General features: G+C 72.8%; 54 protein-coding genes, 2 tRNA genes and 1 riboswitch (2 of these 57 cut by a window edge). Of the genes, 20 read left to right on the forward strand and 36 right to left on the reverse strand.

What is annotated here, in order from left to right; translation table 11 throughout:
• Both GA0070623_RS17905 and GA0070623_RS17910 read right to left on the reverse strand, forming a co-directional pair.
• A protein-coding gene (locus GA0070623_RS17905; protein ID WP_067300709.1) for an LLM class flavin-dependent oxidoreductase crosses the window boundary here: on the reverse strand, nt 1–219 show its beginning. Its footprint begins 669 nt before the window's first position; only the first 219 of its 888 coding nucleotides appear in the window; the start codon lies at nt 217–219; its stop codon lies off the left edge, out of view.
• A 121-nt stretch (nt 220–340) separates the two neighbouring features.
• A tRNA-Gly gene (locus GA0070623_RS17910) sits at nt 341–414 on the reverse strand.
• A gap of 234 nt (nt 415–648) precedes the next feature.
• On the opposite strand from GA0070623_RS17910, the gene GA0070623_RS17915 reads away from it, so the two are divergent.
• Nucleotides 649–1,686, forward strand: coding sequence for a zinc metalloprotease (locus tag GA0070623_RS17915; RefSeq protein WP_067300712.1), 1,038 nt, complete (start codon nt 649–651; stop codon nt 1,684–1,686).
• Between the two features lie 71 nt (nt 1,687–1,757).
• Here the strand turns inward: GA0070623_RS17915 and GA0070623_RS17920 are convergent, their stop codons facing one another.
• Nucleotides 1,758–2,312 carry a pyridoxamine 5'-phosphate oxidase family protein gene (locus GA0070623_RS17920; RefSeq protein ID WP_067300715.1) on the reverse strand — a complete coding sequence of 185 codons (555 nt, stop codon included), beginning with the start codon at nt 2,310–2,312 and terminating at the stop codon, nt 1,758–1,760.
• Nucleotides 2,313–2,492: 180 nt separating this feature from the next.
• Here GA0070623_RS17920 and dcd point away from each other — a divergent pair, with 180 nt between their 5' ends.
• Nucleotides 2,493–3,071 (forward strand): dCTP deaminase, encoded by a 579-nt coding sequence (gene dcd, locus GA0070623_RS17925; protein WP_067300985.1) that lies wholly within the window; start codon nt 2,493–2,495, stop codon nt 3,069–3,071.
• A 201-nt stretch (nt 3,072–3,272) separates the two neighbouring features.
• Here dcd and GA0070623_RS17930 read toward each other — a convergent pair whose 3' ends face one another.
• The 4 genes from GA0070623_RS17930 to GA0070623_RS17945 form a co-directional block, all read right to left on the reverse strand.
• A complete protein-coding gene (locus tag GA0070623_RS17930; protein ID WP_067300718.1) occupies nt 3,273–4,313 on the reverse strand; it encodes a C40 family peptidase in 1,041 nt (346 codons plus the stop codon).
• A 12-nt stretch (nt 4,314–4,325) separates the two neighbouring features.
• Nucleotides 4,326–4,462, reverse strand: a riboswitch (cyclic di-AMP (ydaO/yuaA leader).
• Between the two features lie 155 nt (nt 4,463–4,617).
• Entirely contained in the window at nt 4,618–5,625 is a 1,008-nt protein-coding gene (locus tag GA0070623_RS17935; RefSeq protein WP_407937942.1) for a C40 family peptidase, read from the reverse strand.
• Between the two features lie 168 nt (nt 5,626–5,793).
• Nucleotides 5,794–6,798 carry a hemolysin family protein gene (locus GA0070623_RS17940; protein ID WP_067300724.1) on the reverse strand — a complete coding sequence of 335 codons (1,005 nt, stop codon included), beginning with the start codon at nt 6,796–6,798 and terminating at the stop codon, nt 5,794–5,796.
• Nucleotides 6,791–8,131: a hemolysin family protein gene (locus GA0070623_RS17945; RefSeq protein ID WP_172898420.1), complete on the reverse strand. Its 1,341-nt coding sequence runs from the start codon at nt 8,129–8,131 to the stop codon at nt 6,791–6,793. Before GA0070623_RS17945 ends, GA0070623_RS17940 begins: the two co-directional genes overlap by 8 nt.
• On the opposite strand from GA0070623_RS17945, the gene GA0070623_RS17950 reads away from it, so the two are divergent.
• Nucleotides 8,130–8,924, forward strand: coding sequence for a GOLPH3/VPS74 family protein (locus GA0070623_RS17950; protein ID WP_084260979.1), 795 nt, complete (start codon nt 8,130–8,132; stop codon nt 8,922–8,924). The genes GA0070623_RS17945 and GA0070623_RS17950 overlap by 2 nt on opposite strands.
• A gap of 169 nt (nt 8,925–9,093) precedes the next feature.
• Here GA0070623_RS17950 and GA0070623_RS17955 read toward each other — a convergent pair whose 3' ends face one another.
• Nucleotides 9,094–11,313, reverse strand: a complete 2,220-nt coding sequence (locus GA0070623_RS17955; RefSeq protein WP_067300729.1) for a (Fe-S)-binding protein — start codon at nt 11,311–11,313, stop codon at nt 9,094–9,096.
• A gap of 291 nt (nt 11,314–11,604) precedes the next feature.
• Complete coding sequence (locus GA0070623_RS17960; protein WP_067300732.1) at nt 11,605–11,868, reverse strand: cell division protein CrgA; 264 nt, start codon at nt 11,866–11,868, stop codon at nt 11,605–11,607.
• A gap of 227 nt (nt 11,869–12,095) precedes the next feature.
• On the opposite strand from GA0070623_RS17960, the gene GA0070623_RS17965 reads away from it, so the two are divergent.
• From GA0070623_RS17965 to GA0070623_RS17980, 4 genes are all read left to right on the forward strand, one after another.
• Nucleotides 12,096–12,902, forward strand: a complete 807-nt coding sequence (locus tag GA0070623_RS17965) for a DUF881 domain-containing protein (protein ID WP_067300735.1) — start codon at nt 12,096–12,098, stop codon at nt 12,900–12,902.
• 428 nt (nt 12,903–13,330) lie between these two features.
• Entirely contained in the window at nt 13,331–14,230 is a 900-nt protein-coding gene (locus tag GA0070623_RS17970; RefSeq protein WP_331715185.1) for a class E sortase, read from the forward strand.
• A gap of 5 nt (nt 14,231–14,235) precedes the next feature.
• The gene (locus tag GA0070623_RS17975; protein ID WP_089004104.1) at nt 14,236–14,514 is read left to right on the forward strand and encodes a hypothetical protein; all 279 of its coding nucleotides are present in this window, start codon (nt 14,236–14,238) and stop codon (nt 14,512–14,514) included.
• Nucleotides 14,515–14,518: 4 nt separating this feature from the next.
• The gene (locus GA0070623_RS17980; RefSeq protein ID WP_067300745.1) at nt 14,519–15,169 is read left to right on the forward strand and encodes an aminodeoxychorismate/anthranilate synthase component II; all 651 of its coding nucleotides are present in this window, start codon (nt 14,519–14,521) and stop codon (nt 15,167–15,169) included.
• Nucleotides 15,170–15,298: 129 nt separating this feature from the next.
• Here GA0070623_RS17980 and pknB read toward each other — a convergent pair whose 3' ends face one another.
• Genes pknB through GA0070623_RS18015 form a run of 7 tightly spaced genes read right to left on the reverse strand, consistent with a single transcriptional unit; the run spans nt 15,299 to nt 24,394 of the window.
• Complete coding sequence (gene pknB / locus GA0070623_RS17985; RefSeq protein ID WP_067300748.1) at nt 15,299–17,104, reverse strand: Stk1 family PASTA domain-containing Ser/Thr kinase; 1,806 nt, start codon at nt 17,102–17,104, stop codon at nt 15,299–15,301.
• Nucleotides 17,101–18,630, reverse strand: coding sequence for a serine/threonine-protein kinase (locus GA0070623_RS17990; RefSeq protein WP_067300991.1), 1,530 nt, complete (start codon nt 18,628–18,630; stop codon nt 17,101–17,103). Before GA0070623_RS17990 ends, pknB begins: the two co-directional genes overlap by 4 nt.
• A 1-nt stretch (nt 18,631) precedes the next feature.
• On the reverse strand, nt 18,632–20,137 hold the full coding sequence (locus tag GA0070623_RS17995; protein WP_067300751.1) for a peptidoglycan D,D-transpeptidase FtsI family protein: 1,506 nt from the start codon (nt 20,135–20,137) through the stop codon (nt 18,632–18,634).
• Nucleotides 20,134–21,624: an FtsW/RodA/SpoVE family cell cycle protein gene (locus tag GA0070623_RS18000; RefSeq protein WP_067300755.1), complete on the reverse strand. Its 1,491-nt coding sequence runs from the start codon at nt 21,622–21,624 to the stop codon at nt 20,134–20,136. Before GA0070623_RS18000 ends, GA0070623_RS17995 begins: the two co-directional genes overlap by 4 nt.
• 29 nt (nt 21,625–21,653) lie before the next feature.
• Nucleotides 21,654–23,108 carry a PP2C family protein-serine/threonine phosphatase gene (locus GA0070623_RS18005; RefSeq protein ID WP_067300758.1) on the reverse strand — a complete coding sequence of 485 codons (1,455 nt, stop codon included), beginning with the start codon at nt 23,106–23,108 and terminating at the stop codon, nt 21,654–21,656.
• Complete coding sequence (locus tag GA0070623_RS18010; protein ID WP_067300761.1) at nt 23,105–23,593, reverse strand: FHA domain-containing protein FhaB/FipA; 489 nt, start codon at nt 23,591–23,593, stop codon at nt 23,105–23,107. Before GA0070623_RS18010 ends, GA0070623_RS18005 begins: the two co-directional genes overlap by 4 nt.
• A gap of 6 nt (nt 23,594–23,599) precedes the next feature.
• Nucleotides 23,600–24,394 carry an FhaA domain-containing protein gene (locus GA0070623_RS18015; protein WP_067300765.1) on the reverse strand — a complete coding sequence of 265 codons (795 nt, stop codon included), beginning with the start codon at nt 24,392–24,394 and terminating at the stop codon, nt 23,600–23,602.
• Between the two features lie 227 nt (nt 24,395–24,621).
• On the opposite strand from GA0070623_RS18015, the gene GA0070623_RS18020 reads away from it, so the two are divergent.
• From GA0070623_RS18020 to GA0070623_RS18035, 4 genes are all read left to right on the forward strand, one after another.
• A tRNA-Leu gene (locus GA0070623_RS18020) sits at nt 24,622–24,707 on the forward strand.
• Between the two features lie 116 nt (nt 24,708–24,823).
• Entirely contained in the window at nt 24,824–25,897 is a 1,074-nt protein-coding gene (locus GA0070623_RS18025) for an NAD-dependent epimerase/dehydratase family protein (RefSeq protein ID WP_067300768.1), read from the forward strand.
• Nucleotides 25,894–26,700: a WecB/TagA/CpsF family glycosyltransferase gene (locus GA0070623_RS18030; protein WP_067300994.1), complete on the forward strand. Its 807-nt coding sequence runs from the start codon at nt 25,894–25,896 to the stop codon at nt 26,698–26,700. The genes GA0070623_RS18025 and GA0070623_RS18030 overlap by 4 nt, the downstream gene beginning before the upstream one ends.
• Before the next feature lie 174 nt (nt 26,701–26,874).
• Nucleotides 26,875–27,483, forward strand: a complete 609-nt coding sequence (locus GA0070623_RS18035) for a hypothetical protein (RefSeq protein ID WP_067300771.1) — start codon at nt 26,875–26,877, stop codon at nt 27,481–27,483.
• Here the strand turns inward: GA0070623_RS18035 and GA0070623_RS18040 are convergent.
• From GA0070623_RS18040 to GA0070623_RS18050, 3 genes are all read right to left on the reverse strand, one after another.
• Nucleotides 27,451–27,852, reverse strand: a complete 402-nt coding sequence (locus GA0070623_RS18040; protein ID WP_067300775.1) for a hypothetical protein — start codon at nt 27,850–27,852, stop codon at nt 27,451–27,453. The genes GA0070623_RS18035 and GA0070623_RS18040 overlap by 33 nt on opposite strands.
• 152 nt (nt 27,853–28,004) lie before the next feature.
• Nucleotides 28,005–28,226, reverse strand: a complete 222-nt coding sequence (locus GA0070623_RS18045) for a DUF397 domain-containing protein (RefSeq protein ID WP_067300778.1) — start codon at nt 28,224–28,226, stop codon at nt 28,005–28,007.
• A complete protein-coding gene (locus GA0070623_RS18050) occupies nt 28,196–29,077 on the reverse strand; it encodes a helix-turn-helix domain-containing protein (RefSeq protein ID WP_067300781.1) in 882 nt (293 codons plus the stop codon). The genes GA0070623_RS18045 and GA0070623_RS18050 overlap by 31 nt, the downstream gene beginning before the upstream one ends.
• A gap of 632 nt (nt 29,078–29,709) precedes the next feature.
• On the opposite strand from GA0070623_RS18050, the gene GA0070623_RS18055 reads away from it, so the two are divergent.
• Nucleotides 29,710–29,994, forward strand: coding sequence for a hypothetical protein (locus GA0070623_RS18055; protein ID WP_067300784.1), 285 nt, complete (start codon nt 29,710–29,712; stop codon nt 29,992–29,994).
• 98 nt (nt 29,995–30,092) lie between these two features.
• Nucleotides 30,093–30,557, forward strand: a complete 465-nt coding sequence (locus tag GA0070623_RS18060; RefSeq protein ID WP_067300787.1) for a hypothetical protein — start codon at nt 30,093–30,095, stop codon at nt 30,555–30,557.
• Between the two features lie 40 nt (nt 30,558–30,597).
• Here the strand turns inward: GA0070623_RS18060 and GA0070623_RS18065 are convergent, their stop codons facing one another.
• Nucleotides 30,598–31,275: a PASTA domain-containing protein gene (locus tag GA0070623_RS18065; RefSeq protein ID WP_067300789.1), complete on the reverse strand. Its 678-nt coding sequence runs from the start codon at nt 31,273–31,275 to the stop codon at nt 30,598–30,600.
• A gap of 187 nt (nt 31,276–31,462) precedes the next feature.
• Nucleotides 31,463–32,137, reverse strand: coding sequence for a PASTA domain-containing protein (locus tag GA0070623_RS18070; RefSeq protein ID WP_067300793.1), 675 nt, complete (start codon nt 32,135–32,137; stop codon nt 31,463–31,465).
• Nucleotides 32,138–32,251: 114 nt separating this feature from the next.
• Between GA0070623_RS18070 and GA0070623_RS18075 the strand changes: the two genes are divergently transcribed.
• A complete protein-coding gene (locus tag GA0070623_RS18075; RefSeq protein WP_067300796.1) occupies nt 32,252–33,634 on the forward strand; it encodes a hypothetical protein in 1,383 nt (460 codons plus the stop codon).
• 128 nt (nt 33,635–33,762) lie between these two features.
• On the opposite strand, the gene GA0070623_RS18080 is transcribed toward GA0070623_RS18075, so the two are convergent.
• Together GA0070623_RS18080 and GA0070623_RS18085 are read right to left on the reverse strand one after the other, a co-directional pair.
• Nucleotides 33,763–35,241 (reverse strand): glutamate-cysteine ligase family protein, encoded by a 1,479-nt coding sequence (locus tag GA0070623_RS18080; RefSeq protein ID WP_067300799.1) that lies wholly within the window; start codon nt 35,239–35,241, stop codon nt 33,763–33,765.
• Nucleotides 35,242–35,477: 236 nt separating this feature from the next.
• On the reverse strand, nt 35,478–36,056 hold the full coding sequence (locus GA0070623_RS18085; protein ID WP_067300802.1) for a YceI family protein: 579 nt from the start codon (nt 36,054–36,056) through the stop codon (nt 35,478–35,480).
• 98 nt (nt 36,057–36,154) lie between these two features.
• Here GA0070623_RS18085 and GA0070623_RS18090 point away from each other — a divergent pair, with 98 nt between their 5' ends.
• Nucleotides 36,155–36,661, forward strand: coding sequence for a MarR family winged helix-turn-helix transcriptional regulator (locus tag GA0070623_RS18090; RefSeq protein ID WP_067300805.1), 507 nt, complete (start codon nt 36,155–36,157; stop codon nt 36,659–36,661).
• Nucleotides 36,662–36,929: 268 nt separating this feature from the next.
• Here the strand turns inward: GA0070623_RS18090 and GA0070623_RS18095 are convergent, their stop codons facing one another.
• From GA0070623_RS18095 to GA0070623_RS18105, 3 genes are all read right to left on the reverse strand, one after another.
• Nucleotides 36,930–39,572: an ATP-binding protein gene (locus tag GA0070623_RS18095; RefSeq protein ID WP_089004105.1), complete on the reverse strand. Its 2,643-nt coding sequence runs from the start codon at nt 39,570–39,572 to the stop codon at nt 36,930–36,932.
• A 124-nt stretch (nt 39,573–39,696) separates the two neighbouring features.
• Nucleotides 39,697–40,845, reverse strand: coding sequence for an acyl-CoA dehydrogenase family protein (locus GA0070623_RS18100; protein ID WP_067300810.1), 1,149 nt, complete (start codon nt 40,843–40,845; stop codon nt 39,697–39,699).
• A gap of 71 nt (nt 40,846–40,916) precedes the next feature.
• Nucleotides 40,917–42,449, reverse strand: coding sequence for an acyl-CoA carboxylase subunit beta (locus GA0070623_RS18105; protein WP_067300813.1), 1,533 nt, complete (start codon nt 42,447–42,449; stop codon nt 40,917–40,919).
• 194 nt (nt 42,450–42,643) lie between these two features.
• Here GA0070623_RS18105 and GA0070623_RS18110 point away from each other — a divergent pair, with 194 nt between their 5' ends.
• Nucleotides 42,644–43,213: a snapalysin family zinc-dependent metalloprotease gene (locus GA0070623_RS18110; RefSeq protein WP_089004106.1), complete on the forward strand. Its 570-nt coding sequence runs from the start codon at nt 42,644–42,646 to the stop codon at nt 43,211–43,213.
• 97 nt (nt 43,214–43,310) lie between these two features.
• On the opposite strand, the gene GA0070623_RS18115 is transcribed toward GA0070623_RS18110, so the two are convergent.
• A complete protein-coding gene (locus tag GA0070623_RS18115; protein WP_089004107.1) occupies nt 43,311–44,225 on the reverse strand; it encodes a hydroxymethylglutaryl-CoA lyase in 915 nt (304 codons plus the stop codon).
• Nucleotides 44,226–44,399: 174 nt separating this feature from the next.
• On the reverse strand, nt 44,400–44,606 hold the full coding sequence (locus GA0070623_RS30035; protein WP_157746980.1) for a hypothetical protein: 207 nt from the start codon (nt 44,604–44,606) through the stop codon (nt 44,400–44,402).
• A 343-nt stretch (nt 44,607–44,949) separates the two neighbouring features.
• Between GA0070623_RS30035 and GA0070623_RS18120 the strand changes: the two genes are divergently transcribed.
• The gene (locus GA0070623_RS18120; protein ID WP_067300820.1) at nt 44,950–45,816 is read left to right on the forward strand and encodes a hypothetical protein; all 867 of its coding nucleotides are present in this window, start codon (nt 44,950–44,952) and stop codon (nt 45,814–45,816) included.
• 32 nt (nt 45,817–45,848) lie between these two features.
• On the opposite strand, the gene GA0070623_RS18125 is transcribed toward GA0070623_RS18120, so the two are convergent.
• Together GA0070623_RS18125 and GA0070623_RS18130 are read right to left on the reverse strand one after the other, a co-directional pair.
• Complete coding sequence (locus tag GA0070623_RS18125; protein ID WP_067300823.1) at nt 45,849–47,186, reverse strand: acetyl-CoA carboxylase biotin carboxylase subunit; 1,338 nt, start codon at nt 47,184–47,186, stop codon at nt 45,849–45,851.
• 174 nt (nt 47,187–47,360) lie between these two features.
• Complete coding sequence (locus tag GA0070623_RS18130) at nt 47,361–47,975, reverse strand: TetR/AcrR family transcriptional regulator (RefSeq protein WP_067300826.1); 615 nt, start codon at nt 47,973–47,975, stop codon at nt 47,361–47,363.
• A 161-nt stretch (nt 47,976–48,136) separates the two neighbouring features.
• On the opposite strand from GA0070623_RS18130, the gene GA0070623_RS18135 reads away from it, so the two are divergent.
• Nucleotides 48,137–48,559, forward strand: a complete 423-nt coding sequence (locus GA0070623_RS18135) for a DUF7144 family membrane protein (protein WP_067300829.1) — start codon at nt 48,137–48,139, stop codon at nt 48,557–48,559.
• On the opposite strand, the gene GA0070623_RS18140 is transcribed toward GA0070623_RS18135, so the two are convergent.
• Entirely contained in the window at nt 48,531–50,162 is a 1,632-nt protein-coding gene (locus tag GA0070623_RS18140; protein WP_067300832.1) for an alpha/beta fold hydrolase, read from the reverse strand. The two genes, GA0070623_RS18135 and GA0070623_RS18140, sit on opposite strands and share 29 nt — an antisense overlap.
• A gap of 79 nt (nt 50,163–50,241) precedes the next feature.
• Nucleotides 50,242–51,468: an FAD-dependent oxidoreductase gene (locus tag GA0070623_RS18145; RefSeq protein WP_231932445.1), complete on the reverse strand. Its 1,227-nt coding sequence runs from the start codon at nt 51,466–51,468 to the stop codon at nt 50,242–50,244.
• Nucleotides 51,469–51,535: 67 nt separating this feature from the next.
• On the opposite strand from GA0070623_RS18145, the gene GA0070623_RS18150 reads away from it, so the two are divergent.
• Nucleotides 51,536–52,090, forward strand: coding sequence for a TetR/AcrR family transcriptional regulator (locus GA0070623_RS18150; protein WP_067300835.1), 555 nt, complete (start codon nt 51,536–51,538; stop codon nt 52,088–52,090).
• Between the two features lie 28 nt (nt 52,091–52,118).
• Here GA0070623_RS18150 and GA0070623_RS18155 read toward each other — a convergent pair whose 3' ends face one another.
• The 4 genes from GA0070623_RS18155 to GA0070623_RS18170 form a co-directional block, all read right to left on the reverse strand.
• Complete coding sequence (locus GA0070623_RS18155; RefSeq protein ID WP_067300838.1) at nt 52,119–53,021, reverse strand: sulfurtransferase; 903 nt, start codon at nt 53,019–53,021, stop codon at nt 52,119–52,121.
• 175 nt (nt 53,022–53,196) lie between these two features.
• On the reverse strand, nt 53,197–53,646 hold the full coding sequence (locus tag GA0070623_RS18160) for an imidazolonepropionase-like domain-containing protein (protein WP_067300841.1): 450 nt from the start codon (nt 53,644–53,646) through the stop codon (nt 53,197–53,199).
• Nucleotides 53,647–53,648: 2 nt separating this feature from the next.
• Nucleotides 53,649–54,419 (reverse strand): SGNH/GDSL hydrolase family protein, encoded by a 771-nt coding sequence (locus tag GA0070623_RS18165; protein WP_067300845.1) that lies wholly within the window; start codon nt 54,417–54,419, stop codon nt 53,649–53,651.
• A gap of 202 nt (nt 54,420–54,621) precedes the next feature.
• Nucleotides 54,622–54,966 (reverse strand): hypothetical protein, encoded by a 345-nt coding sequence (locus GA0070623_RS18170; RefSeq protein ID WP_067300848.1) that lies wholly within the window; start codon nt 54,964–54,966, stop codon nt 54,622–54,624.
• Between the two features lie 221 nt (nt 54,967–55,187).
• Between GA0070623_RS18170 and GA0070623_RS18175 the strand changes: the two genes are divergently transcribed.
• Nucleotides 55,188–55,680: the 5' portion of a helix-turn-helix domain-containing protein gene (locus GA0070623_RS18175; RefSeq protein ID WP_067300851.1), read on the forward strand. The gene runs 311 nt beyond the window's last position; the window shows 493 of its 804 coding nt (coding positions 1–493); it begins with the start codon at nt 55,188–55,190; the stop codon falls past the right edge of the window.

Raw genomic sequence — 55,680 nt, forward strand, 5'->3', positions numbered from 1 at the left:
GGCGACCAGGGTGCCGAGCCGGATCCGCTCGGTCACCGTGGCCGCGGCGGTCAGCGTCGCCATCGAGTCGAACCACGGGCCGTCGACCAGATCCCGCCAGCCCAGATGGTCGTACGTCCAGGCGTGGTCGAAGCCCCACTCGTCGACCTGCTGCCAGCGCCGACGCGACTCCGCCCAGCGCTGGTCGGGAAGGACCACGATGCCAATCCGCATGATCACCAGAGTACGTCGCCGGCAACGGCACCGCCCTCGCCGCAGCGGCCCGCCATTCATGCTCGGACGCCACCCGGAACGACGGAAGCCCTGGCGGGACGTCTGTCCTGACCAGGGCTTCCGTGCGTGGAGCGGGTGACGGGAATCGAACCCGCACTGTCAGCTTGGGAAGCTGATGTTCTGCCATTGAACTACACCCGCGAGCGGCACCACTGTACCTGACGTCACCGGACCCGCGCACCCTGGCACCCCCGCGCGCCCCCGACGACAGGCTGTCACCGACCCGCCACCAGCAGCGCAAATGAAACGGTCAGATGTTTCACAGAAGCCGCTTGGTGACGTTCTCAAACGTGTCGATCAGTTGTAACGTCACCCCCACGTTCACGACCTCGGTGCGACATACCCCCTGTCGTACCGCCAGAAAGAGGTGGGCCCATGGGACTGCGTCCCAACCTGCTGACCCGGCGTGCCGCCGGCGTCGCATCGACGACCTTCGCGCTGCTGCTGAGCACCGCCGCGGTGGGCGTCGTGCCTGCGGCTTCCGCGTACTCCGCAGCCCCCGACAGCACCTCCTGCGCCGAGCCGACCGACGCGCACGCGGACGTCCACTCCGACGCGCGTGTCCGTGGCGGTGCCGCGAAGGCCGCCCACAAGCGGCACGACCCGAACGAGCTGACCGCCAAGCAGGTGCAGGAGCGGGAGGCGGATTTCGCCGCGGCCCTGCGCAACAGCACGCTGCGGTCGAAGTCCAGCCTCCGGACCGGCTCCACCGAGGGCCAGACGGTCGCGTTGGCCCCGATCTCCATCCCGGTGGTCGTGCACGTGATCCAGCGGGACAGCACCCGGGCCGGGGGCAACATCCCCGACTCGATGATCAACTCGCAGATCAGCGTGCTGAACCAGGCGTACAGCGGCGCGACCGGGGGTGCGGCCACCGGCTTCACCTTCCAGCTCCAGAAGATCAACCGGGTCACCAACGCGTCCTGGTACCCGATCGTGCAGGGGTCCTCGGGCGAGCGGGCGATGAAGACCTCGCTGCGTACCGGCGGCAAGAACACCCTCAACATGTACCTGGGCGAGCTGAGCGACGACCTGCTCGGCTGGGCGACCTTCCCGAAGCGCACCCTGGACGTGATGGACGGCGTCGTCGTGCTCGGCGAGTCGCTGCCGAACGGCACCGCCACCAACTACAACCTGGGCGACACCGGCACCCACGAGGTCGGCCACTGGCTGAACCTCTACCACACCTTCCAGGGTGGCTGCTCGGGCTCGGGCGACGGCGTCTCCGACACGCCGGCCGAGCGCGAGCCGGCCTACCAGTGCCCCACCGGCCGGGACACCTGCACCGCGACCGGCAAGGACCCGATCACCAACTTCATGGACTACACCTACGACTCGTGCATGTACCAGTTCACCGCCGGGCAGGCCAGCCGGATGGTGAACGCCTGGACCGTCTACCGGGCAGCCGCCTGACCGGTAACCGGCAGACCTGACGGTGCCGGCTCCGTCCTTCCCGGACGGGGCCGGCACCGTCGTGTGCGGGATCAGGCGGCGGTACGCCGGGTGTCGAAGCCGTGCCGCCCACGTCGGGACGGCCGCTGGTCGGGCAGCCCGGAGACGCCCGGTCGGCCCGCCGCCGGATCGAGCCAGACCTGCACCGAGGGTCGGTCGCCGTCGGGGCTCAGCGGGCCACCGTGGTCGCGGCGGGTGAGCATCGCGACGTCGACACTGAACTCGAAGAGCCGCCAGTCGACCTGGGGCGCGGCCCGGCCGATCGCGGCGACCAGCTCGACCCGGGCCGGATCGGTCACCGGCTCGGCCCGACCGGCGACGTAGGCCTCGTCGTCGCTGTCCTCCGACGGGAACGAGTGGAGCGCGTAGCGGCCGTCGCGTTCGAGGTCACGCCGCTTGGGCGAGTCGACGACGAAGCAGAACAGCCCGCCGTCGGTGACCACCGGGCAGACCGGGTGCACCCGGGGACCACCGTCGGCGCGGACCGTGGCCAGGTAGCCGAAGCCCGGCCCGTACTGCTGGAGGAGAAGGCGGATCCCGTCGGCGAGTCGGGGCTCGTCGGCGGCGAAAACGGACCAGGATGTCATGTCCACACTCTATCGAACAGGCGTTCGAAAATCAGTCCGACACGCAGGTGGAACGGCCTTTCTTTGGCCGGGTCGCCCGTCGTGGTGCCGGCCGGCACCGAGGTTCGTCGGTACCCCGTCCGGGTGGGCGTCGGCGGCCCGGCCACCGGCCGACGCCGGGGTGCTCGCTATGGTGTCCCGATGCTGCTCTCCGACCGGGACCTGGTCTCCGAGATCAAGGCGGGCGCGCTGGCGCTGGAGCCGTTCGAGCCGAGTCTGGTGCAGCCCTCCAGCATCGACGTACGCCTCGACAAGCTGTTCCGGGTCTTCAACAACCACCTCTACACCCACATCGACCCGGCCGTGCAGCAGGACGACCTGACCTCCATGGTCGAGGTGCCGGCGGGTGAGCCGTTCGTGCTGCACCCGGGCGAGTTCGTGCTCGCCTCCACGCTTGAGGTGATCTCCCTCGGCGACCAGCTCGCCGGCCGGCTGGAGGGCAAGTCGAGCCTGGGTCGGCTGGGCCTGCTCACCCACTCGACCGCCGGCTTCATCGACCCGGGCTTCTCCGGCCACGTCACGCTGGAGCTGTCGAACGTGGCGAACCTGCCGATCACGCTCTGGCCGGGCATGAAGATCGGCCAGCTCTGCATCTTCCGGCTCTCCTCGCCGGCCGAGCACCCCTACGGCTCCGAGATCTACGGGTCGCGCTACCAGGGCCAGCGCGGGCCGACCCAGAGCCGCTCCTGGCAGAACTGGCGTACCTGGCCCACCCGCTGACCACTCCGGTCCGGCCCGGGCCGCCCCCTGGGGCCGGAACCACCGTGAGCGCACGGTCACCCCGCCCCCTGGCGCCGGGGCCGCCGTGAGCGCACGGTCACCCCGCCCCGTGGGGCCGGGGCCGCCGTGAGCGCGCACGGTCACCCCGGCAACTGACGCACCGCGTGCGGGCCTCCCGGGCGGGAGGCCCGCACGCGCGGCTCAGCCGGGACGGCCGTAGCTGTTGACCGGCCCGTCGTCGACCCGCTTCATCGTGATCGGCTTACCGGCCTGGGAGGCGTGCACGACCCAGCCGTCCCCGACGTACATCCCGACGTGGTGCAGGTCGGCGTAGTAGAAGACCAGGTCGCCGGGGCGCAGGTCGGCCCGGCTCACCCGGTCGGTGACCTGGCGCTGCTGCCGGGCATTGTGCGGCAGCGAGACCCCGGCCTTCGCCCAGGCGGCCATGGTCAGCCCGGAGCAGTCGTAGTTGTTCGGGCCGGCCGCGCCCCACACGTACAGCTTGCCGATCTGGGCGCAGGCGAACTTGACCGCGGTGCCGGACGGGCCGCCGGGGTAGCCGGCCGGGCACGGGGCCGGGCGCAGCTTGCCGCCGCCGCCGTTGCCGTAGACCTTGAGCCGCAGCTTCTGCAACCGGTCGATCTCGGCGTTGATCTGCTTCTTCTTCGCCGCCAGCTGGGCCTCGGTACGGGCCAGCTGGGCGACCATCTCGTCCAGCGGCGCCTTGGTCGCGGCGAGTTCGTCGCGCAGCTCGGCGACGGCCCGCACCTCGCGCTGCTGGCGGCTGGCGAACCGGTCCAGCAGGCCCAGCTGGGTGACCACCTGGCTCGGGCTGTGGCTGCCCAGCAGGGCGTTGACGGTGGACATGTTCTCGCCCTTGTACGCCTGGACGGCGAGGCCGCTGACCTGGTTCATCGCCTGGTCGACCTGGCGCTGCAACGGCGCGATCCGCTTGCCGAGCGCGTCGGCCTGCCGGCGCTTGGCGGCGAGGTCGGCGCGGGTGGCGTTGTGCTGCTCGATGATCGGTTCGAGCCTGTTCCAGTCCTGGTCGATCTGCCGCTCGATCTCGGCGACCGAGGGGTCGGCGTGGGCGGCCGTGGCGCCACCGGTCAGGACGACCAGGGCGGCGGTCAGGGCGGTGAGGGTGGTGGTGTAGCGGGACCAGCGTGGGCGCGACGGCACCGTCTCCCGGGCGACCTGGGTCGACCGACGCGACGGTGGCCGCGGGGCATGGTGTGCCACCGGGCTCCGGGCTCCTTCTTCCTCGACCGCCTACCGGGTTAGCTGACGGGTTCGGGCGGGAAGGGAGCGCCCTACCGCGGTGGTCGCGGATTCACCCCGGCGTACCTGGGTCCCCGGCTCGCCCGGAGGCGACTCGGCGGTGTCGGGCGACGCCACCCCGGGTGGGGCGGACCTGGTGCCGACCGACGATTGACCAGAGTAGAGACGGTCGTTATCGATCCGCAACCCGCCGGGCCGGCACACTCCGTGACCGGAAAACGCGCAACCCCCGGCCCATCGGGCCGGGGGTTGACATATGTGCTGGTCAGGGGCGACGGAAGCCGGCCACGGGCATGTTGTTGATGCTGGCCACCTGGACCGGCTTACCGGTCCGCGGCGCGTGCACCATCATGTCGTTGCCCAGGTAGAGGCCGACGTGGTGCAGGTCGCTGAAGAAGAAGACCAGGTCACCAGGGCGGGCCTCGGAGCGCGAGATGGCCTTGCCCTCGTTCCACTGGGCACCGGTGAAGTGGGTCAGCGAGATGCCGGCCGCCTTGTAGGCGAACTGGGTGAGCCCGGAGCAGTCGAACGAGTTCGGCCCGGTGGCACCCCACACGTACGGGTCACCGACCTGCGCGCAGGCCGTCGCGATCGCGGTACGGGCGGCGGAGCTGACCACGCCCTTGATCGTGGGGCAGCCGTTCACCTTGACGGTGCTCTTCGGCATCGCCGCCTGGAGCCGCTTGATCTCGGCGTTGATCTTGTTCTTCTTGGCCGCGAGGTCCTTCTCCTGCTGCACCTCGGCGGCGATCAGGGTGTCGAGCTTCTGCTTCTCGGCGTCGTACTTGCGACGGACCACGAGCACGGCCTCGACCTCCCGGCGCTGCTCGGCGGCGAGCCGGTCCAGGATGGTCAGCTGCGTGGCGAGGGTGCCCGGCTTCGTGGTGGTGAGCAGCGCGCTCAGCTCCTGCGAGGGGCCGGACTTGTAGTAGCGGGAGGCGAGGTCACCGACCCGGCCGAGGGCCAACTCGCTCTGCAGGGCCAGCGGCTCGATCTTCTTCTGCAGGTCGGCCGCCTTCTTGCGGTTGACCTTGAGCTGTGCCTGGACCTTGTGGTGGCTCTCGATGGTCGGTTCGATCTGTTCCCACTGCTTGTCGAGGGCTGCCTCGATCTCCTCGGGCGTCGGCGCGGCGGACGCCGGCACGGCGAGCATCCCGGCGCCGACGGCGACCGCCGCGACCACGGTGAGCAGGCGGCGGGCGACCCGGCTGAGGACTGCCGGCCGAGTGGGCGGCTGGCCCTGGACGTGACGTTGGGGGGGCATGGTTGCCACCGGCGTCGACTCCTTTGCAACCGACCGCCGGGCGTCTCGCTAAGGGGAAGAAGGAGACAGACATCCCACAGCGGCCGGTGCAACATTAGGGGGAGTCACGGTACGGAATCAAGGCGGGTGGGCCATCCATCACATCAGCGCAATCGCTTGCACACAAAGGGTGCTCGCTCAATTCCCAACGATCGCAGTCAATACATCGTCGAGGGTGACCACCCCGAGCGGACGGCGACCGTCGCTCACCAGCACCATGTGCCGCCGCTCGCGCCGCATCGCCAGCAGCAGATCGGCCAGCGTACGGTCCGGCGGCACCACCGCCAGCGGCCGGTAGACCTCGGCCGGCACCGGTGCCCGGCGGGACGCCCCGGCGTACCCGAGGACGTCCTTGACGTGCACGAAACCCAGCACCCGACGGGTGGAACGCTGCACCACCGGAAAGCGGGAGCGGCCGGTGCTGGTCGCCAGCACCTCCAACGAGGCCGGCGAGACGTCCTCGGCCACGGTGGTCACCGTGGACCACGGTTGCAACGCGTCCGCCGCCGTCCGGTCGTGCAACGCCAACGCGCCGGTGATCCGGGCGTGCTCCTCGGCGTCGAGCAGCCCCTCGGTGCGGGCCTGGGCCACCAGACCGGCCAGCTCCTCGGCGGTGAAGACCGTCTTCACCGCGTCGGTGGCCTCCACCGCCCACAGTCGCAGCACCTGCCGGGACGCCCACTTCATCGCCAGTAGCAGCGGCTTGGTGGCCAGGCAGAACGCCAGCATCGCCGGCCCCAGCCAGAGCGCCGACGGCTCCGGACCGGCCAGGGTGATGTTCTTCGGCACCATCTCGCCGACCACGGTGTGCAGGAACACGACCACGGCCAGGGCGATCAGGAAGGAGACCGGGTGCACCGCGCCCGCCGGCAACGGCACCGCGTGGAACACCGGTTCCAGCAGATGGGCCAGGGCCGGCTCGGCGATCGCGCCCAACCCGAGCGAACAGACGGTGATGCCGAGCTGCGCCCCGGCGATCATCAACGGGATCTGGTTCATCGCCGACAGCGCCCACCGGGCGCGCTGGGAGGTCGCGGCCAACGGCTCCACCACCGTACGACGCGACGCGATCAACGCGAACTCGCTGCCCACGAAGAACGCGTTGCCGAGCAGCAGCACCACCGCGACCAGCAGCTCAGTCATCGACGTGCGACTCCTCGGGGCGGACCACCCGGACCTGTTCGATCCGGTGCCGCTCCACCTCGACGACGGTGAACGCGTAGCCGTCCGTCCGGATCGTCTCGCCGGGCAGCGGGATGTGCCCCAGTCGGGCCATCAGGAAGCCCGCCAACGTCTCGTACGGCCCCTCGGGGAGCCGGAAGCCGGTCTGCTCGTACAGTTCGTCCTCCCGCAGCACCCCGTCGACCAGCACGGTCCGCTCCCCGCCCGGCACGGTCAGCCCGGTGGCGTGGGCGTCGTCCACGGTGGCCGGATCGAACTCGTCGGCGATCTCCCCGACCAGCTCCTCGACGAGGTCCTCGACGGTCACCACCCCGTCCGTGCCGCCGTACTCGTCGACCACGATGGCCAGGTCGGCCCCGGCGGCCTTCAGCGCCGCCAGCACGCCGTCGAGGTCCAGGCTCTCCGGGACGTACACCGGCTCGCGGGCCACCGAGGCGACGGTGGTGGAGGCCCGCGCGGTCAGCGGCACACCGAGCGCGTCGGGCACGGCCGCGACACCGGTCACCAGGTCGAGGGTCTCCTCGTAGACCGGGAACCGGGTCCGGCCCGTCCGCCGGGACAGGTCCAGCAGCTCGGCGACGGTGGCGGTGGCCCGCAGCGCGATCACGTCCACCCTGGGTGTCATCGCCTCGGCGGCCCGCTTGTCGCCGAAGCGGATGGTGCGGCGCAGCAGCATGGCGGTGTCCGGCGGCAGCGCACCGGCACGGGCCGAGATGGCGGCGAGCAGGCCCAGCTCCTCCGGCGACCGGGCGCTGGCCAGCTCCTCCTGCGGCTCCACCCCGAGCTGGCGGACCAGCCGGTTCGCCGAGCCGTTCAGCCCCCTGATCAGCCAGCCGAAGGCCCGGGAGAAGGCCCGCATCGGCCCGGCGGTGGCCAGCGCCGCCGGCATCGGTCGGGCCAGCGCCAGGTTCTTCGGCACCAGTTCACCGAAGAGCATCGACAGCAGGGTTGCCAGCGCCAGGGCGAGCAGCGGGCCGAACCGGTCGGCGCCGCCCAGCGGGGCCAGCAGCGGGTCGAACAGCCGGGACAGGGCGGGCTCGGCGAGATAGCCGGTGAGCAGCGCGGTGAGGGTGATGCCGAGCTGCGCGCCGGAGAGCTGGAAGGAGAGTTCGCGCAGCGCCCGGCGGACCGTGGCGGCCGTGGCGTCACCGGCCTCGGCCCGCCGGTCGATCTCCGCCCGGTCCACGGTGACCAGGGCGAACTCGGCCGCGACGAAGAACGCGTTGCCGGCGGTCAGCAGCACGAAGCCGACCAGGGGCAACAGCGTGCCGAGCACCAGACCGTCGATGGGCATGATTGTTCCACGACCGCGCCCCGCGGTCACCGGGGCGTGGCTCACCGTCACCGCAGCCGTCGGCGGCTCCGCCCACCTGCGGGGTTGGCGTCCCGGGATTAGCGTGGACGACATGGCACCGCTCACCCTCGCCGACGAACTGGTCCTGCTCGCCTACGACGACGAGGGGGTGAACCGGCTCGGCCGGCCGCACCTCGACCACGGGCTGTCCGGGGCGGTGCTGCTGGAGCTGGCCCTCGCCGGTCGGGTCGAGGTGGTCGACGACCGGCTGGTGGTGACCGACCCCACGCCGACCGGCCACCCGGTGCTCGACGCCGCCCTCGCCGAGGTGGCCGCCGACGGCAGGCGTCGCCGGCCGAAGGACTGGATCAGCCGGCTGGCCAAGGGACTGCCCGACCGGGTGCTGGCGGGCCTGGTCGACACGGGGGTGCTGCGCCGGGAGTCCGACCGGGTGCTGCTGGTCTTCCCGCGTACCCGCTATCCGTCGCCGACCGGCGCGGAGCCGGTGGCGGAGACGGCGGCCCGGCAGCGGATGGTCGACGCGCTGCTCGCCGACGGCCCGGTGGAGGCCCGGACGGCCGCGTTGGTCGGTCTGACCCGCGCGGTCGGGCTGGACCGTAAGCTCTTCCGGGAGCTGCCGAAGGAGCGGCTCAAGGCCCGCACCACGGAGATCGCCGCCGGGGACTGGGCGTCCGCGGCGACGAAGAAGGCGATCGAGGAGACCCAGGCCGCGATCATGACGGCCACCACCGTGGCGACCTCCGCGGCGATCATCGGCGCCACGTCCTCCTGACGAGAACGGCCTCCTGACGACCACGGCTTTCTCACGACCACGGCCTTTGACGACCACGGCCTTCTCACGACCACGGCCTTCTCACGACCACGGCCTTCTCACGACCACGGCGGCGGCACCGGTCCGGTGCCGCCGCCGTCGTGCGTCCGCCGGGTCCGGCGGTACGACCTCAGCCGGCGGTCGGCGCGGTCTCCTTCTCGCCGGGCGCGGCGTCCGGCCGGACCGAGCGGAGCAGCACGCTGGCCACGTCGACCACCTCGACCTGCTCGCCGGCCCCCTTGCCGTTCACCCCGTCGTTGAGCATCGTCGAGCAGAACGGGCAGCCGACGGCGACCGTCCGCGCCCCGGTGGACATGGCCTCCTCGACCCGGTCCACGTTGATCCGCTTGCCGATCTTCTCCTCCATCCACATCCGGGCGCCGCCGGCACCGCAGCAGAAGGAGCGCTCGCTGTTGCGCGGCATCTCGACGATCCCGCTGCCGGTGCCGCCGCTGCCGCCGGCGACGGCGCTGCCGAGCACCTCCCGCGGCGGGGCGAAGACCCGGTTGTGCCGGCCCAGGTAGCAGGGGTCGTGGTAGGTGACCCCGCCGTCGACCGGCTGCACCGGGGTGAGCCGGCCGGTGCTGACCAGGTGGGCCAGGAGCTGGGTGTGGTGGACGACCTCGAAGTCGCCGCCGAGCTGGCCGTACTCGTTGCCCAGGGTGTTGAAGCAGTGCGGGCAGGTCGCCACGATCTTCCGGCTGGCCTTCTCCCGGCCCTCGAACGCCTCGTTGAGGGTCTCGACGTTCTGCTGGGCGAGCATCTGGAAGACGAACTCGTTGCCCATCCGGCGGGCCGGGTCGCCGGAGCAGGTCTCGCCCTCGCCGAGGATGGCGAAGGAGACGCCCGCCTCGTGCAGCAGGGTGGCGACCGCCCGGGTGGTCTTCTTGGCCCGGTCCTCGAACGCGCCCGCGCAGCCCACCCAGAACAGGTACTCGAAGTCGTCGACCGCGCCCACCCGGGGCACCTCGAAGTCCAGCCCCTTGGTCCAGTCCTCGCGGGTGTTCTGCGGAGCGCCCCACGGGTTGCCCTTGTTCTCCAGGTTGCGCAGCATCACCCCGGCCTCGGACGGGAAGCTCGACTCGATCAGCACCTGGTAGCGGCGCATGTCGACGATGTGGTCGACGTGCTCGATGTCCACCGGGCACTGCTCGACGCAGGCTCCGCAGGTGGTGCAGGACCAGAGCACGTCCGGGTCGATGACGCCGCCGGCCTCGGCGTCGCCGATCAGCGGCTTCTCGGCCTCGGCGAGGGTGAGCACGTCGAGGTGGGCGAGCTGCGCCTGGGTCGCCTTCTCCTCGCCGGTGAGGTCCTTGCCGCCCCCGGCCAGCAGGTACGGCGCCTTGGCGTACGCGTGGTCGCGGAGGCTGAGCACGAGCAGCTTCGGCGACAACGGCTTGCCGGTGTTCCAGGCCGGGCACTGCGACTGGCAGCGACCGCACTCGGTGCAGGTGCTGAAGTCGAGCAGGCCCTTCCAGGAGAACTGCTCGACCTGCGCGACACCGAACTGGTCTTTCTCCGGGTCGGCCTCCTCGAAGTCGAGCGGCTTGCCCTGGCTCGTCATCGGCCGCAGCGCGCCGAGCCCGGAGCCGGCCGGCCGGGTCGGCTCACGCTTGAAGAAGATGTTGAAGAACGCGAGGAAGCGGTGCCAGGCGACGCCCATGGTCACGTTCAGCGCGATGACGATCAGCCAGGTCATCGAGATGGCGATCTTGACCAGGGCGGCGATGCTCACGCCCGCCGGCCAGGCGGGCAGCAGCGCACCGACGGCGTGGCTGACCGGGGTGGCCCAGAGCGGATACTCGAAGTGGTCGGTGGCGACCTTGAAGCCCCGGATCACGAAACCCATGACCAGCACCGCGAGGACGACCGCCTCGACGAAGTAGCCCTGCCACATGGTGGAGCCGGTGAACCGGGAGCGCCCGCCCGGACGGCTCGGCCGGTTACGGACCCGGATCGCGATCAGCACCAGAATGCCGACCACGCCGAGCACCGCGATCACCTCGGTGACCAGGCCGTACACGGCGAGACCGCCGATCAGCGGCAGCCCACCGGTCGGCGAGACGACCTCGAAGTACGCCTCCAGCACAAGCAGCGACAGCACGATGAAGCCGACCATCACGAACCAGTGCGCGGCACCCACCACGCCCCACCGGAGCATCCGGGTGTGGCCGGCCGTCTCCACCAGCATGGTCCTGGCCCGGGCGCCCTTGTCGGCGAACCGCTCCGGCGCGGGCTGGCCCAGCCGGATGACGGCCACCATCTTCCGCACCGCGCGCACCGCGAGCCACACCGCCACGGCGGTGATGGCGGCGGCAAGGATCGTGGTGACGATCTGGACGCTGCCCATCGAGTCGGCCTCCCGGTCTGCTGGCTGTCGAGCGGGTCGGCGATCAGGGGCCGGCGCAGGGCGGGACCGGCGGGACGCCGCTGCCGCACCTGTGACCGGGCCGGTCGATGACCTCGCTCCGCTCGGTCATGCCGCGCAGCCTACCCGAAAGTTACCCAACAGTAACGTGAGTCTTCTCGCACCAGGCCACGCCGCCCTGCGGACACCATAGGTCCCCCGACGTCGCAGCGTCGGGCTGGGGGCGTCCAGGGTGACCTGGCACGTGTCGCGGAGCGCGCCGGAGCGCGGCGCTCAACGCCAGCGGGAGAGCAGAACCAGCGAGCCGACCATCGCGCCGAACCCGACCGCGAGGTTCCAGTAGCCCCACGAGGCGACCGGGTACTCCTGGGCGGAGAGGTAGTAGACCACCAGCCAGCCGATACCACCGACGATCAGCGCGACGGCGATCGCCGGCAGCCACACCGGGCTAGGCTTGCGCGTCGCCGCTGTCGTCGTCGGACGAACGTCCGTCGGCGGGGTGTACACCTTCTTCTTACGGACCTGAGACTTGGGCACGACGCTCTCCAGAGGGGTGACGACCTCGTCCGGCCTGACAACCGGGCGCGGGGGCGACGGTCCATGGCCAATAATGTTCGACAGCTAGCGTAGTCCGGAAGGCCGCTCCAGGCCATGAATGGGGTCGATCCGGTGCACGCGGTGACCGGATCGGGCGGGTCGACGCGACGCCGACGACCGCGCCCGCCTGTGACGGGCGTCACCATACGACGGGAGAGGAACGCTCGGTGGAGTACACATCCGGGGCGGCGTCCTGGCAGAAGGCCATGCGCCGGGCGGTCGTCGCCTTCCTGCCACGTCGGCCGAGGCAGCGCCGACCGGGCTGGTCGATCGGCGTGCCGCTGATCGCCGCCGCGGCCGGCCTGCTCTTCACCACCACGGCGACCACGGCGGGCGGTACCGCCCTGCGGGAGGACCGTCGACCCCAGCTCACCCAGCTCATCGAGGACCGCCGGGAGCAGGTGGCCGCCAGCGAGCTGCGGGCCGCCCGGCTCCGCGCCGACGTGGAGAGCGACACCGCGGCGCTGGCCGACACCGACGTGCCGATCAAGGAGCAGCGCGACCGCGCCCGGGGGCTCCAGCAGGCGGCCGGCTTCACCGCTCTCACCGGCTCCGGGCTGACCGTCGAGCTGAACGACGCGCCGCGGCGTGGCGACGGCACCATGCCCAAGGGCGCCACCAACGACGACCTGGTCGTCCACCAGGGTGACGTGCAGGCGGTGGTCAACGCGCTCTGGGCCGGCGGCGCGGAGGCCATGTCCATCATGAACGTCCGCGTGCTGTCCACCAGCGCGGTACGCTGCGTCGGTAACACCCTGCTGCTGCACGGCCGGGTGTACTCGCCACCATTCAAGATCGTAGCAATCGGCGATCCCGCTGCCCTCCAGCAGGCCCTCGCCGGCTCTCAGGGAGTCGGGTTGTTCAAGCAGGCGGTCGACCACTACCAGCTCGGCTACTCCGAGCACGTCGGCACGGTGTCCGTGCCGGCGTTCGAGGACTCGACCGCGCTGCGATCGGCGACGGTGCCTCGATGACCTACCAGGGTGGGGGGCCGCGCGACGGCGACCGGAACGACGGCCCGACCGCCTTCCTGCCCCGGGTCGACCGGTCCGCGGAGTCGTCCCCCGCCCGCACCGGTCCCGCATCGGTCGACCCCGCCCGCACCGGCCCCACCCGCAGCGATCCCGCACCGACCGGTCCCGCCCGCACCGGCCCCGCGTCGTCCGGTCCCGCCCGTCCGGGGCCGACCGGTCCGTGGCCCGCCCCGGCGCTGCCGACCCGTCAGCCACCGCCCGCCTGGCCGGGCCGACCCGCACCGGCGGCCGGAGCCCGACACGGTCCCGGTCTCCCCGGTGCCGCCCCGCGTCCGGTGCCGCCCGTCGAGACGGGACAGCTCCGGGCCGCCGCGCCGGACGGAACGCCGCGCCCGTCCGGCACGGCTGGCGGCCCACACCCCGCGACCGTGGACCCGGCGGCCACCGCCCTGCTGCCGGTGGTGCCGGCCCGGCCGACCGGCCCGGCACTGGACTCCACCGCCCTGATGGGCGCGGTGCCACCCGTCCCCGAGGACGCCCGCTCCGCTGGCCCCGCCGAGCCCCCACCACCGCCCCGGCGCGGCGAACGGGTGGTCCAGCTCCGCCCCGAGCAGACCGGCGAGGGCTACAAGAGCGTCTACTCGGAGCTGACCCGGCCCACCTTCGGCTCCCGGCTGCGCACCGGCGTCCGGGTCAGCGGCGAGGTGCTGATCACCTTCGGCCTGGTCGTGCTCCTCTTCGCCGGGTACGAGATCTGGGGCAAGTCCGCCCTGGTCGACGCCCACCAGAGCAAGCTCAACGAGCAGCTGGCCCAGGCCTGGGGGCCGACCGGCGACCCGACGGTCAGCCCGAGTGCCAAGCCGGTCGCCCCGGCCGAGGGCAAGCCGATCGCCGGGCTCTACATCCCCAGCCTCGACAAGAACTGGGTCGTCGTCGAGGGCGTCACCCAGCAGGACATCCGGTACGCCCCCGGCCACTACCCGAAGAGCGCCCTCCCTGGCGAGGTGGGCAACTTCTCCGTCGCCGGGCACCGCAACCGGGCCACCTTCTGGCGGCTGGACGAGCTGGACGTGGGTGACGCGATCATCCTGGAGGGCAAGCAGGACTGGTACGTCTACAAGGTGTACCAGTCCCGGATCGTCCGGCCCGACCAGGTGGAGGTGGTCGCGCCGGTGCCCGGCGAGCCGAACGCGAAGGCGACCCGGAAGCTGCTCACCCTGACCACCTGCAACCCGAAGTTCGACAACTACCAGCGCCTGATCGTCCACGCCGAGCTGGACCACGCGCAGCCCAAGTCCGCGGGTCCACCGGCGGAACTGCGGGGCTGACGACGATGTACTCCTGGATCTGGCGCAAGTTGCCCTTCGGGCTGCCCGGCAAGCTGATCGGGTCGGTGCTGCTCGCCACCGCGACGGTGGCGCTGCTCTGGTACGTGGTCTTCCCCTGGGCCGAGCCGCTGCTGCCCTTCGACGACGTGCAGGTCACCCAGGATTCCGGCAACCCGGGTGGCGACTCCACCACCGACCCCGACGCGCCGGCCGGTGACGGGCACGAGCTGCCGTACGACACCGACCGGAACAACACCCCGCCCGCCCCCTCTCCAAGCCGGTGAGCCCATGCGTGTCCTCGTGATCGACAACTACGACTCCTTCGTCTTCAACCTCGTGCAGTACCTGGGCCAGCTCGGGGTGGACTGCGAGGTCCGGCGCAACGACGAGATCGACGTCGCCGAGGTCGGCCGGGTCGGCGCGGCGGGCATCCTGCTCTCGCCGGGGCCGGGCAGCCCGGACCGTGCCGGCAACTGCCTCGACATCATCCACCGGTACGGCGGTGAGCTGCCGATCTTCGGCGTCTGCCTCGGCCACCAGGCGATCGGTGAGGCGTTCGGCGCGACCGTCACCCGGGCACCGGAGTTGCTGCACGGCAAGACGTCCGAGGTACGGCACCACTCGGTCGGGGTGCTGGCCGGCCTCCCCGACCCGTTCACCGCCACCCGCTACCACTCGCTGGCGGTGCTCCCCGAGACGCTCCCCGAGGAGCTGGAGGTCACCGGCTGGACGGAGTCGGGCGTGGTGATGGCGATGCGGCACCGGACCCTGCCGATCGAGGGGGTGCAGTTCCACCCGGAGTCGGTGCTCACCGAGGGCGGCCACCTGATGCTGGCGAACTGGGTGGCCGCCTGCGGCCATCCGGAGGCCCTGGAACGCGCCCCCGGGCTGGCCGCCGAGGTCGATGCCCGCCGGCTCGCCGCCTTCGCCACCGGCTGACCCGTCCGCCCCGCCGTCACCGGCCCGGGCGCCGGGTCTACCCGCGGGTCACCCTGGGGACGGCCCGGCCCGGGTGGGTGCCGATCGGCCCCGGCCCGGGTGGGCCGGCCCGTCACCTCCGGGTACGGGTCACTGGCCCTCGGTCCGGAACGGCGGCGTGGGCAGCGGGAACCCGCCACCCCCACCGTCACCGGGTGGCGTGGTCGTCGGTACCGGCGTGGTCGGGGTCGGCGGGGGCGGCTCCTCGGTGGGCTCGGGAACGGAGACCTCGATGGTCACCGTCTGCCCCTTGGCCAGGTTGCTGCCCGCCTTGGGGTTCTGTGCGCTCACCCGGCCGGCCTGGTCCGCCGGCACCTCGTCGCCCTCACGCACCCTGACCTCGTAGCCGGCCGCCTGCAGCTCCTTGCGCGCCTCGTCCTCGGTGAGACCGGTGACCCGGGGGACCTCCCGGATGTTGCCCCGGGAGACCTCCACGGTCACCTTGGTGCCCTCGGCGACCTTGCTGCCGGAGTCGGGCGTCACCTTGGTGACCTGACCGGCCGGCTGGTCGCTGTTGATGTCCTTGCGTTCGACGACGAGCTTGAGCCGGTCCAGCTGCGGCTTGACGTTGTCGAACTGCGAGCCGACCAGCCCGGCCGGGATGGAGACCTCCTGCGGGCCACCGCAGATGTTCACCGTCACCTGACGGTTCTCCTGCAGCGGGGTGCCCGCCGGCGGGTCCTGCCTGGCGACGGTCCCCTTCTTGCAGGTGCTGTCGAAGACCGGGTCACCGGTCGCCGGCACCAGCCCGGCGTTCTGGATCTCGGTGAACGCGACCGCCTGGGTCTTACCCGCGAGGTTGGGCACCGGGCTCGTCCGGGGCTCGTCACCGTTCATCAGCAGGGCCGCCACCAGCGCTATCACCGCCAGCACACCGACCGCCGCGAACGCCGCGATCACCCAGGCGGAACTCTTCCGCCGCTGCGGGTCGCCGACCCTCGCCGGGACCTGCCGGGTCTGCTGACCCATCACCTGCGTCGGGTAGCCGGCCGCGGCCGCCGCCATCGGGGTGGTCTCGTCCTGGCTCATCACCGGGGTGGCCATCACCGGCCGACCGGCGGCGGCGCGGAGCAGGTCGGCCCGCATCTCGCCGGCGCTCTGGTAGCGGTTGAGCGGGTTCTTGGACAGCGCCTTCAGCACGATCGCGTCGATCGCCGGCGTGACGTCCGGGTTGATGTCGCTGGGCGTCGGCGGGGCCTCCCGCACGTGCTGGTACGCCACGCTGACCGGGCTGTCGCCGACGAACGGCGGATGGCCGCAGACCAGCTCGAACAGCACGCAACCGGCGGCGTACACGTCGGAGCGGGCGTCGACGGCCTCGCCGCGCGCCTGCTCCGGGGACAGGTACTGGGCGGTACCGATCACCGCGCTGGTCTGGGTCATCGTGGTGGCGCCGCTGGCCAACGCGCGGGCGATGCCGAAGTCCATGACCTTGACCTGGCCGGTCTGGGTCAGCATGACGTTGCCGGGCTTGATGTCCCGGTGGATGATCCCGTGCCGGTGGCTGAACTCCAGGGCCGCGCACATGTCGGCGCAGATCTCCAGCGCCCGGCGCGGCTGGAGCCGCCCCTCGACGCCGAGGACCTCCTTGAGGGTCCGCCCGTTCACGAACTCCATCACGATGAACGGCAGGGTCTCGCCGGTCGGCGCGGTCTCCTCACCGGTGTCGTAGACGGCGACGATCGCCGGGTGGTTCAGCGAGGCCGCGTTCTGCGCCTCCCGGCGGAACCGCATCTGGAAGGTGGCGTCCCTGGCCAGGTCGGTACGGAGCATCTTGATCGCGACGTCCCGACCGAGCCGGAGATCCCGACCGCGGTGCACCTCGGCCATGCCGCCGTAACCGAGCAGCTCGCCGACCTGGTACCTGCCACCGAGCAGGCGGGCCTGGGCTGTCATCGCGTTCGTCGTCCTTCGCTCGTCGTCGTCTCGCCGGCACCCGGTCCGGGCCGTACCACCCGACGGTACGGTGTTCCGGCCGGAACGTCGCGTTCGTGGGCACTCAGCGCGCCGGACGTCGTACGCGGCGCGCCCGGATCACCACTCAGCAGGTTGTTCCGCGTCGCGTAGGAGAGCACCCCGGAACAGACCAGCACCAGGATGGCCAGCAGGACGGCCAGGGTCACCATGCCGGTCCGGGATTCACGTTCCGGGGCGGGTGGCGGCAGCGGATGCCGGGCGTACCCCATCGGCCGGTCGGACCGTACCGGCGCCGGAGGGACGGACGCGGCGCCCCGGGGCTGCTGGTAGCTCGGGGTGGTCGGAATCGGCGGACGCTGGACCACCGGCGGCTGCGGGTGCCGGGCCTGGACCGGCGGCCTGGGCTGCCCACCGACCGGCGGCCGGACCTGTCCACCCATCGGAGGTCGGGCCTGCCCGCTGACGGGCGGTCGGGTCGGTCCGCCGACCGGCGGCCGGGCCTGCCCGCCGACCGGGGGACGGTGCTGCTGGTGGGCCAGCGCGGCGGGCTGCTGCCGGGGCACGGACGGCACCTGCGCGCGGGCCATCGGACCGGCCGGCGAGGCCGGCGCTCCGGAGACCGGTCCGCCGGACACCGGCCCTCCGGAGACCGGACCGGGGTGTCCACCGCCCGCGCGGGCCTGCTGGGAGAGCACCTGCTTGGCCTGCCGGGCGACGGCGGCCAGGGCGGCGGCGCTCGGCCAGCGGTGGCCGGGCTCCTTGGCCATCGCCCGCTCCACGATCGCCTTGACCTGCGGCGGGATGTCGCCGGGCAGGGCTCGGGGAGTGTCCCGGACGTGCTTCATCGCGATCTCGAGCGGATTGTCACCCTCGAAGGGCCGGCGACCGGCCAGGCACTGGTACGCCACGACACCGAGCGCGTACACGTCGGAGGCGGGGGTGGCGACCGCGCCGGTGGCCTGCTCGGGGGAGATGTACGAGGCGGTGCCGAGCACCGATCCGGCGGCGGTGAGCTGACCGACCAGCTCGGACCGGGCGATGCCGAAATCGGTCAGCACCAGCGTGCCGTTCGGCCGGACGAGCAGGTTGCCGGGCTTGACGTCCCGGTGCACGATGCCCTTCTCGTGGGCGGCGTGCAGCGCGTCGGCGGCCTGGGCGAGCAGGGCCATCGTCCGGGCCGGGGTGAGCCGGCCGACCCGGCTGAGCGTCGCGGACAGGGCGTCGCCCTCGACATACTCCATCACCAGGAAGGCGATCTCCTGGTCGCTGCCGAAGTCGTAGACGTCCACCACGCCGGGGTGGTTGATGGTGGCCATCGTCCGGGCCTCGCCCCGGAACCGCTCGGCGAAGCCGGGCTCGTCGAGCAGCGCCGGGAGCAGGCTCTTGACCGCCACCGTACGGCCCAGCACCTGGTCGGTGCCGCGCCACACGTCGCCCATGCCGCCGCTGGCGATCCGCTCGTCGAGGCGGTAGCGGTTGCCGAGCTGCACGCCGGGGCTGAGCATGTCAGCGGCCCCCCGCATCGGCGATGGCCGCCTGCATGATCTTGCCGCCGATCCGGGCCGCCTCGCCGCTGCCGCCGCTGTCGGCCTGCTCCAGCACCACGCAGACCGCAGACACGGCGTTGCCGTTCTTGTCCAGCGCGAAGCCGATGAACCAGCCGTGGTCGGGGCGACCCGGGGCGGACTGCGCGGTGCCGGTCTTGCCACCGACGGTGTAGCCGTCGATGGCCGCCGAACTGCCGGTGCCGTTCTTCACCACGCTGACCATCATGTCCCGCAGGTCGTCGGCGACCTGACCGCTGACCGGCTGACGCAGCTCCCGGGGCTGGGCGTTGTAGTAGCTGGTGGTGCGGTCCGGCCCGAGCAGCTGCTTGACCAGGTAGGGACGCATCTGCCGGCCCTTGTTGGCGACCGAACCGGCGATCAGCGCGCCCTGGAGCGGGGTCATCCGGACGTTGTTCTGACCGATCGAGGACTGCGCCAGCGCGGCCGGGTCGGTGCCACCGTCGGGGTTCTGCATGTCGCCGGTCCGGCTGGCCGCCACCGGCAGGCCCCCCTCACCGAGCTGCCCGACGGTGAGGTCGTCCTGCTCGAAGCCGAACTGCCGGGCCTTCTCCTTCACCGTGTCCGCGCCGAGCCGTACGCCGAGCTGGGCGAACCCGGTGTTGCACGACTCGGTGACCGCGTCGATCAGGGTGACCTGCGCCTCCGGGCAGATCGACGCGGCGGCGTTACGGATCTCGGTGCCCGAGGTCGGCGGGGTCCAGCTCGGCCCGGCCGGGATCTCGGTGTCCTTGCCGACCCCGTTCTCCAGGGCGGCGGCGGCGATCACGATCTTGAAGGTGGAGCCGGGTGGCAGGGTCTCCGACAGCGCCCGGTTCTTCAGCGGGCCGGCCGGGTCCTGCTCGTACTTGTTGTAGGCCGCGGAGGCCGCGTTGGTGTCATGGTCGACCAGCGGGTTCGGGTCGAAGCTGGGCATCGAGACCAGCGCCTGCACCGCACCGGTACGCGGGTCGATGGCGATCGCCGCGCCCCGCTCCGCCCCGTTGCGGTTGTTGCGCAGCTGCTCGTAGGCGGTGTCCTGGGCGCGCTTCGAGATGCTCAGCAGCACGTTGCCGCCGCCGCTCTCGTCACCGGTGAACATGTCCTTGATCCGGTTGCCGAGCAGGGCGTCGCTGGTGCCGGCGAGGAAGTCGTTCTCCAGCCGCTCGATCCCGGTGTCGCCCAGGTTGACCGGCTTGTAGCCGAGCACGTGGGCGTACTTCGTCCCCGCCGGGTAGCTGCGCTGGAACTTCAGCTTGCCGCCGGTCTCCTTGCTGGTGGCCACGGCGGTGCCGCCGGCTTCGATGTTGCCCCGCCGTCGCTCGTACTCGGCCACCTGTACCCGGCCGTTGTAGTCGCTGTTGCGGTATTCGTCTGCCTTGTAGGCCTGGATCCAGTTCAGGTTGGCGAAGAGCAGCCCGAACAGGACCATGACGACGACGCCGACGCGGCGCAGGGGCGCGTTCACGGGCGGATCACCTCCGTGGGAGCACCGTGCAGCTGTTCCGGCGGGCCGCCACCCGGCCGACCAGCCGGGCCGCCGCCCTGGGCCACCGGCCGCCGGGCGGCGTCGGAGATCCGCAGCAGCACCGCGATGAGCAGCCAGTTCGCCATCAGCGACGAGCCACCGGCGGACAGGAACGGGGTGGTCTGACCGGTCAGCGGGATGAGCTTGCTGATCCCGCCGACGATCACGAAGACCTGGAGCCCCAGGGTGAAGGCGAGACCACCGGCGACCAGCTTGCCGAACGAGTCCCGCACCGCCAGCCCGGCCCGCAGGCCCCGCTCGACGATGAGCAGGTAGACCACCAGCAGCGCGGTCAACCCGAACAGGCCGATCTCCTCGCCGATGCCGGCGAAGATGAAGTCGTTCTGCACCTCGGGGATCTCCAGCGGCTCCCCGGCGCCCGGGCCGGAGCCGAACAGGCCACCGCTGCCCAGGCCGAGCAGCCCCTGCACCAGCTGGTAACCCCGGTCGTACGGCTCGGCGAACGGGTCGAGCCAGATCTCGGCGCGGGTGTAGAAGTTGGCGAACGGGCCACCCACCGTGCCGCCCAGCACGTAGGCGAGGTAGGCCCCGCCGAAGAAGAGCACCAGACCGATCAACAGCCAGCTGACCCGTTCGGTGGCGATGTAGAGCGTCACCACGAACATGCCGAAGTAGAGCAGCGAGGTGCCGAGGTCCTTCTCGAAGACCAGGACCAGCAGACTGATCAACCAGACCCCGAGCACCGGGCCGAGATCCCGGCCGCGCGGGAAGTCGATGCCGAGGACCCGGCGGCTGGCCAGCGACAGCACCTCACGCTTGCGGACCAGGTAGTAGGCGAAGAAGACCAGCAGCGCCAGCTTGGCGAACTCACCGGGCTGGATGCTGAACCCGCCGACCCGGATCCACAGCTTCGCGCCGTTGATCTCGGAGAACCGGCCGGGCAGCACCGCCGGGATCATCACCAGCACGATGCCGGCCAACCCCAGGGTGTACGCGTACCGGGAGACCGCCCGGTGGTCGCGCATCAGCACCAGCAGCCCGGCGGCCAGGATCACCGCGGCCAGCGTCCAGGCCAGCTGGCGGCCACCGGTGCCGGCGAAGATGGCCAGCGTCTCCCGCTCGGCGGGGGCGGCCTTGGCCAGGTCGAGCCGACGCAGGAAGCCCACCCCGACGCCGTTGAGCAGGGCCACCGCCGGCAGCAGCGCCGGATCGGCGAAAGGCGCGAGCCAGCGGATCACCAGGTGCATGCCCAGGAAGACCAGCCCGAGCGCGGCGGCCGGCATCCAGAAGTCGCGGGTGACGGTGTCGAGCAGGTTCGCCTCGACGATCGCCCCGTACGCGGCCACCAGCACCATCGCCAGCACCAGCAGGGACAGTTCGGCGTTACGCCGGGACCGCGCCAGACGTACGCCGGGCCGCTCGCCCGTCGTGGCGGGCGAGACTACCGGGTGGGCCGCTGCGGTCAAGGAGGTGTCCCTCGGATCTCAGCCGACGGTCACTCGGGCGACCGGCAGCCCGCCGGGTCTCCGGCCGGCGGAACCGCGTCGGAGGCCGAGGCGTCGGGTGTGGTGGGCAGCGTGGGGGTACCGGTGGCACCCGGAACGCCGGTCGGGCCGGGGCTGGACACGCCGGGGCTGGGCGTGCCGGGACTGGGGGTGCCGGGGCTGGGTGACGGCGTGGGCGTCGACGGCACCGGGGAGCCGGTGACGAGCGACGGCACCGGCGGGCAGACCGGCTTCAGGTTCGGGTTGGTCGGGTCCTCGCTGGTCAGCTCGGCCAACCGGCGCTGGGCATCCGTCCGGTTCTTGGCCTGGATGCCCTGCTTGACCTGCTCCTGGGCGGCCGGGGTGAGGTCGTCGAGCTTGGCCTGGCTGATCGAGTGAACGCTGGACAGGTCGAGGCCGACCACCTGGCCGGGCACCCCCCGGAAGACCGCGAGCTGCCCGTTGTCGGTCGCCCCGACGTAGTACTGCCGCTGGGTGTAGCTCCACCCGGCGAAGAGCCCGCCGCCGAGGATGACCAGCAACGCCGCCAGCATCGCCGCGGTGCGCAGCGGCCGTCGGGGGCGGTCCGGGTCGTCGTCGCGGTGGGCCGCCGGGTCCTCCGGAGCGGGGGGGCGCGGTGCGGAGAGCGCCGACGCGCGGGCCGCCGGGGTGGAGTCGTCGGCCGCGGTGGCCATCCCCCGGTCCCGGGCCGCAGCCCCGCCGACGATCGGGCTCGCCTCGACGATGTCCTGGTCGGTGGCGTCCGCGATGATGACGGTGATGTTGTCCGGGCCGCCGCCGCGCAGGGCGAGCTGCACCAGCCGCTCGACACACTGCTGCGGGTCGGTGTACTCCCGCAGGCTGTCGCCGATGGTCTCCGCGCTGACCACACCGGAGAGGCCGTCACTGCAGATCAGGTAGCGGTCCCCGGGCAGCACCTGCCGGACGCTGTACTCCGGGTCGATGTCCCGGCCGTCGAGGGCGCGGGTGAGCAGCGAGCGCTGGGGGTGGCTGCTCGCCTCCTCCGCGCTGATCCGCCCCTCGTCGACGAGCATCTGGACGTAGGTGTCGTCCTTGGTGATCTGCGCGAACTCGCCGTTGCGCAGCAGGTAGGCCCGGGAGTCGCCGATGTGGACCATGCCGAGCTTGCTGCCCGAGAAGAGGGTCGCGGTGAGCGTGGTGCCCATCCCCTCCAGCTGCGGGTTGGCGTCCACGGTGTCGCGGAGCTGCTGGTTGGCGGTGCCCACGGCCGATCGCAGCGCGTCGACGAGTGCGTCCCCCGGGACGTCCTCGTCGAGCGGCGCCATGGCACCGATGACGATGTTGCTGGCGACGTCACCGGCGGCCATGCCGCCCATGCCGTCGGCGACGGCGAGGAGCCGCGGCCCGGCGTAGACGGAGTCCTGGTTTCCGTCTCGGATCAGACCGCGGTCGCTGTGGGCCGCATAGCGCAGGGTCAGAGTCATGGCCGTAATTCGAGAGAGGTGTGGCCGATACGGATCGGCACGCCGAGGGGGACGGGGGTCGGTCCGGTGACCTTAGCGCGATCGAGGTACGTGCCGTTAGTCGAGCCGAGGTCCTCGACGAACCACTGACCGTCGCGGGGCACCAGCCGGGCGTGCCGCGCGGAGGCGTAGTCGTCGGTGATGACGAGGGTGGAATCCTCGGCCCGGCCGATGGTGATCTGCGCTTCGCCGAGGGTGATCCGGGTGCCGGCGAGCTGGCCGGCGGTGACCACCAGCTGGTGGGCCGCCCGTCCCCGCTTCGCCTTCGCCGGCTTCGCCGTCTGCTGTTGGGTCGAGGCCCCGACCGCGCGGGGCGCGGCCACCAGCCGGCCCGATCGGGCACCGGCGAAGAGATCCCGTCGGATGACACCGACCACCGTGAACACGAAGATCCACAGCAGGATCAGGAACCCGAACCGGGCGACGGTGATGACGAGTTCCGGCAAGGCGGGTCAGCCGTCCACGCGGAAGGTCAGCGTCGTGGTGCCGAGCTGGATCATGTCGCCCGGGTTGAGGGCGACGGCCGAGACCCGCTGGCCGTTGACCATGGTGCCGTTGGTGGACCCGAGGTCGGTCAGCACGACCTGGCCGCCGTCGAAGTCCAGCCGGGCGTGTCGCCGGGAGATCCCGACGTCCGGCAGCCGGAGGTTGGCCTGGTCGCCCCGGCCGATCACCGTCGAGCCCATCTGCAACGGGTAGGTGCGGCCGTCGCCGGAGACCAGCCGGACGTTGCGGGCGCCGCCACCGTGCCCCGGCGGCGGGCCGTAGCCACCACCCTGGTCGTACGACGGATAGCCGGGCGGGCCGGGGTCGTAGCCGCCGGGCGAGGACACCGGGGCGACCTCGCCGCCGGTATAGACCTCGGCGGTGACCCGGAACATGCCGGTGTCCAGCCCCTCGCCCCGCTCGACCTCGACGATCACGTCACCGTAGACCGTCCACGCCTGCTCGCCGATGAACTCCGCCTGCGACTGGGCCAGCTCCTGGGCCAGTGCGGCGGCGTACGGCGCCAACCGGCTGTGGTCGTACGGGGAGAGATCGATCACGTAGCGGTTCGGCACCAGGGTGCGGCCACCAGCGAGGATGGCCTTGTGCGCCTCGGCCTCCCGCTGCATGGCGTTGAGGATCTCCACGGGGTGGACCACCCCTTTGAAGACCTTGGCGAAGGCCCCCTCGACCAGGCCTTCCAGACGCTTCTCGAAGCGTTGCAGCACGCTCACCGGCTCCTCCTCGGGTCCCGAGGACATGATGGTATCTGGACGGCGCGCGTGCAGCTCGCGCGCCGCTCGGCCACCGCGCGGCGGCCCGTTCGGAACAGCTCTTGCAACCGTGCTACTCTTTCGACCGCCACGAAGGGTGACCGCTCGGGAGAACGGTAGCCGGTCGGGGCGAGACCGCAGGACACCGGTACGATGTTCGGGTCACGTCGGAGACGACGGGGCGCCGCACAGCACCGCGTTCGAGGTCGTGCCACGGGGATGTGGCGGAATGGCAGACGCGCACGGTTCAGGTCCGTGTGTCCGAAAGGACGTGGGGGTTCAACTCCCCCCATCCCCACCAGAGACAGCCGAGGGCTCCGCAGGATGCGGGGCCCTCGCTTCATATCAGGGCGTACCGGGCGTCAGGCTATGCTCCGATGGTTTTTGCCAGCCTCCTAACTTGACCAGGAGTGTCGTGTGAGCGTCGCGTTGGTGACCGGGTCGGGCGGTCTGATCGGTTCCGAGGCGGTCCGGCACTTCGCCGGGCTCGGCCTGGACGTGGTCGGCATCGACAACGACATGCGGCAGGAGTTCTTCGGCGCCGAGGCCTCGACCGCGTGGAACGTCCGCCGGCTGACCGACGAGCTGGGGCCGGCGTACGCGCACCACAGCCTCGACATCCGCGACCGGGACACCCTCGGCAAGCTCTTCGCCCGGTACGGCCGGGACATCGCCGTGGTGATCCACACCGCCGCGCAGCCGTCGCACGACTGGGCGGTGCGGGATCCGTTCACCGACTTCGACGTCAATGCGGTCGGCACCCTCAACATCCTGCAGAACGTGCGGGAGCACTGCATCGAGGCCGCGCTGATCCACTGCTCCACCAACAAGGTCTACGGCGACCGGCCCAACAGCCTGCCGCTGGTGGAGCAGGAGACCCGCTGGGAGATCACCCCGGGGCACCCGTACGAGCAGGGCATCCGCGAGGACATGTCGATCGACGCGTGCCTGCACTCGGTGTTCGGGGCCTCCAAGGTCGCCGCCGACGTGATGGTGCAGGAGTACGGCCGCTACTTCGACATGCGGACGGCCTGTTTCCGGGGCGGCACGCTGACCGGCCCGGCGCACTCGGCGACCGAGCTGCACGGCTTCCTCGGGTACGTGATGCGGGCCAACATGGAGCGCCGCACCTACAAGATCTTCGGCTACCAGGGCAAGCAGGTCCGGGACGCCATCCACAGCTCGGACGTGGTGTCGGCGTTCGAGGCGTTCTTCCGGGCCCCGCGTTCGGCGGCGGTCTACAACCTGGGCGGCGGCCGGCACTCCAATACCTCCAACCGGGAGGCGTTCGCGCTGGCCGAGCAGATCACCGGCCAAGAGATGATCACCGAGTACGTCGACGCGAACCGGATCGGCGACCACAAGTGGTGGATCGGCTCGAACGAAGCGTTCCAGGCCGACTACCCGGAGTGGAAGCAGGTCTACGACGTACCGATGATCATGCAGGAGATCTACCAGGCGAACGTCGACAAGTGGGTGCCGGGCGCATGACCGCACAGGGCAAGCGGAACGTCCTCGGCGTCCTGGTCGACGCCACCGACTACACCTCGGCGACCGAGCAGGTCGTCGCGGCGGCCCGGGAGCGCCGGCCGCTGGCGCTGACCGCGCTGGCCGTGCACGGGGTGATGACCGGGGTGCTCGACCCGGCGCACAACGCCCGGCTCAACTCCTTCGACGTGGTCACCCCGGACGGGCAGCCGGTGCGCTGGGCGCTCAACCTGCTGCACCACGCCGGCCTGACCGACCGGGTCTACGGCCCGACGCTGACCCTGCACGTGCTGCGCCGGTTCGCCGACGAGGGCCTCCCGGTCTACCTGTACGGCTCGACCGAGGAGACCCTGGCGAAGCTGATCCCGGCACTGGAGCGGATGTTCCCCGCCCTGAAGATCGCCGGGGTGGAGCCGTCGAAGTTCCGGGCGGTGCGGCCTGGCGAGGACGCCGAGATCGCCGACCGGATCCGGTCCAGCGGCGCCCGGCTCGTCCTGGTCGGCCTGGGCTGCCCCCGCCAGGAGGTCTTCACGTACGCGATGCGGCCCCTGCTGGACATGCCGCTGATGGCCGTCGGCGCGGCCTTCGACTACCACGCCGGTCTGCTCCGGCAGCCGCCACCGTGGATGCAGCGGGCCGGGCTGGAGTGGTTCTGGCGGCTCGGCCTGGAGCCGAAGCGGCTCTGGCGGCGGTACGTCATCCTCAACCCCGCCTACCTGACCCGACTCGCCGGCCAGAAGACCGGCCTGTGGAAGGCACGGCCCCCGGCCCCGGCCACCGAACGACCGGCCACCTTCGCGGTCTGAGGCACCGGCGGACGACCGGCCGGGCAGGCCGCACGGCCGGCGGACGACCGGCCGGCAGGCCACACGGCCGGCGTCGGGCGGTCGGCCCGACCGGCCCCCTACGGGATGCGTTCGGGGTGGAACCGGGGGACCGCCCCGGATTTGCCGGACACCGTTCTGGGCAAGGCTGTGTCCATGGATGGGCATCTCATCGTGCTGCTGTCGATCGCCGCCGTCTGGCTCGCCGCCGGAATCGTGGCGGACGGACTCCCCCGGCTGGACCGGGCCCGCGCCCTGCGGCGGCGCAGCGGGTGGGTGCTCGCCCTCTCCGTCGCCGGAGTCGGCCTGACCATGACGGTGCTGGCGGCCGGCCTGACCAGCGCCGGGGACACCCTGGTCGACCGGGCCGCCGCCCAGCTCACCCTGGTGGCCGTGCCGGCGCTCGCCGTGTCGGCCTGGACGGTACGCCGGGTCCGCCGGTTGCGGGCCGGCGCGGGCGCGTTCGCCGCCGCGCCGGAGACCCCCGCGCCGTACGGGCTGCGGGCCTCGGCCGCGCACCCGCTGGTCGGCCTGCCGGTGCAGGTCACCGCGCTGGCCACCGTCCCGGGTCTGCTCCGGGCGGCCGGTCTGGACCTGAGCGCCGGCAACGGGTTCACCGGGGTGGCGCTCACCCTGGGTGGACTGGCCGTCCTCGCCATCGGGATCCGCCACGGCCTGCGGCACAGCCGGCTCGCCGAGCGGACACTGCCCACCGGGCCCGCGCTGACCGCCTCACCGGCTGTAGTCGGCTCCCTGCACGTATAGCAGTTCCAGGATCGCCCGGGTCGCCTCGAACCACGCGTCCAGCCACCCGGGCGGCGGGATGCTCCCCTTGGGCGGCAGCTCCAGCAGCAGGCCGCGCATCAACGGGTGGTCGACCAGCGACTCGGGCGGCTCCGCCGGCCAGCCGTCCGACGGGAAGGACGGCTCGGTGAGCGGGTTCGGATCGAGCGCGGACATCGACAGCGGCGACCCGGCGTGGTCGGCCGCGCAGACGCCGTCGTGACCCAAATCGGTGTCGGTGCCGCCGACCTCGGTGAGCATGGTGTCGCGCCGTGCGCCGCGGTACTTGCCCCCGAAGCGTTCGGTCTTCCCCGGGCCGTTGATGAGGTTGTCTGAACCGATCGTCGTCATCTGCGTATCGCCTGCCTCGCTCGGTGGCCGCTGGCTGCGGCGGGTCGTCGACCAGCGCCGTACCGAGGGTTCAACGAGGCGGAACGGAAGTGGCGACGGGCCGGTCGGGGAGTGTCCCCGACCGGCCCGCGGTCAACGCCACGCTGCGTTGGTCAGTGTTGGCCGAACGCGCCGTTCCGAGCGTCGGCGACGAAGGCGTTCCATTCCCCGGGGGCGAAAACGAGGGCGGGACCTGTCTTGTCCTTCGAGTCCCGTACCCCGACCGCCCCGATCACGTAAGCCACCTCGACGCAGTTGTCGCAGTTCGGCCCACTTTTTGAGCTCTTGAACCACGTTGCCTGCGTCAGGTCCTCGGGGAACCTCTCGGTCGCCATTTCCACAACGGCTCCTCTGCCAGTTCTGCGATGTGTGCGATGGACTCCTCCGGTCGCTCGGCCGCTGCTTGAATCTGATCGAAGATGGACCTGTACTTCTGCAGTTCGTCGCTCTTCTCGAGGAAGAGCCCACCCGTGGCGTTCTCCGCGTACACGACATCCGGATCCACCGAGTCGGGGAAACCGAGAATCGTGAAGGGCCCGTCCATGCCGGCATGCGCTCCCACCTCGAAGGGCAGGACCTGCAACGTCACGTTCGGCAGTTCGGCCACCTCCACCAGCCGCCTGAGCTGACCACGCATCACCGCGTCGCCGCCCACCGGCCTCCTCAACACCGCCTCGTCGAGCACCACCCGCAGATCGACCGGATCGTCCTGGGTCAACAACGACTGACGGCCCAGTCGGACACGCACCCGTTGTTGCACCTGGGCCGCGCTCAACTCCGGGCGGGCCGCCTGGATCATCGTGGTGGCGTACTCCTCGGTGACCAGCAGACCGGGAATGACCTGCTGCTCGTACGTCCGGATGGAGCCGGCCGCCGCCTCCAGACCGACGTAGGCACCCACCAGCACCGAGCGGTGTGAGTGCCACCACCCCTTCTGCCTCGCCTCCCGGGCGATCTGCACCAGCTCTTCGCTCTCCGCGCCCACCACCCCGTAGATGCGGAGCATGTCCCGGACGTCGCGGGGGGTCACCGAGGTGTGACCGGTTTCGATCCGGGACACTTTCGAGGCGGAACACTCCAGCTGTTCGGCGACCGCCTCTATGGTGATGCCGGCGCCGTCGCGCAGCCGGCGCAGCTCCGCCCCGAGCCGGCGACGCCTTATGGTCGGGCTCCGCCGATCGCTCATCGGGTTCCTCCGGGTGCCGCTGACGGGGAAAGCTGGCGCCTCGCGCTCACCCGTTACCTCCGGTCGGTCGCGCCGGTGTCCACACCCGCCGGGGGCGCGACGACGAGCGGCGGGCGATCGTTCGCGGCAGGGGTGGTGCCCGGTCGCCGACCGGCCGCGGCGGGCGGAACCGGCGTCCAGTGTGCCGCTCCGGGGACGGCGTGATCAAGCGCCGGGTTCACGTGTCGCGCTCACCTATCGGCAAAACTCGACGTGCAACTTGCATCCAGCACCCGGCTGATGCACTCTGTCCGTATGGTTCGAGTCACTCAACGTCCCCGCTCGATCTCACGGTGTGATCATCGCCCCGGGATCGGCCGGTCGGCGGGTGCCCCGGCCGAGTTGTGTCAACGAGACCTGCCCCCGGGTTGAAAACCCCGCCGCTGCACGCCCGGTGGCTGCGGCGGTGGGAGCGCTAGTCCCGTGAGCAGCGGGTGATGGTCGGGTGGCGGTCCACCACCAGCGGGTACGGCCCGACCACCACCGCACCGAGCACCGGCCCGCGAGGCACAACCCCGTCGCCGGACCCGCACCTCGTCCTCCGTCCCGCCCGGTCGGCCCGCGACGCCGGCCATACCCTCCCAGGAGCCCATGTGCTTCCCCGCTCCGGTGACGTTCTGTACGTCACTCGCGCCGCGAGTGTGCAGTTCCTCAAACCGATCACCTTCCGGGTGATCCGGGTGCTCGACTGGCCGACGTACGACGGCTGGCTCTGGCTCGACGGCTACCAGATGAACGCGTCGGGCGACGCGGTGAGCCGCCGGTCGATCTTCGTCCAGCAGACCGGGCTGACCCAGCTCCGGGCCGCACCCGTACCTCGTCAGCACACCGCACGGTCCCGACGTCCGGTCAACCGCGCGCCGATCGCGGTGGGCTGACTTCCGATTGCCCGACCGGAGGGCGTACCTCCGTCATAGGATCGGTACGCCCACCCCGGCGAAGTCTCCACCCGCGCGTTCCGGCCCCTGAACCTGGGATGGCCATGGTCAATCTGCCCGCCGCGCGGCGGCACCACAGCTCCCGCATCAGGTACGCCTTCGGGCTGCTCGCCCTGATCGGCACGGTCACCACCCTCGTGGTGGTGACCCGCTACCCGGCCGAGTCGGCCACCCGCCTCGCCGAGCCGGTGCCGGCTCCCGAGATCACCGTGGTCGAACGGGACGAGCCCACCGACACCGGGCGGGACGACCATCCAGCCGACGCCGGGCAGGGCGATCCCGCCGACACCGAGCGGGACGATCCCGCCGACACCGCGCAGGGCGATCCCGCGGACGCCGGGCAGTCGGGCGTCGGTGGCGGCGCCGCCACGGTCACCGGCCCCCGGCAACCGGCCGACGACCCGCGGACCGTCGCCCGCTCCCTCTTCTACTCCGGTCTGCTCGGCCTGGTCATCTCGCTGGCCGGATTGGGCCTGGTCGGCACCAGACGCCGGATGTGGTGAGCCGGGCCACGGTCACCCGGAGGGGCCGGCAGGGCATCCGTCACCCGGTCGGGCTGACCGTCGGGGTGGCGGTGGCGGTCCTGGTCGGCGACGCCGACGGCTCGGCGGCCACCACCAGGGTCACCTCGTCGCCCGGTGCCACCAGCTCACCCCGCTGCGGGTCGGTGGCCAGGACGGTGCCGGGCGGCCGGTCCGACTCCCGGGTGAGCACCCGGTAGGACAGCCCGAACCGATCCAGCAGGGTCTGTGCGGCCTCCTGGGAGAGCCCGACCAGCGGCGGCACCGGAACACCCGCCGGACCGGTCGTCGGCGCGGTGGTCGGTGGCGTCGTCGGCGGCCCGCTGCTCGGAGCGGCACTGCTCGGAGCGACGGTGGTCGGGACGACGCCCGTGGTGGGGACGGCGGTCGGCGGCGGGTTCGGTGTCCCGTCCGACGAGGACCCCACCGCCCGCAGGACCAGCCAGCTCGCCAACCCGACGAGCCCGAGCAGCACCAGCGCGAGCACGCCCAGCAGGATGGGCGTCCACCACCGCCGGTCGCGCGGCTCCTCGCCGTACCACTCGGCGGCGGCCCGGGCGTCGGCGTCCCGGGGCGCAGGCACCCCGGCCCGCCCGGACCACACCGGTGGACCGGCCGGGCCGGCTCCGGTCGTTCCGCCGGTCGGTGGCAGTGGCCGGGTCGCGTCGTCGGCGGGTGGATCCCGGCGGTCGTCGCTCATCGCACGTCCTCTCGCCACCCGGCGGGCGTCCGGTGCCGACCCACCGCGTCATGGTCCCCGACCCGCCGCGCCGGAACCGGCCGACCCGGCCGGTCGGGAGCCGGGTGCCGGCCCGGTGGGCATGGCCTCCGGCTCAACGGTAACGGGCGGTGCCCCGGTCCACCGGGAGCGGCGCGACGGCCCCCCGTCACGGCGTCGGCGTCGCCTCGGGAGTCGACGTCGTCGCGCTGCCGCAGGAGAGGGAGACCTGGTCGTTCCAGTGGGCGGTGGAGTCGGCGGCGGGTGTCTGGGCGGTCACCTCACCACGGTTTCCGGTGGGGTAGCGCGGGAACAGGCCCAGGTCACCCAGTTCGTCGGCCGCGTCGTCGCAGTCCTCGCCGACCAGGTCCGGCACGTCGACCTCGGGCGCCGGCCCGCTGACCTCGACCCGGACCGTGGTGCCCGGCCGGACCGGCGTGTCCTGGGCGGGCACGGTGCGGGTCACCGCCCGACCGGAGCCGGTGCCGAAGACCAGCCGCCAGCCGAGTTTCCGGTCGTGCAGCTCCTCCCGCGCCTTCTCGAAGTCCATACCGACCAGTCGGGGCACGGTCAGGCCGCCACGGGTGGTGGGCGCGGGGGGCGTGGTGGCCCGCGCGGTGGTCGGCCGGGCGGCGGTCGGCGGGGCGAGCGGGCTGGCCGATCCGGTGGGTGCCGCCCCCGGGGCGGCGGCATCCTGCGGGTCACCGGGATCCGCCAGCACCCAGCCGACCGTGCCACCGACCGCCGCCAGCAGGACCGTCGCCAGGGTGCCGCCGAGCAGCAGTCGGCCCCGTCCCGGCCGGTCGCGTTCCGCCCGGTCCTCTTCGGTGTACTCGTCGTCCATGCCGCTCCCGCCTCGTCCCCGAGACGGTACCGGCCGCTGCCCACCCGGTCACCGGGCGTGCTCCGGCGGCCGTACGACTCGCCGCCCCGGCTGCGGAACGCTACAGTCCCCGGCATGGCGGGACGGAGCTGGGGAGGATCGGTATCCACCGCGCTCGGCGTCGCCGCCGGCGTCGGTGCCGCACAGCTGGGCTTCGGCTACGGCCTGGGCATCATCAACTGGGCACCGGTCGACGCCGGGGCCAGCGAGCCCTCCTGGTTCGCCAGTCTCGCCTGGGCGACCTGGATCGCCGCCGTGTCCGCCGTCGCCGGGGCCGTCTGCGCCCAGCGGCTGCACGAACGCGGCGGAGCGGACCCGACCGGCGGCATCCTGCACCGGCTCACCCTCGCGGCGGCGGGCGCGGTCGGCGCGCTGATCACCGTGCTGCTGGTCGCGGTGCCGTCCCGGGCCGCCTCCGTACCGGACACCTTCTCGCCGCAGACCGTCGCGGCCGGTTACGCCGGGGTCGGCGTGCTGGTGGGGCTGGTGGCGGCGGTCTGGACACTGCACTCCCGGGCCGCCGCGACGAACGTGATCGCCACCGTCGGCTGGCTCTGGCTGCTGGCCGTGATCTCCGTCGTCGACGGGGTGCTCGCCGGCAAGGGGCTGACCAGCGCCCAGCTCGGCATCTGGCAGATCGCCCAGGACAGCCCGCGGTTCTGGCTGCGGGACCACCTCTACTGGCCGGGTGCGCTGCTCGCCCTGGGCTCGGCACTGCTGATCGGTGCGCTGGCCGCCCGGCGGGCCGCCCGGACGGCAGAGCTACGGCTCGGTGCGGTGGTCTCCGGTGCGGCCGGGCCGCTGCTCGTCGCGGTCGCCTACTTCCTCGCCGTACCCCGGCTGGCCACGATCTCGCCGGCCCAGGTCTCGGCCCACCTCGTCGCACCGTACGCGGTGATCGTCGGGGCGGCCGGATCGGTCCTGGTGGCCTCGCTCGCCCAGCGGGCCGAGCGGCACGCCGCCCTGCGGTCGACGCCGGTGCTGCCCCACCCGCGCAGCGGCGGGCCGGACGACCTCCCGGCCGCTCCCGGCACACTCCCACCGTCCACACCGGACATCCGCACCGACCGGCCGGCCGCCCCGGACGGCCCCGCGCCCACCCCGCCCGTGTCCCCGGCCAGGGACACGACCACCCCGGCCAGGGACATGACGGACCCGAGCGAGGACACGACCACCCCGGCCCAGGACACGACGGCCCCGGGCGGGCGTTCGACCACCCCGGGCGGGCGTTCGACCACCCCGGGCGGGCGTTCGACCACCCCGGGCGGGGACGCCGCGCCGGTGGCGGTCGGCCGGGTCCGGCCGGCCCGCCGGAGCAGGGCCACGGCGACGGCGACGGACCCCACGGCCGGTGGCGCACCGGCCGATCCCGCGCCGGAGCAGGGCGGCCCCGGGTCGCCGGCCGATCCACCGACGGCCACCGCGCCCAAGCCGCGTTCCGGTCGCCGCACCTCCTGAGCCGACCTGCCCGGACGACCTGGTCCGTCCCGGACCCGCCAGCGGACGCCCCGGCCCGGGAAACCGGACACCGGACCGGGCGGACACCCGGGCCGACGTCGCTCAGCCGGACACCGGGCCGGTGCGGGTCAGTCGACCGGCCAGGTGTGCACCGGTTCGTTGCTGCGCTGGAGTTCGGCGTACCGGTTGGCCATGTGGCGCAGCGCCGCGTCCCGGTCCAGGTGGCGGTGCCGTTCGGCGGCCAGCACCGTCTCGGTCTGCCAGACCGCGCCGTTGCGGCCGGTGCTACAGCGCTGCTCGATGATGCCGAGCAGCCGGTCCCGTTCGGCGGGGGCGACACCGAACCGGTCCAGCCCGGTGGCCGCCTCCGGCAGCAGGGTGTCCAGGATCAGCTTGGCGACCGGCACCTCGCCCAGCCGGGGCCAGTGCAGCACCGCGTCCAGGCCCCGTCGGGCGGCGGTATGGAAGTTCTCCTCGGCGGAGCTGAAGTTGAGCTGGCTCCAGATCGGCCGGTCCGACTCGGCCAGCCCGCGCGCCAACCCGAAGTAGAAGGCGGCGTTGGCCAGCATGTCGACCACGGTCGGGCCGGCCGGCAGCACCCGGTTCTCCACCCGAAGGTGCGGACGGCCGTTCATGATGTCGTACACCGGGCGGTTCCAGCGGTAGACGGTGCCGTTGTGCAGGCGCAGCTCGGACAGCTCCGGGACGCCGCCGCCGTGCAGCACCTCGACCGGATCCTCGTCGGCGCAGATCGGCAGCAGCGGCGGGAAGTACCGGACGTTCTCCTCGAACAGGTCGAAGATCGAGGTGATCCAGCGCTCCCCGAACCACACCCGGGGGCGTACCCCCTGGGCCTTCAGCTCGTCCGGGCGGGTGTCGGTGGCCTGCTGGAACAGGGCGATCCGGGTCTCCGCCCAGAGCTGCCGGCCGTACAGGAAGGGAGAGTTCGCGCCGACGGCGACCTGGACGCCGGCGATGGCCTGGGAGGCGTTCCAGTAGTCGGCGAAGCTGTCCGGCGCCACCTGGATGTGGAACTGGAGGCTGGTGCAGGCGGCCTCGGGCACGATCGAGTCGGTGTGCGTCCGCAGCCGCTCCACGCCCCGGATGTCCAGCTCGATGTCCTCGCCCCGGGCCCCGACGATCTGGTCGTTGAGCACCCGGTACCGCTCGTTGGTGGAGAGGTTGTCGGCCACCAGGTGCCGCTCGGTGAGGGTGGGCAGGATGCCGACCATGACGATCCGCGCGTCCGACTTGGCCGCCCGCTCGTCGGCCCGGGTCAGGCTGCCGCGCAGGTCGTCCTCGTAGTGGGCGAAGCCGGCCCCCTCGATCAGCCGGGGCTCCGCGTTCAGCTCCAGGTTGAACCGGCCGAGTTCGGTCTGGAACAGCGGGTCGGCGATCGCCGCGAGGATCTCCTCGTTGCGCATCGCCGGTTCGGCGTCCGGGTCCATCAGATTGAGTTCGATCTCCAGGCCGGTCATCGGCCGGTCGGCGTCGAAGCCGAAGTCGTCGAGCATCAGCGCGAAGACGTCCAGACAACGCCGTACCTTCTGCCGGTAGCGGACCCGGTCCTCCCGGGAGAACGCACCCTGCTCGACGTCCCTACCCACTGTTTCCTCCAGGCGTGAGACGCACCGGACGGTGATCGTCCCGGCGCGCAGTGTGAACCACCATAGGAGCGCCCACGCGCCGGGGCCAGTGCCCACCGGGTATGCGCTTACCCGCTTCTCTACCCAGCGACCGTCCACCAGCACCGGGTGGCGTCGTCGCCGGACAGTGACAATCCGCACCCGTACGCGTCGAGGCCCCCGCTCGCGGTGAACGGGGGCCTCGACGACGGGCTGGGTCAGGCCTGCCGGACGGCCTCGCCCTCGATCTCGATCTTGATCTTCTTGCCGACCAGCACGCCGCCGGTCTCCAGGGCGACGTTCCAGGTCAGACCGAAGTCCTCGCGGTCGATCTCCGTGCTGGCGGTGAAGCCGAACACGTCGGTGCCGAACGGGGTACGGCCGACGCCCTCGAACTCGACCTCCAGCTCGACCTGGCGGGTGACGCCCTTGATGGTCAGGTCACCGAGCAGGACGAACTCGTTGCCGTCGCGGGACTTCACGGCGGTGCTGCGGTACTCCAGCGTCGGGAACTGCTCGACGTCGAGGAACTCGGGGCTGCGCAGGTGACCGTCCCGGTCCGCCTGGGCGGTGTTGATGCTGGCCGCCTGGATGGTGGCGGAGACCGCGGACTGCAACGGATCCTCGGCGACGGTGATGGTGGCGGTCGCGTCCGCGAACTCACCGCGTACCTTGCTGACCATCATGTGCCGGGCGACGAAGCCCACCCGCTTGTGCGCGGCATCCAGCAGGTAGGTGCCGGCAGCGGGGATGGTGAGGCCGTCCCAGTCGCGGGTAACCGACTCGGTGCTGGTCATGTAACTGCCCTCCGGAGATTGTTTGCTAGCCCAACGACTGCTTGAGCAACTATAACCGCAGCAATATTCCCCGTGTCAACCACTGCTAGGATGTCCCCGTGGACGAGAATGTGTTCGACGATCCCCGGATCACCGCCGTCGGCCTCCTGGTCGAGGCGCACGCCGGCCTGACCGCCCGGTTCGCCGCGCAGTACGAGGAGCACGGCGTCTCCGCCGTCGAGTTCGAGGTGCTGATGCGCCTGGCCCGGTCGCCCGGCAACCAACTGCGGATGACCGACCTGGCCGCGCAGACCTCGCTGTCCACCAGCGGGGTCACCCGGGTGGTGGACCGGATGGAGCGCGACGGCCTGCTCCGCCGCCGGGCCTGCCCGTCCGACCGGCGCAGCTCGTACGCCGTGGTCACCCCGGCCGGTATGCAGCGGCTGGACGAGACACTGCCCGGCCACCTGCGGATCATCGAGCAGTGGTTCACCGGCCAGCTCACCCCCGCGACCCTCGCCGCCCTGCTGGACGGCCTGCGTCAGGTACGCGACGCGGTCCACCCCGGCGCCACCGCCGGCAGCACCGACCGGGCACCCACCGACGAGCCGCCGGCCGACTGCTGACCCATCCACCGTCGGGCACCCACGACCCACCGTCGGACGCCGCGACCGCACCGGCAGAAAAAGCGGCAGAACCCGACGGGGCCACCGGACGCACGCGCGCTGATAACCACAAAACGGACGCCCCGGCTGGCTAGCCTTCATCGCGCGGGGGAGCACCGGGGGGTGCCGGCGCGAGCGATTGAGCGAGGGGTTTGACCAGGGGGCTTCTTCGCTCGCGCCACCCCCGCGTCCACAAGACGGGCGGCTGTCCCCGTCCACCCGGTCGCGGCTATCCCAGCAGCCGCTCCTCCGCCGGCAGCAACCGGATGCCGGCGTGCCGGCAGGCCAGCGCCAACCGCTCCCTCGCCTCGGCGGAGCCGGTGCTCGCGGCCAGCCCGACCAGCGCCTCGATCACGTCCCGCCGGTCCTGCCCGGCCGCACCGGCGGTCACCGCCACCGCGAACCACTCCGCCGCCAGCTCCCGGTCCCCCCGGTGCTGCGCCATGGTGGCCTCGATCAACGCGCACACCCCCTCCTCCGGCCGGACCGGCCCGTCCCCGACCGGACGTGCCCCGGGCAGCGCCTCCCCGGCCGTCCCCGCCTCCACAGCGGCCCGGGACGGGGACGGCCCCGCCCGGCCGTCGCAGCGCAGCTCGGCCAGGACCTCGGCGGCCTCCTCCAGCCGGCCCGACCGGGCCAGCGCCAGCCCGACCGTGCCCAGCACCTGCCGCCGGTGCCCCGGATCACCCACTCCGGCCAGCGCCGCGATCACCCGCCGGCCCTGCTCCACCGCGTCGCTGTAGCGACCCGCCAGCCGGGCCACCTCGGCCAGGTCGGCGCGGGCCAGCAGGCGCAGCCGGGACTCCCCGCAGTGGGCCGCCAACCGGTCCACCGCGGCGAGCCGACGCCGGGCCGCCGGCAGGTCACCGAGGCGGATCTCGTGCCAGGCCAGATGGTGCTGGGCGACCGCCATGTCCCGGGTCCGGCCGTGCCGGGTGGCCAGCGTCAGCACCGAGTGGGCCTGCTCGGCCGCCTCGTCGTACGAGCCGGTGACGACCAGCAGGGTGCCGAGGATGCTCCGCGCCGCCAGCTCACCGGCCACGTCGGCCCGCCCGGCCAGCACCGCGAGCGCGGCCCGGACGGCGGGCAGTTCCTGCGCCGCCGCGCCGTGTCCGGCGGCGAGCCGGGCCACCCCGAGCGCCGCCCAGGCCCGTAGCACCGGATCGGCGTGTGCGGTACGGGGGTCCGCGAGCAGCCGGCGCAACCACTGCCGGCCGCTGACGTCCCGCCCCCGCATCCGCCACCAGCGGGGCAGCGCGGCGGCCAGTCGCAGGGCCGTGTCCGGATCGTCCCGGGCGGCGTGCGCCAGCGCCGCGCCGATGTCACCCGTCGCCTCGTCGAGCCGCCGCACAGCGCTGGAGTGTCGCGCCCCGACCAGATCCGGCGCGGTGCGGGTCACCAGCCGGGTGATCACCACCGCATGCCGGCGGCGGGCGGCGGTCAGCTCACCCCGGCCGGCGGCCTGCTCGATGGCGTACTCGCGGACCGCGTCGAGCAGGCGGAACCGCAGCGGCCCGGCACCCCGGACACTGGCCAGGCCCAGCTCGACCAACCGGTCCAGCAGGGGCACCGGATCGACCGGCGCCGCCGGATCCCGGTCGGCCTCGTCGACGAGCAGCTCCTCGGCCAGCTCCACCGACCACCGGTTGGCGAAGACGGAGAGCCGGCGCAGCGCCGCCTGCTCCCCGGCGTCGAGCAGCCGGTAACTGGTGGCCACCGCCTCCCGCAGGGTCACCGCCACCGCCGTCCGGGCCGGTTCGGCGGTACGGCCCGGCGGCGCGGCCTCCCAGCCCCGCCCGCCCAGGTCCGGGCCGGCCAGGTCGAGCACCCGGTCGCCGTACCGGCCGAGCAGTTCGGGCAGGTCGAGGATCCGCCCCCGGGCCGCCATCAGCTCGATCGCCAGGGGCAGCCCGTCGAGTCGACGGACCAGCGCGGTGAGGGCGGGTAGCTCGTCCGGGCCGGGCGGCTCCGGGCGGACCCGGGTCAGCCGGGCGGTGAACAGGGCCGCCGCCGGCCAGCGGGCCAGCTCGTCCGGGTCGACCACGCCGGCCGGGGGCACCTCCAGCGGGGCGACCGGGCGGACGAGCTCCCCCGGGATGCCGACCGGGTGTCGACCGGTCACCACCACCCGCAGGGTGGGCACCGCCGTGACGAGCAGGTGCAGCACCTCGGCCACCGGGTCGGGCGCCCGCTCGACCGCGTCCACCAGCAGCAGCGCCGGCCGGCCCCGGAGCCGGGCGGCCAACTCGGCGAGCCGGGCCGCGCCGAGCACCGCGCAGGCCGCGGCGAGCACGTCGTTGGCGTCGGAGCCGACACCGATCAGCACGCCGGCCACCCCGCCGGGATGGGCGTCGGCCACCGCGTGCGCCACCGCCAGGGCGAGTGCGGTCTTGCCGACCCCGGCCAGGCCGACCAGGCTCAGCACCGGCGGCCAGCCGTCGCCGGTCAGCAGCCCGGCCAGCTCGTCCAGTTCCCGTTCCCGACCGATCAGCTCGACCGCCGGGGGCAGCGCCATCGGCGTACCCGGAAGGTCGAGGTCGCGGCGGGCGGCGCCGGTGGGGGCCGGGCGGTGCGGGAGCCCGGCGGTGGGCGGCTCGGCCGGGTCGACGGCGGCCGTGCCGCGGGCACTGGCGAGGAAGCCGGCCCGGGCCGTGCCGGTCAGGCCGAGCGCCCCGGCGAGCAGCTCGGCGGTGGTCCGCTGCGGCCGATGTGCCCGGCCGCGTTCCAGGTCACGGATCGTCCGCACGCCGACCCCGGCCCGCTGGGCGAGGTCGGCCTGGGTGAGACCGGCGGCCAGGCGGTGGGACCGCACCAGCTCCCCGATCGGGGTGGGACCACCCGTGCCCGCCGAGTGATCATGATCCGGAGTCATGGGCAGGAAGGGTACGGACGGGATACGACGCCGAGCAGTCCTTCGTCGGCCTACTGACGCAAGGCTGCGGATACCCGACAAACCACCGTCGGCGCGCTGCGCCCGGCCCGGTCGGCCGGTACGGTCACAGGCCCAGGTCGCGGGCGATGATCATGCGCTGCACCTCGGAGGTGCCCTCGCCGATCTCCAGGATCTTGGCGTCCCGCCAGAACCGGGCCACCGGGTACTCGTTCATGAAGCCGTAGCCGCCGTGGATCTGGGTCGCCTCCCGGGCGTTGTCCACTGCGACGGTGCTGGCGTGCAGCTTGGCGATCGCCGCCTGCCGCTTGAACGGCTCACCGGCGAGCATCCGCGCGGCGGCGTCGTAGTAGGCCAGCCGGGCGGTGTGCGCCTTCAGCTCCATGTCGGCGATCTTGAACTGGATGGCCTGGTAGTTGCCGATCGGCTGACCGAACGCCTGGCGCTCCTTCGCGTACCTCAGCGACTCGTCGACGCAGCCCTGGGCGAGGCCGACGGCGAGGGCGGCGATGGCGATCCGCCCCTCGTCGAGGATCCGCAGGAACTGCGCGAAGCCCCGGCCCCGCGCGCCGAGCAGGTTCCCGGCCGGCACGCGGCAGTCGTCGAAGGTCAGCTCGTGGGTGTCCGAGGCGTTCCACCCCACCTTCGAGTACGCCGGTGCCACGGTGAACCCGGGCGTGCCGGACGGCACGATGATGGTGGACAGCTCCTTGGAGCCGTCCGGGTTGGTGCCGGTGACCGCGGTGACGGTGACCAGCGCGGTGATGTCGGTACCCGAGTTGGTGATGAACGCCTTCGACCCGTTGATCACCCACTCGTCGCCGTCCAGCACCGCCCGGGTCCGGGTACCGCCCGCGTCCGACCCGGTGCCCGGCTCGGTCAGCCCGAACCCCGCGAGGGCCTCACCGCTGAGCAGTTTGGGCAGCCACCGCTCCCGCTGCTCGTCGGTGCCGAACCGGTAGATCGGCATCGCGCCGAGGGAGACCGCCGCCTCCAGGGTGATCGCCACGCTGGAATCGACCCGGGCCAGCTCCTCCAGGGCCAGACAGAGGGCGAAGTAGTCGCCGCCCATGCCGCCGTGCTCCTCGGGGAAGGGCAGACCGAACAGCCCCATCTTGCCCATCTGCCGGACGATCTCGTACGGGAAGGTGTGCCGTTCGTAGTGGTCGGCGATCACCGGGGCGACCGCCTCGCGGGCGAAGTCCCGCACGCTCTCCCGCAGCGCCGCCTGTTCCTCGCTGAGCCGGAAGTCCATCGGTTCCTCCTGTCCGGGTGCCTCCCCGGGCGCTCGTGACGCCGGGGCGGCGGGTGGGGTTGCGCGGCCGGTCAGACCGGGGTGACGCCGTGCCGGCGGTGGGAGAAGTGCCGGTCCTTGCTCCGCGCGGCGGTGAACCGGCGGACCAGCTCGGCACGTAGCTCGTGCGGTTCGACGATCGTGTCGATCACCAGCTCGCTGGCGAGCCGGACCACGTCGATGTCCCGCTCGTACTCGGCCCGCCTGGCGGCGACGAAGGCGGCCCGCTCGGCCTCGTCGGCGATCGCCGCGATCTTGTTGGCGTAGACGGCGTTGACGGCGGCCTCGGCCCCCATCACCGCGATCTTCGCGGTGGGCAGGGCGATCGTCGCGTCCGGCTCGAACCCGGGGCCGGCCATCGCGTACAGGCCCGCGCCGTACGCCTTGCGGACCACCACACAGATCTTGGGTACGGTCGCCTCGGAGATCGCGGTGATCATCTTGGCCCCGTGCCGGATGATGCCCTGCTTCTCCACCGCGCTGCCGACCATGAACCCGGGCACGTCGCTGAGGAACAGCAGCGGCACGTTGAACGCGTCGCAGAGCTGCACGAACCGGGTCGCCTTGTCGGCCGAGTCGACGAAGAGCACCCCGCCCTTGAACATCGAGTTGTTGCCCACCACGCCGACGACCTGGCCGTCCAGCCGGCCGAACCCGATGGTCAGCTCCTTCGCCCAGAGCGCCTGGATCTCGAAGAACGAACCGTCGTCGAGCAGGCCCTTGACGTACCGGCGCATGTCGAACGCCTGCCGCTCGCTGGCCGGCACCAGGGCGGCGAGGTCGGCCTTGGCCGGCGCGGCGACGGCCGGGGCGGCCGGTGGCTGCTGCCGCCAGTTCGACGGGAGGTAGGACAGGTAGGTCTTCACCACGTCGAGCGCGTCGGCCTCGGTCCTGCACAGGAAGTGACCCACGCCGGACTCGGCGCAGTGCACCCGGGCCCCGCCCATCGCCTCCAGGGTGGTCTTCTCCCCGGTGACCATCTCGACCATCCGGTCGGAGCCGAGGTACATGCTGGCGTTGCCCTCGACCATGGCCACCACGTCGCAGAACGCCGGGATGTACGCCCCACCGGCGGCGCTCGGCCCGAACAGCGCGCAGACCTGCGGGATCGCCCCGGAGGCGCGGACCTGGTTCCAGAAGATCTTGCCGGCGCCACGGGGACCGGGGAAGAGGTCGACCTGGTCGGTGATCCGGGCGCCGGCCGAGTCGACCAGGTAGACCATCGGCACGCCGGTCGAGTAGGCCCGCTCGATGATCCTGATGATCTTTTCGACGGTGCGTGCGCCCCAGCTGCCGGCCTTGACCGTGGAGTCGTTGGCCATCAGGCAGACCGGCCGACCGTCGATGGTGGCGGTGCCGGTGACCACGCCGTCGGCGGGCAGCCCCTCGGCCAGCGCGTTGGCATAGAGGCCGTCCTCGACGAACGAGCCCTCGTCGACCAGGATGGCGACCCGCTCCCGGGCGAAGAGCTTGCCCTTGCCGGCGTTTGCCGCATGGTATTTGTCGGCCCCGCCGGAACGGGCGCGCTTGCGCAGCTGCTCCAGTGCCGCACCGTCGAGCGTCACGCCGACCCCCTCGCACCGTGGACGCGCCCGACCGCCGTACGGCGTCGTCGTCGCCACGCCGACCAACCTGAACGATCGTTAGGCTAGCGCATCCGGCACCCACCCGACCACCCGACCGACTTCCCACCAAGATATTGATAGTGAACTATCAATGTGGCTACGCTCCTGACACCCCCTCCGGATTGGAGTGAGCCATGAACTCACGCGTCAAGCGCCTCGCCGTCGCCGCCCTGGCGACGGCCACCGCGACCCTCGGCCTCACGGTCGCCAACCCCGCGCCCGCCTCCGCCGCGATGACCATCTGCTACAACACCAGCCAGGCACCGAGCTACGCGGGCATCGCCAACCAGGCCGCCTCGATCTGGAACAACGCCACCAACAACCTCACGCTGACCGCGAACTGCGGCACCAACCTGCGGATCTACCAGATCACCGGCGGCGGCTCGTACGCCCAGCGCACCAGCCTCGGCAACGGCCGGGTCTACATCGACACCCAGCAGGCCGCCCAGTACAGCCCGCTGCGGATCATGACCCACGAGATCGGGCACATCCTCGGCCTGCCCGACAACTACAACGGCAACTGCGCGATCCTGATGTCCGGCGGCAGCGCCGGCACCAGCTGCACCAACCCGTACCCGAGCACCGCCGAGGCGAACCGGGTCACCAGCCTGTTCGCCGGCACCCTCAGCGCCGGTGAGCGGAGCAGCAGCACCGGCAGCCAGGTCTTCAAGGACAGCTGGCCGGCGCTGCTCACCGTGGGCTGACCCGCGACGCGAGCCGACGGAGGGGCCGGCAGCACGCCGGCCCCTCCCCGCGCGTCCCGCGCCCCACGCGCCTCCCGCGCCCCGCGCAGCCGACCGGTCAGTGGGCGGTCAGCCGGGTACGCGGCCCGGCCCGCAGTACCCCGGACGGCAGCCGCTTGCCCAGCATCTCCTCGGCCAACTCGGCCACCGCGATCAGGGCGTCCAGGTCGATACCGGTGTCGATGCCCATGTCGTGCAGCATGTGCACCGCCTCCTCGGTGGCCAGGTTCCCGCTCGCCCCCGGCGCGTACGGGCAGCCGCCCAGGCCGCCGACGCTGGCGTCGAACTCGGTGATGCCCAGCTCCAGGGCGGTCAGCAGGTTCGCCAACGCGGTGCCCCGGGTGTTGTGGAAGTGCAGCAGCACCGGCACGTCGGGCTCCCGGTCACGGACGGCGGTGACCAGCTCCCGGACCCGTCGGGGCGTACCCATGCCGGTGGTGTCGCCGAACGCGACCCGGTCCGCGCCGTCGCGGACCACCCGCTCGACGATCCCGGCGACCCGCCCCGGATCGACGTCCCCCTCGTACGGGCAGCCGAAACTGGTCGCCACGATCACCTCGGCCCGCGCACCCGCGCCGTGCAGCAGGTCGATCAGCTCGGCGATGTCGTCGAGGGACTCGGCGGTGGAGCGGTTGACGTTGCGCCGGTTGTGCGTGTCGCTGGCCGACACCACCACCTCGATCTCGGTGAAGCCGGCCGCCAGTGCCCGCTGCGCACCCCGGGTGTTGGGCACCAGCGCCGAGTAGCGGACCCCCTCGACCCGGTCGGCCCGCCGCCACACCTCGTCGGCGTCGGCCATCTGCGGGATCGCCTTCGGATGCACGAACGACACCGCCTCGATCCGGCGGACCCCCGTGCCGGACAGGGCGTCGAGCAGCCGCACCTTGGCCTCGGTGGGGACCGGCTCCTCGTTCTGGAGGCCGTCGCGCGGCCCGACCTCCCGGATCGACACCGCCGCTGGCATCTGACTCATGGTCACCTCACTGTGACATCGGGTCGCCGGAGGATTCCCCTGCGGCGTCGTCCCTCGTGGGTGACGACGGCGCAGGACGCCGGACGACCGGTGGTCCCACCAGGGAACCACTACGCCGGCCACGACCGCCACGCCGACCCGGTGTCGGGCCGGTCGTGGCCCGACACCGGGCGGTCAACGCCGCGCCCCCTCCACCAGCTCGGCGGTGCTGCGCAACGCCGCCGCGACGGCACCCGCCCAGCCGGCCGCGTCCTCGCGGCCCAGCAGCAGCGCCATCGCCACCGCCCCCTCCGCGAAGAGCGCCGTCGACCGCAGGCACCGGCCCACCCGACGACGGTCCGGGCGCGGACGCGCGCCTCCGACCGGTCTTCCGCTTCCCATCTTCTCCACCTCTGCGGACGCAGTACCCGCCGGGGGAACCCCGGCGGAGGCGTGCCCGGCCCGCCGTTCCACCCGTCGACGCCGGGCCGCCGCACGACAGGCACAACGACCGGTCGGGCCGCCCAGCACGGCCTTCTGGCCGGGCAGCGGCCGGCCCTACCCGGCCAAAGTGGAGGGTGGTCGGACGCTTCCGGGGCAACGGATACCGCGTCGGCGACCACAGCGTCCTACCCGGACAACCACCCGGCCAGAAACCCGCCACGGGTATTGAAGAAGCCGGTCATCATGGCGGGATGCGGATACGAACGAATCCCGGTCCGGCAGCTCGGCGAAAGGTCCGCGCGTGACCTCCGGCACCGGCACGCCGGCCCCGCCGACGGGACGGCACCAGCGGCACTGTCTCGTCCCACGCGAGCAGTTGGCCGCCGGCTACGTGTCCCGGTACGGCTCGACGGCGGTGTCCGCGTACGCGCTGGCGGTCCGCGACCTCGTCGAGCTGTCCCCGGAGATCGGCGCGGTCGACACCTGGAGCCGGCTGGCCGCCCGGATCTGCGACAACCGGTCCGGCCGCACCTGGGCCACCTGGCGCAAGCGGCTGTCCCGGCACTTCACCACCGAGACGAAGGGGCCGCCGTGGCAGACCGTCGTCCTGGTGGTCACGCACACCGTCGCCGAGGCGGACCGGGCAGCGACCCTGGGTCGGCTGGAACGGCTCTACGAGGCGGCCCGGGGTGAACCACCGACGAAGCGCCGACGGGCCGTCGACGACCAGCCCCACCCCGAGGGCGTCGACAGGCGGACCGCACCCGACGAGGCGGACCCCGTTCCCGGCGACGCCTACCTGATCATCGCCCGACTACGCGCCGAGAACGCCTCACTCCGCCGCACGCTGGCCGCGCGCAACGCTCTGCTGCGCGCCGTCACGGGGGCCACCGGCCAGGCGGCCCCGAAAGGAGGTCTCCGGCCCGCGCCGCGCGTCGGCGGCCCGGACGACGTACCGCGACAACGGGAGGCCGCCCTGCTGGACGGTCTCCCGCAGAAGGACCGCAACCCGGGGCACTTCCCCGTCGGCCCGACCCCGACCAACGACGCCCCGGCCGGGCGGTACCGCCCGCCCCGGATCGACACGGTGTCGCTGCCGTCCCGCCTCGACGTCGTCGGCATCCCGACGCCCCTGCCGTACCCGCCCGGTGGGATCCGGCGGGCCTGACCACGCGGTCCGCGCGGTCAGGCCCGTACGGGTCAGCGCATCCGGCCGACGATGCCGGTGTCGTAGTCGCCGGAGACGAACTCCTCGTTGTCGAGGAGTTCGGCGAAGAAGGGCAGGTTGTTCTTCGGCCCGGCCAACGCGAAGTCGGCGACCGCCGTGCGGGCCCGGGACAACGCCTCGGCCCGGTCCACGCCGCTCACCACGAGCTTGGCCAGCAGGCTGTCGTAGAACGGGGTGACGGTGTTGCCGGCGACGTACCCGGAGTCGACCCGTACCCCCTCGCCGGTGGGCTCCACCCAGGTGCTGATGACGCCGGGGCCGGGCAGGAACCGCTTCGGGTCCTCCGCGTTGATCCGCAGCTCGATCGCGTGCCCGCGCGGGGTCAGCGCCGCCGGGTCGAAGGTCGGTGGCAGGCCGGCGGCCACCCGCAGCTGCTCCTCCACCAGGTCGACGCCGTAGACCAGCTCGGTCACCGGGTGCTCCACCTGGAGCCGGGTGTTCATCTCCAGGAAGAAGAACTCCTGCGTGGCCGGGTCGAGCAGGCACTCGACGGTGCCCGCGTTGCGGTAGCCGACCGCTTCACCGGCCCGCACCGCGGCGGCCAGCAACCGCGCCCGCAGCTCCGGCGAGACCGCCGGGGAGGGCGACTCCTCGACCAGCTTCTGGTTGCGCCGCTGCACCGAACACTCCCGCTCGCCCAGCGCCACCACCCGGCCGTCGGCCAGGCCGAGGATCTGCACCTCGACGTGGCGTACCCGGGGGAAGTAGCGCTCGATCAGCACCGAGCCGTCGCCGAACATCCGCTCGGCGAAGGCGCGGACCCTGTCGTACTCGGTGCGTAGCGCGGCCTCGTCGGCGGCCACCGCCATGCCCATCCCGCCGCCGCCGGCGGCGGCCTTGACCATCACCGGGTAGCCGATCCCGGCGGCGGCGTCGACCGCCGCGGTCAGGTCGGCGGCCGGCTCGGTGGTGCCGGGCGCGACCGGCACTCCGGCCGCCGCCATCAGGTTCCGCGCGTTGATCTTGTCGCCCATCGCGGTGATCGCCTCCGCGCCGGGTCCGACCCAGACCAACCCACGGGCCTGCACGGTACGGGCGAAGTCGGCGTTCTCCGACAGGAAGCCGTACCCGGGGTGGATCGCCTGCGCGCCGGTGGCCTCGGCGGCGGCCAGGATCGCCGCCACGTTGCGGTAGCTCTGGGCCGGGTTCGCCGGTCCCACGCACACCGCCTCGTCGGCCTCGACCACGAACGGCAGGTCGGTGTCGGCCTCCGAGTGCACCGCGACCGCACGGACACCGAGCCGCTTCGCGGTACGGATGATCCGGCGGGCGATCTCGCCCCGGTTGGCGACCAACAGCGACTCGATCATGTTTCCTCCAGCGTCCAGGGGTGGGGACGGATGCCAGGGAACCACGATCGGGCCGGCGACCACGAGTCGGGCCGGAGTGTCGACGAACCACCCGGATTCCCGGGCGGCGCGGGTCAAGGGGCCAGCCGGTGCTGTTCAGGCCGGGCGGCGCGGGTCAGGGCCGGGCGGCGCGGGTCAGGGGCCGGTCTCGGCCAGTAGGGCGGCCAGCGCGGCGGCCCGCAGCAGGGCCGCCCGCCGCCGCCGGTCGACCTCGCCGCCGAGGAACGGGGTGGAGTTCATCAGGCCGAACGCGGCATGCGCCAGCACCCGCGCCTCCCCGGCGGGCAGCCCGGGGTGCAGGGCGGTCAACACGGTCACCCACTCCTCGACGTACAGCCGCTGGAGCTTGCGGATGCGCCGCCGCGGCTCGTCCGGGAGGCGGTCGAGCTCGTGCAGGTGCAGGGCGATCACCGCCGGGTTGGCCAGCGCGAAGTCGACATGGAAGTCGATCAGCGACTCCAGCGCGCCGCGCGGGTCGCCGGGACGGCCGGCGGCCCGGTCCCGGCCGCCGTCGAGCAGCCCCTCGCTGACCGGGATCAACGCGGCGGCCAGCATCGCCTCCTTGCCGGCGAAGTGGTGGTAGAGGGCGGGACCGGTCACCCCGGCCGCCGCGCCGATGTCGTCCATGGAGACCCCGTGGTAGCCGCGGGCGGCGAAGAGCCCGACCGCGATCTCCAGGATCTCGTCGCGCCTCGACCGGCGCCGGCCCGCACCGCCCACGCTGCCCCTCGCCTGCTGCCCCACCGTCACCCGGCAAGCGTAGACCTCGACCCGGACACCGGGGGGCTGCGGTTACCCGCCAGTTCACCAGGCGGACGGTGCCCGGTCGACGCCCGGCGACATCGATCGCCGGACGGCACGGCCCGTCGCCCCTAGCCTTGACAGGAGCGGTCCACGCGACGGAGGACGGGATGACGGTGCGGCAACGGAACCGGTCGTTACTGCTCGCCGGGGGGCTGCTGCTCGGCGCCGGGGCGTTCGACCTGCTGGCCGGGATCGGCGACGTCGGCAGCGGCGACGTGTACGCCTCGCTGGACGCCGACGGGCTGGTCTTCTACGACCTCACCAGCTGGGCCTGGCTGCACGTGGCGAGCGGGGTGCTGCTGGTGGTGACCGGTCTGGCCGTCGCCTCCGGTCGACGCCGGTGGGTCACGGCCGCCCTGGTGGTCGGGGCGGTGGTCGTCGTCGTCCACCTGCTGTTCGCGCCCTACCACCCGATCGAGGCGTTGATCGTGGTGGGCCTGACCCTGGCCGCCGCGCGGCTGGTCGTCCGGCACCGCCGCGCCGAGCGGCGGGATCCACCGGTCAGGACGGCTGGCAGACCCTCCCGGTGAAGGACGGGTCCGGTTGCCGCCGGCCGTCCCACGCCGGGTTGAGCCGGATGGCCAGCGGGGGTGCCTGCCAGCCCGCGCCGAGCTGCTGGAGCAGCGGATACTCCCGGCGTTGCCGACTCTCCGGCACTCCGGCCAGGAAGTGGACCAGCCGGTCCTGGACCAGCGACCGGCCCAGCAGCCCGCCGTGCACCCCGGGCATCTGGAAGACCGGGATGCCGGTGTACTCGCCGGGCGGAGCCTCGGTGGCCGTGGTGGTCGGCAGGAAGGCCAACATCCGGACGCCCGGCACCGGGCACATCAACTGATTGCGGTAGAAGGGCGCGTCGTCCAGCAGCGACCGGATGAACGGATCGTCCGGCCCGCTGTCGTCGACCCCGACCAGCCTGATCGCCCCGAGCAGGGCGCGAAGCTGCCAGCCGGTGACCACGCCCCAGCCCCGGTCCGCGCCGGGCGGCGGGTAGTAGGCCCGCCCCGCGTCGATCAACGGGCTGAACATGACCAGGGTGTCCACCGCCGGGTGCGGACGCTGTGCGAGGTAGGTGCGGGCCAGCATCGCCCCCTCGCTCTCCCCGATCAGGGCGACCGGCCGGCCGGTACGCCGGTGCAGCCGGTCCACCTGGTTCTCCAGCAGGGCGGCACCGCTCTCCAGCGACCGGGTGGTGTCCACCGGCCGGTACGGCAGCGGCCGACCGTCCCCGGCCAGCCCCCGGTAGGAGAACCGTTCCACGTTCGGGTCGACCGGTGCCGCCCCGTCGTAGGCGGAGCCGTGCCCGGCGAGGACGATCACCGCGTGCCTGACGTCCGGTGGCAGCCGCTGCCCGAGCACCACCTGTTCGATCGTCACCCCGGCCGGGACGACCTGCACCAGCGCCGGGATGGCCAGCGGCACGGCGAGGGCCAGCAGAACCGCGATCGGGGTGACCGGCACCCGGCTCCACCGCACCCGGGGCGTCTGCACGGCCACGTGCACGGTGCGTTCCCACAGCAGCCCGTTGGCCACTCCGGCGAGCAGCGCGACCGGCACCGTCCACCAGCCGGGGACGCTCCAGCACAGCGCGCCGGCCACGGTGATCACCACGAGGTTCAGCAGGGACCAGCCGACCAGGGCGATCGACGGCAGCCCGCGCCACCACGGCGCGACCACGGCGGCCCGTTGCAGGAACGGCGCGAGCAGGAACATCGGCAGCAGCGAGGCGAGCAGCACCCAGGAGAGCGCGACCACCGAGGCGGCCACCGAGATCAGCGCCCACGGCGCGACCAGCACGGTGACCACCGCGGACAGTCCGAGGTTGCGTACGAGCAGCCGGCGCAGGCGGGGTCGGGCCACCCCGGCGGGCCAGGCGAGCGCCACCAGCCCGGTGGTGAGCACCCCACGGAACCCGACCAACAGCAGCAGCACGGCCAGGAAGTCGGGCCACGAGTCGTGGTAGACGTACAGCCAGCGCAGGTCGTGATAGGTGTCGTACGGCCAGACGGCGGTGACCTGGGAGGACAACCCCTCGGCGGCGACGAACCCTAGGCGGACCAGCACCACCGCCTCGATCGCCGGTGGCACGGCGGCCAGGGCGCACAGCGCCAGCAGCCGGGGTCGCGGTCGGTGCACGCCCTCTCCTCACCGGGTGACCAGGGTTCCACCAGCAGGTTCCCCCGCCCGACGACCGCGTGTCGGTGATACCGCCGATCTACCGCCGACCGGCTTGCCGCTCGTCCCCCCGATGGCGGGTCGTCGCGCGTTGCTGGAGGCCGGCGAGCCGCAGCGCGATCCGGCGGCGCACCGGCGGCATCCCCGACACCGCGTGCAGCGCCAGGTCCCGCAGCGGCCGGCCGGCGGGCGGCAGGGTGGCCAGCCGGGTCAGCCGGGCGGCGAAGCCGACGACCTCCTCGGCGAGCGGTCGACGACTGGCCGCGTAGTCGTCCAGCAGGGTGTCGGGGTGACCGGCGAGGACCCCGCCGAGGGCGGCCCCGAGGGCCACCGCGTCGCAGATGCCGAGGTTCATCCCCTGCCCACCGGCCGGGCTGTGCACGTGCGCGGCGTCCCCGGCGAGCAGCACCCGGCCGCGCCGGTAGCGGTCGGCGATCCGGTGGTGGACGCGGAACCGGGAACTCCAGAGCACGTCGGTCAGCCGGTCCGGCCGCCGGGTCGGGCCGCGCTCGTCGAGCAGCGCCTGGAGCCGGGCGGCGTCCGGGTCGCGGGGCGCGTCGGCGACGGCGGCGACCAGCCGGACCACGCCGTCCGGCAGGGGTGCCCACACCAGCGGACCCGGCCGGGCGAGGAAGAGCGCGACCTCGTCGCGGGGGAGCGCACTGCTCACCCGGACGTCGGCGAGCAGGAACGACTCGCCCACGTCGGCCGGCCCACCGAAACCGATGCCGGCCAGGTCACGGACGGTGCTGTGCATGCCGTCCGCGCCGACCACCCAGCGGGCCCGCACGCTCGTCCCGTCGGCGAAGCCGGCGACCGCCCGGTCGCCGTCGTGGTCCAGGCCGGTGAGCTGGTACGGCCGGTGCACCTGCCCGCCGAGGGCGGCCAGCCGCTCGGTGAGCACCGCCTCGGTCACCGACTGGGAGACCAGCAGCGCGTACGGGTACGTCGACGGCAGGTCCCCGAAGCCGAGGGTGAGCAGCACCCGGTCGCGGTCCCGCACGGTGAAGCGCGCCGCCCGCAGTCCCCGGGCCACCAGCGGCGCGGTGACGCCGATCCGGTCCAACACCTCCAGCGTGTACGCGTGCACGACGGCGGCCCGGGAGGTGACCGGCGGTACGGACGCCCGGTCGACCACGGTCACCTCGACGCCCTGTCGGGCGAGGGTGGCCGCGACGGTCAGTCCGGTCGGGCCGGCTCCCACCACCAGGACGTCGGTCTGCGCGGGCAGCGTCTCCCACCTCCGTTGCCAACAAACGTTTGCCAACACTTGTTGGCAACGGTAGGCCGGGTGGACACCGGAGGTCAACGCCTGTTGGCATAGAGTCGGGGACATGACTGCCCGCCGATCCGACGCCACCCGGGCCGCGATCCTGACCGCGGCCCGGCAGCGGTTCGCCGCCGACGGATACGAGCGGGCCACCATCCGGGCCATCGCCGCCGACGCCAGGATCGACCCGTCCATGGTGATGCGCTACTACGGCAGCAAGGAGGGGTTGTTCGCGGCGGCCGCCGAGTTCGACCTGCGGCTGCCGGACCTCACCGACCAGCCCACCGACCAGCTCGGTGAGGTGCTGGTCCGGCACTTCCTCGACCGCTGGGAGGGCGACGGGACGCTGGTCGCGCTGCTGCGTACCGCCGCCACCAACCAGGGTGCGGCCGACCGGATGCGGGCGGTCTTCACCGACCAGCTCGGCGCGGCGGTGGCCGCCGTCGTACCCGATCCGGCGCAGGCGCCCCGGCGGGCCGGTCTGGTCGCCAGCCAGATGCTCGGCCTGGCGCTGACCCGGTACGTGCTGCGCCTGCCCCCGGTCGTCGACACCCCGCCGGCCGACCTGGTCACCTGGCTGGCCCCCACCGTCCACCGCTACCTCCGCGCCCCCACCTGACCCCGGCCGGCCGGGCCGGGGCGGGTGGTCAGCCGGCCAGGCCGCCCGGCTGGTCGCCCCGGACCACGGGAGCGCGGACCAGGTTGCCCCACTCGGTCCACGAGCCGTCGTAGTTGCGCACCTGCGGGAAGCCCAGCAGGTGGTGCAGGACGAACCAGGTGTGGCTGGACCGCTCACCGATCCGGCAGTACGCCACCACGTCGTCGGCCGGGCTCAGTCCGAGCTGGTCGGTGTAGATCGCCCGCAGCTCGTCGGCCGACTTGAAGGTGCCGTCGTCGTTGGCGGCGGACTTCCACGGCTTGCTGACCGCGCCCGGGATGTGCCCGCCGCGCAGCGCCCCCTCCTGCGGGTAGTCCGGCATGTGCAGCATCTCGCCCGTGTACTCGCCCGGCGACCGCACGTCGACCAGCGGCCGGCCCGCCGCCACGTGCGCCATCACCTGCTCCCGGTACGCCCGGACCGGCGCGTCGTTGCGCTGCGGCACCGGATAGTCGGCGCGCGGCCGGACCGTCTTCTCCCGGGTCAGCTCACGCCCCTCGGCGATCCACTTCTGCCGGCCGCCGTCGAGCAGCCGCACGTCGGCATGACCGAACAGGGTGAACACCCACAGCGCGTACGCGGCCCACCAGTTGAAGTTGTCGCCGTAGAAGACGACCGTGTCGTCCCGGCCGATGCCCTTGGCCGCGCACAGCTCGGCGAAGCTCTCCGCGTCCAGGTAGTCCCGGGTGACCTGGTCGTTCAGCTCGGTGTGCCAGTCGACCTTGACGGCCCCCGGGAGGTGACCGGTGTCATAGAGCAGCACGTCCTCGTCGGATTCGACCACGACGAGACCCTCGTCGCCGAGGTGCTCGGCCAGCCACTCGGTGGTGACCAGCCGCTGCGGGTCGGCGTAGGACTGGAGGCGGGGATGCGGATCACTCGGCACAGACATGATCCCCAAGTTACGCCGGTGTCCGTGGCACCGACCGCCCAACGGGCCCGCCCCGGCCCCGGTCGCGTCCCGATCGCCCCGGTCCCCGGCCCGCCTTGGCCCGCTTTGGCCCCGGCCCCGGTCCGCATGGTCCCGGTCCGCTCGGCGCGGCACCGGCACCGCGCCGCCGGGACGGTCAGGCTCGGCGGTGTACCAGGCGACCGGCGACGATCGTGGCGAGACAGCGGCCGTCGTCGGCGAAGACGGCCAGGTCGGCCCGGTCACCGGCGGCCAGCACGGGGGGCCGGGCCACGTCGAGGACGGCGACGTCGTTGCGGGTCACCGCCGCCCGTACCGCCGGGTCGGTGAGATGGGCGGCGAGCACCGCGCCGACGCCGACCCGGAGCAGGGCGTGCACCCGTTCGCGCGGGCTGGGGGCCGGCGGCAGCGGCCCGTCGTGCACCAGTGCCGGCCCGAGGGTGCCGGGCCACCGCCGCACCCGCACCATCGGGTACGCCTGCGTCAGTTCCTCGACCGGGCCGAGCGCCTCGATCCGGTCACCGTCGACCAGCACCGCCCAGCCCGGCAACGGTCCGCCGTCGTCGACGGTGCGGCGCAACAGCGGGGCGGTGTGGAGGGTGTGCACGGTCAGTCGACGACGGGGCCGAGGATCGGGCGCTTGGCGGTGACCGTGTCGCCGGAGGACCGGCCGGTGAGTCGGCGGGTGATCCACGGGGCCAGGTGCCGGCCGACCCAGCTCAGGTCGGCGGCGCGGGCGCTGAGCCACGGGGTGGCGGCCGGGTGCTCCGGCACCATCAGCCACTCCTCGTCGCAGCCCACGCCGAGCGCGGTCAGCACCTGGGCGGCGACCCGCCGGTGCCCGGCGGCGGACAGGTGCAGCCGGTCGGGGCTCCAGAGCATCGGGTTGAGCCGGTACGTGTCGTCGGTGAACAGGTCGATCAGGATCGCGCCGTGCCGCTCGGCGATCTCACCGATGATCCGGTTGATCAGCGCGATCCGGGGGGAGACGAGGCGCTGGCCGGGCAGCCGGGCCAGCACGTCGGCGAACCGGAAGAGGATCACGTCGGCACCACCGGACCGCAGCCGGCCCACCACGGCGTCGAACCGGGTGGCCAGCGCGTCCGGGTCGAAGGTGCGTCGCAGCACGTCGTTCCCGCCGGCCGCGAAGCTGATCAGGTCGGGCTTCATGGCGAGCGCGGCGGGCACCTGCTCGGCGACGACACTCGGGAAGAGCCGACCCCGGATCGCCAGGTTCGCGTAGCCGAACTCCGGGCCGACCTCGGCGGCCAGCCGGGTCGCCACCAGGTCCGCCCAGCCCCGGTAGGTGCCGTCGGGGTACGCGTCGTCCATGCCCTCGGTGAAGCTGTCCCCGACCGCCACGAAGCTCCGCCAGCGCACGCCGCCCCCCTCATGCCTTCGTTTCCTGCGGCGACCAGTCTGTCACCGGCCGGTCCCGGGCCACCGCCGCCCACCACCCGAACGTGGCCCAGGTCATCGACGCCCGCCGCACCCTTGATCCACTCACCTGCCGCACCGTTGATCCACCCACGGGCGATGTCGATCCCGGCCCGGCCCGGCCACCCCGACCGGCCCGGCCAGCTCAGTCCGGCGGGGGTGGGGTGGCCGGTCGCCGACGGTAGGGCACCCAGGCGACGAAGCGCTCGAACAGGTCACGGGGCGTCGGCCCGTCCTGCGGGTTCAGCCGGAACAGGTCGTGGCTCGCCTCGTGATAGAGCCCCGACAGATAGACGGCCAGGTCGACGAGGTGTGCGTCGTACTCGATGCGGAGCAGGAGCCGGGCCTCGGCGCACGGCCACGGGCCGCCGCAGGCCCGGCACACCCACAGCGGTCGCAGCGGCAGGTGCGGTGGGCAGCCCGGCGGGTGGGAGCGGGGCCGGTCGGCATACGGGCCGAGGCGGGGCACCGGAAAGCGACGGGAGTTCACCGGTCTCGACCTCCTGATGGCGGTGGGGACGGGGCCGCCCCTGCACGGGGGGTCACGGGCGGCCCCGCAGCGGGCCGGACGGAAGGCGACCCGCTGGTGACATTCTGGTGATGGCACCACTACTGTCGGAAGGCATCGACGCCGGCCCGGGTGAGGTCGGGTCGACGGGGAGGGCCGCCCGGTCGGACCGGGGAGGCGGCCGGGACAACCGTGGAGGACGTGTGGAAAGTGAACCGACCGCCGAGCTGATCCGGGCACAACTGCGCAGACTGCGGCTGCACGCGGAGCTGAGCCAGGAGGAGTTCGGCAAGCTGGTCCACTTCTCCGGCTCCCAGATCTCGGCCATCGAGCTGGGCCAACGCCCGTTCGACAGGCTGTTCCTGAAGCGGGCGGACGAGGTCCTGACGACCGGCGGGCTGCTCACCTCGCTGCTCAGGCTGGCCGAGCGCTACTCGCAACCGAACTGGTTCCGGCCCTGGCTGGAGGCCGAACGCCAGGCACAGCAGCTCTGGTGCTACCACCCGACGCTCGTCCCGGGTCTGTTGCAGACGGAGAACTACGCCCGTGCGGTGATCCGGGCCGACGACATGCTCAGTGACGACGAGGTGGAGCGACGGCTCGCGGTCCGACTGGACCGGCAGAACGTGCTCACTCGTTCGCAGCCGCCGAAGCTGATCGCGGTGATCGAGGAGGCGGTGCTCCGGCGCGCGGACG

This window comes from Micromonospora rifamycinica, assembly GCF_900090265.1.
Lineage (GTDB): Bacteria > Actinomycetota > Actinomycetes > Mycobacteriales > Micromonosporaceae > Micromonospora > Micromonospora rifamycinica.

Excerpts from the sequence above, each read along its gene's own strand:
- GA0070623_RS17915 (WP_067300712.1), top strand. The coding sequence starts at position 649 with ATGGGACTGCGTCCCAACCTGCTGACCCGGCGTGCCGCCGGCGTCGCA.
- GA0070623_RS17920 (WP_067300715.1), bottom strand. The coding sequence starts at position 2,312 with ATGACATCCTGGTCCGTTTTCGCCGCCGACGAGCCCCGACTCGCCGAC.
- dcd (WP_067300985.1), top strand. The coding sequence starts at position 2,493 with ATGCTGCTCTCCGACCGGGACCTGGTCTCCGAGATCAAGGCGGGCGCG.
- GA0070623_RS17940 (WP_067300724.1), bottom strand. The coding sequence starts at position 6,798 with ATGACTGAGCTGCTGGTCGCGGTGGTGCTGCTGCTCGGCAACGCGTTC.
- GA0070623_RS17950 (WP_084260979.1), top strand. The coding sequence starts at position 8,130 with ATGATTGTTCCACGACCGCGCCCCGCGGTCACCGGGGCGTGGCTCACC.
- GA0070623_RS17945 (WP_172898420.1), bottom strand. The coding sequence starts at position 8,131 with ATGCCCATCGACGGTCTGGTGCTCGGCACGCTGTTGCCCCTGGTCGGC.
- GA0070623_RS17955 (WP_067300729.1), bottom strand. The coding sequence starts at position 11,313 with ATGGGCAGCGTCCAGATCGTCACCACGATCCTTGCCGCCGCCATCACC.
- GA0070623_RS17975 (WP_089004104.1), top strand. The coding sequence starts at position 14,236 with ATGTACTCCTGGATCTGGCGCAAGTTGCCCTTCGGGCTGCCCGGCAAG.
- GA0070623_RS17980 (WP_067300745.1), top strand. The coding sequence starts at position 14,519 with ATGCGTGTCCTCGTGATCGACAACTACGACTCCTTCGTCTTCAACCTC.
- pknB (WP_067300748.1), bottom strand. The coding sequence starts at position 17,104 with ATGACAGCCCAGGCCCGCCTGCTCGGTGGCAGGTACCAGGTCGGCGAG.
- GA0070623_RS17990 (WP_067300991.1), bottom strand. The coding sequence starts at position 18,630 with ATGCTCAGCCCCGGCGTGCAGCTCGGCAACCGCTACCGCCTCGACGAG.
- GA0070623_RS18005 (WP_067300758.1), bottom strand. The coding sequence starts at position 23,108 with ATGACTCTGACCCTGCGCTATGCGGCCCACAGCGACCGCGGTCTGATC.
- GA0070623_RS18015 (WP_067300765.1), bottom strand. The coding sequence starts at position 24,394 with ATGTCCTCGGGACCCGAGGAGGAGCCGGTGAGCGTGCTGCAACGCTTC.
- GA0070623_RS18030 (WP_067300994.1), top strand. The coding sequence starts at position 25,894 with ATGACCGCACAGGGCAAGCGGAACGTCCTCGGCGTCCTGGTCGACGCC.
- GA0070623_RS18035 (WP_067300771.1), top strand. The coding sequence starts at position 26,875 with ATGGATGGGCATCTCATCGTGCTGCTGTCGATCGCCGCCGTCTGGCTC.
- GA0070623_RS18040 (WP_067300775.1), bottom strand. The coding sequence starts at position 27,852 with ATGACGACGATCGGTTCAGACAACCTCATCAACGGCCCGGGGAAGACC.
- GA0070623_RS18045 (WP_067300778.1), bottom strand. The coding sequence starts at position 28,226 with ATGGCGACCGAGAGGTTCCCCGAGGACCTGACGCAGGCAACGTGGTTC.
- GA0070623_RS18050 (WP_067300781.1), bottom strand. The coding sequence starts at position 29,077 with ATGAGCGATCGGCGGAGCCCGACCATAAGGCGTCGCCGGCTCGGGGCG.
- GA0070623_RS18060 (WP_067300787.1), top strand. The coding sequence starts at position 30,093 with ATGGCCATGGTCAATCTGCCCGCCGCGCGGCGGCACCACAGCTCCCGC.
- GA0070623_RS18065 (WP_067300789.1), bottom strand. The coding sequence starts at position 31,275 with ATGAGCGACGACCGCCGGGATCCACCCGCCGACGACGCGACCCGGCCA.
- GA0070623_RS18070 (WP_067300793.1), bottom strand. The coding sequence starts at position 32,137 with ATGGACGACGAGTACACCGAAGAGGACCGGGCGGAACGCGACCGGCCG.
- GA0070623_RS18075 (WP_067300796.1), top strand. The coding sequence starts at position 32,252 with ATGGCGGGACGGAGCTGGGGAGGATCGGTATCCACCGCGCTCGGCGTC.
- GA0070623_RS18085 (WP_067300802.1), bottom strand. The coding sequence starts at position 36,056 with ATGACCAGCACCGAGTCGGTTACCCGCGACTGGGACGGCCTCACCATC.
- GA0070623_RS18095 (WP_089004105.1), bottom strand. The coding sequence starts at position 39,572 with ATGACTCCGGATCATGATCACTCGGCGGGCACGGGTGGTCCCACCCCG.
- GA0070623_RS18100 (WP_067300810.1), bottom strand. The coding sequence starts at position 40,845 with ATGGACTTCCGGCTCAGCGAGGAACAGGCGGCGCTGCGGGAGAGCGTG.
- GA0070623_RS18110 (WP_089004106.1), top strand. The coding sequence starts at position 42,644 with ATGAACTCACGCGTCAAGCGCCTCGCCGTCGCCGCCCTGGCGACGGCC.
- GA0070623_RS18115 (WP_089004107.1), bottom strand. The coding sequence starts at position 44,225 with ATGAGTCAGATGCCAGCGGCGGTGTCGATCCGGGAGGTCGGGCCGCGC.
- GA0070623_RS30035 (WP_157746980.1), bottom strand. The coding sequence starts at position 44,606 with ATGGGAAGCGGAAGACCGGTCGGAGGCGCGCGTCCGCGCCCGGACCGT.
- GA0070623_RS18125 (WP_067300823.1), bottom strand. The coding sequence starts at position 47,186 with ATGATCGAGTCGCTGTTGGTCGCCAACCGGGGCGAGATCGCCCGCCGG.
- GA0070623_RS18135 (WP_067300829.1), top strand. The coding sequence starts at position 48,137 with ATGACGGTGCGGCAACGGAACCGGTCGTTACTGCTCGCCGGGGGGCTG.
- GA0070623_RS18150 (WP_067300835.1), top strand. The coding sequence starts at position 51,536 with ATGACTGCCCGCCGATCCGACGCCACCCGGGCCGCGATCCTGACCGCG.
- GA0070623_RS18155 (WP_067300838.1), bottom strand. The coding sequence starts at position 53,021 with ATGTCTGTGCCGAGTGATCCGCATCCCCGCCTCCAGTCCTACGCCGAC.